52 protein-coding genes (1 of these 52 running past the window's edge) are annotated in these 57,671 nt (G+C 31.2%); 48 read left to right on the top strand and 4 right to left on the bottom strand.

All coding sequences use genetic code 11. The features are described from left to right. The 40 genes from alaS to GXK57_RS21450 form a co-directional block, all read left to right on the top strand. A protein-coding gene (gene alaS / locus GXK57_RS21645; protein WP_160680101.1) for an alanine--tRNA ligase crosses the window boundary here: on the top strand, positions 1-746 show its end. Its footprint begins 1,894 nt before the window's first position; only the last 746 of its 2,640 coding nucleotides appear in the window; its start codon lies beyond the left edge, outside the window; the stop codon is at positions 744-746. Positions 747-899: 153 nt separating this feature from the next. Further along, positions 900-1,157: an IreB family regulatory phosphoprotein gene (locus tag GXK57_RS21640; RefSeq protein WP_128214478.1), complete on the top strand. Its 258-nt coding sequence runs from the start codon at positions 900-902 to the stop codon at positions 1,155-1,157. A 767-nt stretch (positions 1,158-1,924) separates the two neighbouring features. Next, on the top strand, positions 1,925-2,344 hold the full coding sequence (ruvX, locus tag GXK57_RS21635) for a Holliday junction resolvase RuvX (protein WP_160680100.1): 420 nt from the start codon (positions 1,925-1,927) through the stop codon (positions 2,342-2,344). Between the two features lie 49 nt (positions 2,345-2,393). Continuing rightward, positions 2,394-2,654: a DUF1292 domain-containing protein gene (locus GXK57_RS21630; protein ID WP_128214476.1), complete on the top strand. Its 261-nt coding sequence runs from the start codon at positions 2,394-2,396 to the stop codon at positions 2,652-2,654. A gap of 17 nt (positions 2,655-2,671) precedes the next feature. Beyond that, entirely contained in the window at positions 2,672-3,130 is a 459-nt protein-coding gene (locus GXK57_RS21625) for a Fur family transcriptional regulator (protein WP_128214475.1), read from the top strand. Positions 3,131-3,179: 49 nt separating this feature from the next. Further along, positions 3,180-4,847 carry a ribonuclease J gene (locus GXK57_RS21620; protein WP_160680099.1) on the top strand — a complete coding sequence of 556 codons (1,668 nt, stop codon included), beginning with the start codon at positions 3,180-3,182 and terminating at the stop codon, positions 4,845-4,847. A 16-nt stretch (positions 4,848-4,863) separates the two neighbouring features. Continuing rightward, positions 4,864-5,214: a YlbF family regulator gene (locus GXK57_RS21615; RefSeq protein WP_160680098.1), complete on the top strand. Its 351-nt coding sequence runs from the start codon at positions 4,864-4,866 to the stop codon at positions 5,212-5,214. Between the two features lie 105 nt (positions 5,215-5,319). After that, positions 5,320-7,137 carry a translational GTPase TypA gene (typA, locus tag GXK57_RS21610; RefSeq protein ID WP_160680097.1) on the top strand — a complete coding sequence of 606 codons (1,818 nt, stop codon included), beginning with the start codon at positions 5,320-5,322 and terminating at the stop codon, positions 7,135-7,137. Between the two features lie 220 nt (positions 7,138-7,357). Next, positions 7,358-8,374 carry an endolytic transglycosylase MltG gene (gene mltG, locus GXK57_RS21605; protein WP_160680096.1) on the top strand — a complete coding sequence of 339 codons (1,017 nt, stop codon included), beginning with the start codon at positions 7,358-7,360 and terminating at the stop codon, positions 8,372-8,374. Positions 8,375-8,402: 28 nt separating this feature from the next. Next, positions 8,403-9,047, top strand: coding sequence for an O-methyltransferase (locus GXK57_RS21600; protein WP_160680095.1), 645 nt, complete (start codon positions 8,403-8,405; stop codon positions 9,045-9,047). A 5-nt stretch (positions 9,048-9,052) separates the two neighbouring features. Next, complete coding sequence (locus GXK57_RS21595; RefSeq protein WP_160680094.1) at positions 9,053-10,279, top strand: U32 family peptidase; 1,227 nt, start codon at positions 9,053-9,055, stop codon at positions 10,277-10,279. Beyond that, complete coding sequence (gene udk / locus GXK57_RS21590; protein WP_160680093.1) at positions 10,279-10,899, top strand: uridine kinase; 621 nt, start codon at positions 10,279-10,281, stop codon at positions 10,897-10,899. Before GXK57_RS21595 ends, udk begins: the two co-directional genes overlap by 1 nt. Positions 10,900-10,957: 58 nt before the next feature. Then, complete coding sequence (locus tag GXK57_RS21585) at positions 10,958-12,574, top strand: penicillin-binding transpeptidase domain-containing protein (RefSeq protein WP_160680092.1); 1,617 nt, start codon at positions 10,958-10,960, stop codon at positions 12,572-12,574. Positions 12,575-12,871: 297 nt separating this feature from the next. Then, a complete protein-coding gene (locus tag GXK57_RS21580) occupies positions 12,872-13,630 on the top strand; it encodes a 5-oxoprolinase subunit PxpA (RefSeq protein ID WP_160680091.1) in 759 nt (252 codons plus the stop codon). A 16-nt stretch (positions 13,631-13,646) separates the two neighbouring features. Then, the gene (locus GXK57_RS21575; protein WP_160680090.1) at positions 13,647-15,728 is read left to right on the top strand and encodes a helix-turn-helix domain-containing protein; all 2,082 of its coding nucleotides are present in this window, start codon (positions 13,647-13,649) and stop codon (positions 15,726-15,728) included. Between the two features lie 182 nt (positions 15,729-15,910). After that, entirely contained in the window at positions 15,911-17,257 is a 1,347-nt protein-coding gene (locus tag GXK57_RS21570) for an MATE family efflux transporter (RefSeq protein ID WP_279285524.1), read from the top strand. Positions 17,258-17,552: 295 nt separating this feature from the next. Continuing rightward, on the top strand, positions 17,553-18,251 hold the full coding sequence (sigK, locus tag GXK57_RS21565) for an RNA polymerase sporulation sigma factor SigK (RefSeq protein WP_128214462.1): 699 nt from the start codon (positions 17,553-17,555) through the stop codon (positions 18,249-18,251). Positions 18,252-18,422: 171 nt separating this feature from the next. Then, positions 18,423-19,475 (top strand): type IV pilus twitching motility protein PilT, encoded by a 1,053-nt coding sequence (locus GXK57_RS21560; RefSeq protein WP_128214461.1) that lies wholly within the window; start codon positions 18,423-18,425, stop codon positions 19,473-19,475. Positions 19,476-20,185: 710 nt separating this feature from the next. Further along, a complete protein-coding gene (locus tag GXK57_RS21555; protein WP_160680089.1) occupies positions 20,186-21,472 on the top strand; it encodes a glycosyltransferase family 2 protein in 1,287 nt (428 codons plus the stop codon). A gap of 166 nt (positions 21,473-21,638) precedes the next feature. Beyond that, positions 21,639-22,874, top strand: a complete 1,236-nt coding sequence (ftsA, locus tag GXK57_RS21550; RefSeq protein ID WP_160680088.1) for a cell division protein FtsA — start codon at positions 21,639-21,641, stop codon at positions 22,872-22,874. 13 nt (positions 22,875-22,887) lie between these two features. Beyond that, entirely contained in the window at positions 22,888-23,991 is a 1,104-nt protein-coding gene (ftsZ, locus tag GXK57_RS21545) for a cell division protein FtsZ (protein WP_160680087.1), read from the top strand. Between the two features lie 506 nt (positions 23,992-24,497). Then, on the top strand, positions 24,498-25,304 hold the full coding sequence (locus tag GXK57_RS21540) for a sigma-E processing peptidase SpoIIGA (RefSeq protein WP_160680086.1): 807 nt from the start codon (positions 24,498-24,500) through the stop codon (positions 25,302-25,304). Between the two features lie 15 nt (positions 25,305-25,319). Beyond that, positions 25,320-26,027 carry an RNA polymerase sporulation sigma factor SigE gene (gene sigE, locus GXK57_RS21535; RefSeq protein WP_128214456.1) on the top strand — a complete coding sequence of 236 codons (708 nt, stop codon included), beginning with the start codon at positions 25,320-25,322 and terminating at the stop codon, positions 26,025-26,027. Between the two features lie 319 nt (positions 26,028-26,346). Next, positions 26,347-27,120, top strand: coding sequence for an RNA polymerase sporulation sigma factor SigG (sigG, locus tag GXK57_RS21530; RefSeq protein ID WP_160680085.1), 774 nt, complete (start codon positions 26,347-26,349; stop codon positions 27,118-27,120). A 151-nt stretch (positions 27,121-27,271) separates the two neighbouring features. After that, on the top strand, positions 27,272-27,532 hold the full coding sequence (locus tag GXK57_RS21525; RefSeq protein ID WP_160680084.1) for a YlmC/YmxH family sporulation protein: 261 nt from the start codon (positions 27,272-27,274) through the stop codon (positions 27,530-27,532). Positions 27,533-27,676: 144 nt separating this feature from the next. Then, positions 27,677-28,150, top strand: coding sequence for a transcriptional regulator NrdR (gene nrdR, locus GXK57_RS21520; protein WP_128216053.1), 474 nt, complete (start codon positions 27,677-27,679; stop codon positions 28,148-28,150). A gap of 508 nt (positions 28,151-28,658) precedes the next feature. Then, entirely contained in the window at positions 28,659-29,384 is a 726-nt protein-coding gene (pgeF, locus tag GXK57_RS21515; RefSeq protein ID WP_160680083.1) for a peptidoglycan editing factor PgeF, read from the top strand. A 12-nt stretch (positions 29,385-29,396) separates the two neighbouring features. Beyond that, the gene (locus GXK57_RS21510; RefSeq protein ID WP_128214452.1) at positions 29,397-30,095 is read left to right on the top strand and encodes a response regulator transcription factor; all 699 of its coding nucleotides are present in this window, start codon (positions 29,397-29,399) and stop codon (positions 30,093-30,095) included. A gap of 3 nt (positions 30,096-30,098) precedes the next feature. Further along, positions 30,099-31,802, top strand: coding sequence for a HAMP domain-containing sensor histidine kinase (locus GXK57_RS21505; RefSeq protein WP_160680082.1), 1,704 nt, complete (start codon positions 30,099-30,101; stop codon positions 31,800-31,802). 377 nt (positions 31,803-32,179) lie between these two features. After that, positions 32,180-34,180: a methyl-accepting chemotaxis protein gene (locus GXK57_RS21500; RefSeq protein ID WP_160680081.1), complete on the top strand. Its 2,001-nt coding sequence runs from the start codon at positions 32,180-32,182 to the stop codon at positions 34,178-34,180. Positions 34,181-34,348: 168 nt separating this feature from the next. Then, the gene (locus GXK57_RS21495; protein WP_160680080.1) at positions 34,349-35,263 is read left to right on the top strand and encodes a phosphate ABC transporter substrate-binding protein; all 915 of its coding nucleotides are present in this window, start codon (positions 34,349-34,351) and stop codon (positions 35,261-35,263) included. A 149-nt stretch (positions 35,264-35,412) separates the two neighbouring features. Then, positions 35,413-36,303, top strand: a complete 891-nt coding sequence (gene pstC / locus GXK57_RS21490; protein ID WP_160680079.1) for a phosphate ABC transporter permease subunit PstC — start codon at positions 35,413-35,415, stop codon at positions 36,301-36,303. After that, a complete protein-coding gene (gene pstA, locus GXK57_RS21485) occupies positions 36,303-37,202 on the top strand; it encodes a phosphate ABC transporter permease PstA (protein WP_160680078.1) in 900 nt (299 codons plus the stop codon). Before pstC ends, pstA begins: the two co-directional genes overlap by 1 nt. A gap of 11 nt (positions 37,203-37,213) precedes the next feature. Continuing rightward, positions 37,214-37,963, top strand: coding sequence for a phosphate ABC transporter ATP-binding protein PstB (gene pstB, locus GXK57_RS21480; protein WP_160680077.1), 750 nt, complete (start codon positions 37,214-37,216; stop codon positions 37,961-37,963). A gap of 22 nt (positions 37,964-37,985) precedes the next feature. Beyond that, positions 37,986-38,642, top strand: a complete 657-nt coding sequence (gene phoU, locus GXK57_RS21475) for a phosphate signaling complex protein PhoU (protein WP_128214445.1) — start codon at positions 37,986-37,988, stop codon at positions 38,640-38,642. Positions 38,643-39,085: 443 nt separating this feature from the next. Continuing rightward, positions 39,086-40,420 carry a DUF512 domain-containing protein gene (locus GXK57_RS21470; RefSeq protein WP_160680076.1) on the top strand — a complete coding sequence of 445 codons (1,335 nt, stop codon included), beginning with the start codon at positions 39,086-39,088 and terminating at the stop codon, positions 40,418-40,420. A 2-nt stretch (positions 40,421-40,422) separates the two neighbouring features. After that, on the top strand, positions 40,423-41,739 hold the full coding sequence (gene der / locus GXK57_RS21465) for a ribosome biogenesis GTPase Der (protein ID WP_128214443.1): 1,317 nt from the start codon (positions 40,423-40,425) through the stop codon (positions 41,737-41,739). Between the two features lie 2 nt (positions 41,740-41,741). Next, positions 41,742-42,734, top strand: a complete 993-nt coding sequence (locus GXK57_RS21460; RefSeq protein WP_160680075.1) for an NAD(P)H-dependent glycerol-3-phosphate dehydrogenase — start codon at positions 41,742-41,744, stop codon at positions 42,732-42,734. A 349-nt stretch (positions 42,735-43,083) separates the two neighbouring features. Further along, on the top strand, positions 43,084-43,455 hold the full coding sequence (locus GXK57_RS21455; RefSeq protein WP_160680074.1) for a VOC family protein: 372 nt from the start codon (positions 43,084-43,086) through the stop codon (positions 43,453-43,455). Positions 43,456-43,494: 39 nt separating this feature from the next. After that, a complete protein-coding gene (locus tag GXK57_RS21450; protein WP_160680073.1) occupies positions 43,495-44,640 on the top strand; it encodes an acyltransferase family protein in 1,146 nt (381 codons plus the stop codon). A gap of 72 nt (positions 44,641-44,712) precedes the next feature. On the opposite strand, the gene GXK57_RS21445 is transcribed toward GXK57_RS21450, so the two are convergent. Beyond that, positions 44,713-45,612: a 4Fe-4S double cluster binding domain-containing protein gene (locus GXK57_RS21445; RefSeq protein WP_160680072.1), complete on the bottom strand. Its 900-nt coding sequence runs from the start codon at positions 45,610-45,612 to the stop codon at positions 44,713-44,715. A gap of 409 nt (positions 45,613-46,021) precedes the next feature. Here GXK57_RS21445 and GXK57_RS21440 point away from each other — a divergent pair, with 409 nt between their 5' ends. Further along, the gene (locus tag GXK57_RS21440; RefSeq protein WP_160680071.1) at positions 46,022-46,798 is read left to right on the top strand and encodes a GNAT family N-acetyltransferase; all 777 of its coding nucleotides are present in this window, start codon (positions 46,022-46,024) and stop codon (positions 46,796-46,798) included. Between the two features lie 90 nt (positions 46,799-46,888). Then, the gene (locus tag GXK57_RS21435) at positions 46,889-47,296 is read left to right on the top strand and encodes a hypothetical protein (RefSeq protein WP_160680070.1); all 408 of its coding nucleotides are present in this window, start codon (positions 46,889-46,891) and stop codon (positions 47,294-47,296) included. Between the two features lie 227 nt (positions 47,297-47,523). On the opposite strand, the gene GXK57_RS21430 is transcribed toward GXK57_RS21435, so the two are convergent. Beyond that, positions 47,524-48,390, bottom strand: coding sequence for a GNAT family N-acetyltransferase (locus GXK57_RS21430; protein WP_160680069.1), 867 nt, complete (start codon positions 48,388-48,390; stop codon positions 47,524-47,526). A 431-nt stretch (positions 48,391-48,821) separates the two neighbouring features. Between GXK57_RS21430 and spoIVA the strand changes: the two genes are divergently transcribed. Both spoIVA and GXK57_RS21420 read left to right on the top strand, forming a co-directional pair. After that, positions 48,822-50,300, top strand: coding sequence for a stage IV sporulation protein A (gene spoIVA / locus GXK57_RS21425; RefSeq protein WP_128214434.1), 1,479 nt, complete (start codon positions 48,822-48,824; stop codon positions 50,298-50,300). A 252-nt stretch (positions 50,301-50,552) separates the two neighbouring features. Beyond that, positions 50,553-50,948: a DUF1398 family protein gene (locus GXK57_RS21420; RefSeq protein WP_160680068.1), complete on the top strand. Its 396-nt coding sequence runs from the start codon at positions 50,553-50,555 to the stop codon at positions 50,946-50,948. Positions 50,949-51,109: 161 nt separating this feature from the next. On the opposite strand, the gene GXK57_RS21415 is transcribed toward GXK57_RS21420, so the two are convergent. Further along, positions 51,110-51,685 carry a TetR-like C-terminal domain-containing protein gene (locus tag GXK57_RS21415; protein WP_160680067.1) on the bottom strand — a complete coding sequence of 192 codons (576 nt, stop codon included), beginning with the start codon at positions 51,683-51,685 and terminating at the stop codon, positions 51,110-51,112. 325 nt (positions 51,686-52,010) lie between these two features. Here GXK57_RS21415 and GXK57_RS21410 point away from each other — a divergent pair, with 325 nt between their 5' ends. The 4 genes from GXK57_RS21410 to GXK57_RS21395 all read left to right on the top strand — a co-directional run bounded on the left by GXK57_RS21410 (position 52,011) and on the right by GXK57_RS21395 (position 56,427). Continuing rightward, positions 52,011-53,639, top strand: coding sequence for a methyl-accepting chemotaxis protein (locus GXK57_RS21410; RefSeq protein WP_160680066.1), 1,629 nt, complete (start codon positions 52,011-52,013; stop codon positions 53,637-53,639). A gap of 430 nt (positions 53,640-54,069) precedes the next feature. Continuing rightward, the gene (locus GXK57_RS21405; RefSeq protein ID WP_160680065.1) at positions 54,070-54,960 is read left to right on the top strand and encodes an MBL fold metallo-hydrolase; all 891 of its coding nucleotides are present in this window, start codon (positions 54,070-54,072) and stop codon (positions 54,958-54,960) included. Between the two features lie 117 nt (positions 54,961-55,077). Continuing rightward, complete coding sequence (locus GXK57_RS21400) at positions 55,078-55,803, top strand: DUF434 domain-containing protein (RefSeq protein WP_160680064.1); 726 nt, start codon at positions 55,078-55,080, stop codon at positions 55,801-55,803. Positions 55,804-56,031: 228 nt separating this feature from the next. After that, a complete protein-coding gene (locus GXK57_RS21395; protein ID WP_160680063.1) occupies positions 56,032-56,427 on the top strand; it encodes a hemerythrin family protein in 396 nt (131 codons plus the stop codon). Positions 56,428-56,795: 368 nt separating this feature from the next. On the opposite strand, the gene GXK57_RS21390 is transcribed toward GXK57_RS21395, so the two are convergent. Beyond that, positions 56,796-57,005 carry a hypothetical protein gene (locus GXK57_RS21390; RefSeq protein ID WP_160680062.1) on the bottom strand — a complete coding sequence of 70 codons (210 nt, stop codon included), beginning with the start codon at positions 57,003-57,005 and terminating at the stop codon, positions 56,796-56,798. Positions 57,006-57,671: the final 666 nt, after the last annotated feature.

The raw sequence follows: 57,671 nt of genomic DNA, 5'->3' as shown, positions 1-57,671 counted from the left end.
TAATGACTATAGATGAAGCAAAGAATAGCGGGGCTATGGCTTTATTTGATGACAAGTACAGCGATGAAGTAAGAGTAGTTTCTATAGGTAGCTTCTCAAAAGAACTTTGTGGAGGTACACATGTAAGCAACTCAGGGCAAATAGGTTTGTTCAAAATAGTAAGTGAAACTGGTGTTGCAGCTGGAATAAGAAGAATAGAAGCTTTAACAGGATTTAATGCAATAAAGCATTTTGAAAATAAGAATGAAATAATAAAAGAAGTAACCTCAACATTAAAATGTAATGAAAAAGATATTTTAAGAAAACTTCATTCACAAACTGCAGAGCTTAAGGAAAAGGAAAAAGAAATTCAAGAACTTAAGATGAAGATGGTTCAAGGCTCAGAGGATGAAATACTAAACAGTGTTAAGGAAATCAAGGGCGTGAAGGTTATTGCTTCCACAGTAGAAGGTCTTGATGGAAATGCTTTAAGAGACTTAGCAGATAAGCTAAGAGACAAGATCGGTAATGGTGTTGTTGTATTAGGAAGTGGGTCTGAAGGGAAAGTTAACTTAGTAGCTATGGCAACTAGAGACTCTTTAGAAAAAGGAGTTCACTGTGGAAAGATCATTAAAGAGGTTGCTGCAATCACTGGAGGCGGTGGTGGTGGAAGACCAGACATGGCTCAAGCAGGTGGTAAAAACCCAGAAAAATTAGGGGATGCTTTAGAAAAAGTGTATGAATTAGTAGAATTGTTGGTAAAATAGTGTACATTTCCATAAATATCATTTATAATTATATTAATGATAAAAACAGAATAAACAATTGTTAGTAGGTTAATACTAATTTTATATGATATTTAAATATTTTTTCATGTGGACCAGTAAGGGGGTGAAGCTGCAATTTTAAGCAGCAAACTTATGGCAAATAATTTAGATCATACAATGCAATTTGACTTTACGAAAAATAAAGAAGACTTGACAAAGGCAATTTTAAACGAGGTTTATAATTCCTTAAAGGAAAAAGGCTATAATCCTGTAAATCAACTTGTAGGATATTTAATTTCAGGAGACCCTACTTACATCACAAATTACAATGGTGCAAGGGCTTTGGTAAGAAAACTTGAAAGAGATGAAATTCTTGAAGAGGTAATAAAATCTTATCTAGAGATAAAATAAAGGGTGCCCATTTGGGTACCCTTTAATTCTTATAAGCATATTATATCTTCTCTTAATGAAGGTATATTGATTTAAAAAAGATTAGAAAAAATATTTTATCAAGACAGCGGACAAAAGGTTTAATTTAATAAGGCTATTATTTGTTTTATAGGGCAAAATAATATTTAAATAAGTAGTATATAATCTAGTATGGTTTAGGTTATAGAAGTTACTTATAAACAGTAGCTATTGTATCGCTTTGATTTTAACAGTTAGATAGTTATATCAGTATAAAATAAAATCTTTATTTATAATGAAATTTTAGCTAAAAAGTTAGCAAAGTTATAAAATTGTTTATAAAGATTATAAATATGGTGTATTTATCAAAGTAGATAAATTACTTTAATTTTACAATGAAAGTAAATAACTTTATGTACCTAAGAAGCTTTACGTTGATAGCTTTTTATAGATAGTTATTTATGATATGGTGAAAGTACAATTAAAGTTTAAAAATAGGACTATATCAGAGTAACAGTTATATTTTTATATTATTCTCCCTAATAAATAAATTTTATTTACACAATATATACGTAAGTGAAAAATATAAACTATTAGTTTTGCAATCTTAAATTTAAATATCGAGAATTCTGGTTATTGATTTCAGAATTTTCACAGTTGTTTATAAAGATGAACTAGCTATATATGAAATGTGTTAAGAAATTTATCATGGTTTCTGGTGGTTGGTGCATCTATATGATTAATTAAATAAAACCCTATAGGAGAATAGAATGCGTATAATTGGATTAGATTTAGGACAAAAAACTATTGGGGTGGCAGTTTCAGATCCATTAGGATTCACTGCACAAGGTATTACTACCATTAGAAGAAAAAGCTTCAAGTATGATCTTGAAGAAGTTAAAAAAATCTTTGATGAGTACAATGCAGATCTCATCGTTATAGGACTACCTAAAAATATGAATGGAACAATAGGTCCTTCAGGTGAAATGGCTCAGGATTTTGGTAAAAGGCTTGTTGAGTTATTTAATCCTAAAATAGAATTTTGGGATGAAAGACTTACTACTGTTGCGGCTCATCGTGCAATGCTAGAAGCGGATTTATCGAGAAGTAAAAGAAAAAAGATAGTTGATAAAGTTGCGGCTACCTATATACTTCAAGGGTTTCTTGATAGATTGGCAAGCAATAATTGACTTTCATTATCAATGAAAACAAAATATAATTTAAGAAGGAGTGTTTTTAATGGATAACAATATTGATACAATAGTGTTGCTAGATGAAGATGGAGTTGAAACTGAGTTTGAGGTTATAACAAAGCTTGATATTGAGGAAAATGAATATGTAATCGTAGCACCTGTAGATGGATCAGAAGACGATGCGATTGCATTAAAAATTGTAACAGATGAAGAGGGAAATGATGCTCTAGTAACTGTGGAAGATGAGGAAGAATTTGCAATGGTTGCTGAAGCATATGAAACTCTTTTTGCTGATGACTTAAATTAAAAAAGAGAGGTTTTAGCATGTCACAGGTATCATCAAAAGATTATAATCAATTAAAAGAAGATTTGAAAAAAAAGGGTTACAAATTGACTCCTCAAAGAAGAGCAATTGTGGACACTATTTTAATAAATAAAGGCAAGCATCTTACAGCAGAGGAAATTTACGATGAAGTAAAGGTGAGCTGTCCAGAGATAGGCTTGGCTACTGTATATAGAACTATATTACTTTTAGAAGAAATGGGTATAATATACAGACTTGACCTTAATGATGGTAGTGCAAGATACGAAATGGCTCATGATGATGAGCATCATAGGCATCACCATTTAGTTTGTAACAACTGTGGCAAGGTTATAGAAGTTGAAGCGGATTTACTTGATGATTTGGAACACTTAATTGAGAATAAACATAGCTTCAAAATAATGGATCACAGTGTAAAATTCTATGGCTTATGTAGCGAATGTGTTGAAAAAGACATATAGAGCTTTATAAATAAAAAATAAAATAAAATAAATCTAAAGGAGGGGAAGTATGAAACGTGAAAAACTAAAGGCGAAAATCATTCCTTTAGGTGGCACTAATGAAATTGGAAAAAACATGACTGCCATTGAATTTAAAGATGATATAATCGTCATAGACAGCGGATTAAAGTTTCCTGAAGAAGATATGTTTGGTATAGATATCGTAATTCCAGACATAACGTATTTAATAAAGAATAAAGAGAAGGTTAAGGGTATATTCCTAACCCATGGACATGAAGATCATATAGGTGCGTTACCTTATGTGCTTAGGCAACTTAATGTACCTATATATGGAACGAAATTAACCCTAGGAATAGTTGAAAGTAAGCTGAAAGAGCATGGCCTTCTTAGCACTACAGAACGTATTATAGTTAAGCCTAAGGATGTTATTAAGTTAGATTCTGTTTCAGTGGAGTTTATAAAAACTAATCACAGTATAGCGGATTCGGTAGCTATAGCAATTCATACTCCTATGGGAGTAATACTTCATACTGGTGATTTTAAAATTGACTATACTCCAATTGACGGAGAAGTAATTGATTTAGCTAGATTTGCAGAACTCGGCAAAAAAGGTGTACTTGCGATGATGGCTGATAGTACTAATGTTGAGAGACCAGGTTTTACAATGTCTGAAAGTGTAATAGGAGATAACTTTTTAAAGATGTTCTCCAAAGCTAAAGGAAGAATATTGGTTGCTACCTTTGCTTCAAATATCCACAGAATTCAGCAGATAATTACTGCAGCACAAGAGTATGATAGAAAAGTTGCAGTTTCAGGCAGAAGTATGGAGAATATAGTTCAAGTAGCTATAGAACTAGGATATTTGCAGATTGATAAGGAAGTATTAATAAGTTTAGATAGTATAAACAAGTACCCTAATGATAAACTTGTTATAATAACTACTGGAAGCCAAGGTGAGCCAATGTCAGCACTAGCAAGAATGGCATCATCAGAGCATAAGAAGATTAATATAATAGAAGGGGACTTGGTTGTTATATCAGCTACTCCTATACCTGGTAATGAAAAGTTTGTATCAAGAATAGTTAACCAGCTATTTAAGAAGGGTGCAGAAGTAATATATGGGTCTGCAGCAGGAGTCCATGTGTCTGGGCATGCTTGTCAAGAAGAATTAAAGCTTGTGCATACATTAGTAAAACCAAGATTCTTTATTCCTGTACATGGAGAATATAGACATCTTAAACAACATGGAGAATTAGCTGTAAGACTTGGATTGCCACCTAAAAACTTTTTAATTCCTGAAAATGGTGACGTTATAGAAATCACTAGAGATAGTGTAAGAAAGAACGGTACAGTAATTTCAGGAAATGTATTTGTTGACGGTTTAGGTGTTGGTGATGTAGGAAACATTGTCCTTAGAGATAGAAAACATTTATCTCAAGATGGTATACTAACAGTTGTAGTTACTATCGAAAAAGAAAGCGGCACTGTAATTGCTGGACCAGATATAATATCAAGAGGATTTGTCTATGTTAGAGAATCAGAAGATCTTATGGATCAGGCAAAGGAAATAGTGAAATCAGTGCTTAGACAATGTGAAGAAAATAAGATCTCTGACTGGGCTACTATGAAGTCAAGCATGAAGAACGAGTTAAGAATGTTCTTATATGAAAAGACTAAGAGAAAGCCTATGATATTACCAATAATCATGGAAATATAATTCTGGGGGAGAAATTATGACTAATATATATGATAAAGCACATGAGTTTGCGGATGTGTTGAAAGATATTCCTGAAGTAGTAGCTTACAGGGAAGCTTCAAAAAAAATATCTGAAAACCCAGAACTAAAAAAAATGGTTGCAGATTTTAGAAAAATTCAAATAGAAGCTTATAATGAACAAATGCAAACTGGCACTATAAGCGATGCAACCAAAGAAAAAATGCAAAAAGTCGGCGGAGTAGTAATGATAAATCCTGCTGTAGCTGCATACCTTCAAAGCGAAGCTCAATTTGCAGTTATTTGGGAAGATCTGTTAAAAATATTAAATGAAGCAATAGGTGTGGATATAATTGCACCTAATTCCTAGTATTATAGTTGACTTTTTTGCTAAGTAAGATTAGAATTAACTTGTTGAAATTGGATACAACGGTATCCAATTTTATTTTGTAGTTAAACATAATGGAGGATTAATATGGAATTAATAACAAGAAATGATATAAGAAATATAGCAATAATTGCTCACGTTGACCATGGTAAGACTACTTTGGTTGATGCGCTATTAAGACAAAGCAATATATTCAGAGTAAATGAAAAAGTAGAAGAGAGAGTTATGGACTCCAATGACCTAGAAAAAGAAAGAGGAATAACTATACTTTCAAAAAATACTGCAGTTACATATAATGACATAAAGATTAATATTATAGATACTCCAGGACATGCTGACTTCGGTGGAGAAGTAGAAAGAGTTCTGAAGATGGTTGATAGTGTTCTTTTAGTAGTTGACTCTTATGAAGGACCTATGCCTCAGACTAAATTCGTTCTAAAAAAAGCTTTAGAGCTTAAACTAAATCCTATAGTTGTAATAAATAAGATTGATAAGCCAAATGCAAGACCAACAGAAGTTATAGACGAAGTTTTCGAATTGTTCTTAGAACTTGGAGCAAATGATAGACAACTTGATTTTCCAATAGTATATGCTTCTGCTAGAGAAGGAATTGCAAAGCTTGAAGTTGAAGATGAAAGCTCAAATATGGAACCATTATTCAATACAATCATTGAGCATGTAGAACCTCCTAAGGGTTACTTAGATGCACCTTTCCAAATGCTTGTAACTACAATAGACACAAGTGAATATGTAGGTAAGATTGTAATTGGTAAGGTTGTTCGTGGTACTGTGAATAAAAACCAAAATGTTGCTGTTGTAAGAAAAGATGGATCAACTTCAAACTATAAGGTTTCAAGTCTTTATACATACAATGGATTAAAGAGAGAAGAAGCAAATGAAGCTTCACTTGGAGATATAATTGCAATAAGTGGTATATTAGAAGCAAATATTGGAGAAACTATAGCAGATGCACAAAATCCAGAAGCATTACCATTTGTAGACATAGACGAGCCTACTTTAAACATGAACTTTATGGTAAATGATTCTCCATTTGCAGGACGTGAAGGAGATTTCGTTACTTCAAGACATTTAAGAGATAGACTTCTTAAAGAACTAGAAACTAATGTAAGTTTAAAGATTAAAGAAGTTTCTCCAGACTGTTTCGAAGTTAGTGGTAGAGGAGAATTACATCTTTCAATTCTTATAGAAACTATGAGAAGAGAAGGGTATGAATTCCAAGTTTCTAAGCCAAATGTTATATTTAAAGAAGAAAATGGTAAGAAGCTTGAACCAGTAGAATACTTAACAATAGATGTTCCAGAAGAATTTATGGGACCAGTAATGGAAAAGCTAGGACCTAGAAAAGCTGAGATGGTCAACATGACTTCTGCAGTAAATGGATATACAAGACTAGAATTCAAGGTTCCAGCTAGAGGTCTTATAGGTTTTAGAAGTGAATTCATGACTGATACTAAGGGTAATGGTATCATGAACCATGTATTTGATGGATATGAGCCATATAAGGGTGAAATACCAGGAAGAAGCAGAGGATCACTTGTAGTATTTGAAGCTGGTGACGCTATTGCTTATGGATTGTTCAATGCTCAAGAAAGAGGTACTTTATTCTTAGAGCCAGGTACTGAGGTTTATTCAGGAATGATTTGTGGAGTATGTTCAAGAGCAGATGATATAGAAGTTAATGTTTGTAAGAAGAAACATCAGTCAAATACTAGAGCTTCAGGTTCAGATGATTCTTTAAGACTTGTTCCAGCTAAATTAATGTCATTAGAAGAATGTTTAGAATTTATAAATCCTGACGAACTAGTAGAAGTTACACCTAAGAACATTAGAATGAGAAAGAGATTATTAGATTCTAATGAAAGAAAGAGAGCTGCAAGAAAATAATTTATTTACTTGCATAAAAATAGTATAATTTAGTAAATAGCCTTTTTGGCTATTTACTTTTGTATATAAAGGGGTTTTAATATTTATAGATCAGACTTAAATTATACTTGTTTAACAATTAAGTAGCACTGTTGTTGTGGGAAAAGTATAGTTTAATAACTGATTTTTATGAACTTATATATAAATATAATATACATATAGAAAAAAATAGGGGGACTTTATGAGAAACTTTAAAAAGCCTTTAATTTTTATTTCTTCCTTTATAGTTATAGCTCTTATTGTTATTACTTTTGTATACATAAAATATTTAAGAGCAATTAATGATCCGCTTCAAGGAAAAGGCAGTACTGTAACTGTTGTTGTAAAGCAGGGGGAAAGCCTTTACGACGTATTTGAAAGTCTTGATAAAGAAAACTCGCTTAAGAGTTTATTTGCAACAAAGTACTACATAAAGCATAATAAAATAGGTGGAGACATTCAGCCTGGTACATACGAAATATTGATCGGAACTTCTCTAGACAAAATTATAAATTTGCTAAGAGAAGGTGGACATAACATAAAAATGACAATCCCTGAGGGATTGAATGTAGAAGAAATCGCGGCAAGGGTTGAAAAAACAGGTCTCGCTACTAAGGATCAATTTTTGGCAGAGTTGAAGAAGTATCCTTTACCGGATTTTGTAAAAGAAAACAAAGATAAGAGATATCAGTTAGAGGGCTTTTTATTTCCAGACACATACTTCTTTAAGAAGACTGATAAGTCTGAGGATATCATATTAACTATGCTTATAAGGTTCCAACAAGTGATGAATCAAATTAAAAAAGAAACCAACGGTTCTTTTGACGAGAGTCAGTATGATGATATTATTAATAAGGCAGCAATGATAGAGAAGGAAGCTAGGGTAGATTCGGATCGACCTTTAATTGCCTCTGTTATTGAAAATAGATTAAAGATAAATAAAAAGCTTGAGATTGATTCAACAGTATTATATGCAATAGGTCAACATAAGGATGTTGTGACTTATAAGGATTTAGAAGTTAAATCACCATATAATACATATCAAGTTAAGGGGTTGCCAGCAGGACCAATCTGTAATCCTGGGGAAAAATCAATAGTAGCAGCTGTAAAACCAGAAGAAACTAAATTTTTATACTATATACTTCAAAAAAATAATGAGCATTATTTTACTGCTGATTACAATGATTTCTTAAAGATGAAAAAACAATTAGGATATTAAGTATTATCCAAAGCTATTGGAGGAAAATATGAGTGGAATTACACATGACTACATGGAGGAATATCTTAGAGGTCTTATTGGAGACAGAGAAGATGAACTATATGAGTTAGAGAGATATGCAGAAGAAAATGCTGTTCCTATAGTACAGAAAGAAGCTGGACAGTTCTTAGAATTTATGGTTTCTATGAAGAAGCCTAAAAAAATATTAGAACTTGGTACAGCTATAGGCTATTCTGCTATTCTCATGAGTAAAGCTGCCAATGGAAGTGCAAACATAACATCCATTGAACGTGACGAAAATATGGTATCTATTGCAGAGAATAATATTTCAAAGTATAATTTTAATGATAAAATTAAGGTCATCCAAGGTGACTGTTTAGAAATATTAGAAAAATTAGATGACAAATTTGATTTGATTTTTATGGATGCTGGAAAAGGTCATTACAATCATTTTTTACCACATTGCCTAAGACTTTTAGCTGAGGAAGGAATAATTATTTCGGATAATGTTCTTTTTAGAGGTATGGTTGCTACAAATGATTTGGTTAAGAGAAGAAAAATAACTATAGTTAAAAGAATGAGAGATTATCTTGAGACAATATCTAAGGATAAAGATTTAATCACTACTATTATTCCTATGGGGGATGGAATAGCTGTGACAAAGAGGAGGTAATTTTAATGAGAAAACCAGAAATACTAGCTCCTGCAGGAAGTCTAGAAAAGTTAAAAACAGCTATTGATTTTGGCGCGGATGCTGTATATATAGGTGGAAGTAAGCTTAACTTAAGAGCTTTTGCTGATAATTTCACTAATGAAGAAATAAGTGAAGGTGTAAAGTATGCTCATGAAAGAGGAAGAAAAGTATATGTTACAATGAACGTATTTCCTCACAATGGAGATTTAGTTGGAGTAGAAGAATACTTAATAAATCTACAAAACTTAGAAATTGATGCTATTATAGTTGCTGACCTAGCAATATTCTCCATAGCTAGAGAAGTAGTTCCTAATATGGAAATACATATTAGTACTCAGGCCAACAATGTTAACTGGAGATCTGCAAAGTTCTGGTACGATCAAGGTGCTAAGAGAGTGGTTTTAGCAAGAGAATTATCCATGCAAGAAATAGAAAGCATAACCTCAAAAATACCAGAAGATTGTGATATTGAGGCTTTTGTTCATGGATCAATGTGTATGTCTTACTCAGGAAGATGCTTGATTTCAAATTACATGACAGGAAGAGATTCTAATAGAGGAGCTTGCGCTCAGCCATGTAGATATAAGTATTATTTGGTTGAAGAAAAGAGACCAGGAGAATACTTCCCTGTGTTTGAAGATGAAAAAGGTACTTACATAATGAACTCTAAGGATTTATGTATGATAGAACATATTCCTGAGCTTGTAAAGAGCGGTATTTACTCCTTTAAAATAGAGGGAAGAATGAAGAGTTCTTACTATGTAGCTGCTGTTGTAAAAGCTTATAGACAAGCGCTAGATGCATACTGGGCAGATCCAGAAAACTATGAATTTAAGCAAGAATGGCTTGACATTGTTACTAAGGTTAGTCATAGAAGCTATCATACAGGTTTCTATTTTGGAGAAAAGAATAAGCAGGTATATGATACTTCTTCTTATGTAAGAGATTATGATATAGTAGGTGTAGTTAAAGCTTATGATAAGGAAAATAAGATAGCTACTATAGAACAAAAGAATAGAGTTTTTGAAAATGATGTAGTTGAAGTGCTTAGACCAGTAGGTGATGGTTTTGAAGTATCATTACTTGATATGAAAGATGAAGCAGGCAACAAAATTGAAGTTGCTCCTAGGGCACAAATGATATTTACCATAACTTCAGAAACAGAGCTAAAAGAAAAGGATATGCTTATAAAGAGTAAGGGGGCAAACTAATGTCTAAGCCGATTTTAATTGGAATTACAGGTGGAACAGGTTCTGGTAAAAGCACAATTGCTAAAGAAATTTACAACAAATTTGATCAAACCTGTATTGCGATGATAGAGCAAGACTCATATTATAAAGATCAAAGTTACTTGTCTATGGAAGATAGGCAAAAAACTAACTATGATCATCCGGATGCTTTTGATAATGATTTATTAGTGGAACATCTAAAAGATCTTATTGAAGGAAAGAGCGTAGAAAAACCTAGATATGATTTTTCTATTCATAATAGAGTGACAGAGACCGTTACTGTAGACTCAAAGGATATAATAATAGTCGAGGGGATCCTTGTTCTAGAAGATAGCAGAATAAGAGATCTATTAGATATTAAAATTTATGTAGATACAGATTCAGATGTTAGAATAATACGTAGACTTCAAAGAGATATAACTGAAAGAGAGAGAACTGTAGATTCAGTTATAAACCAATATTTAAGTGTTGTTAGACCTATGCATCTTCAGTTTACTGAACCTACGAAAAGATATGCAGATTTAATAATACCAGAAGGTGGACATAATAAGGTTGCTATAGATATACTTGTAGCAAAGATAAAACAAATTTTACTTAAATAGATAAATTATTGAATAAAACACCCCTATGCTGGCTAGAATTCAGCAGAGGGGTGTTTTTATGTTAAGTAAAAAAAGATTTATTGTAATAGCAGACTTTGTAATAGTTGCATTTATAGTATTAGTATTTAGACTTTTTTATGTAGGAAGCAAGTATAATCCTAGTGCTGTAGAGAATGATTATAATCATAATGTACAAGTTGATAGTACTTCTGATAGCAAGTTCAACCTTCTTGATGAAAATAGTAAAAACTTACTTTCCTATAATAAAAAATATGTTGTAGTTATTGATGCAATGGTATTTAAGTTAAATAGTACTGAAAATAATCTCAGAAATCTTTTAGCCTTAAGTTATATTATGAAGAATGAAGTTAAGGATTTCTCTTATAAGGATATATTAAAGACCACTGGAAAGATATACTACACAGTAAGTGAAGATAGTTATAATAAAGTAAAAGAATTAAAATCCATGAAGGGTATGTATTGGTATACAACTTCCAGTGTAGATAGAACTGAGGCTTGGAAGATAGAGAATGTAGTATCGGATTTAAACAAAACTGATAGCAAACAATTAAAGGATTCAGGTACTTTAGAGCATTTAATATATGATTATACAAAGAATAATAAGGTTCCATCTGTATATAATTTGCTCAATAGTAACGGCATCTATTCCTTAAAGAACTATGACGCACCAAGCACAAATGTAAATGTCAAACTCACCTTGAATAAGGATTGGCAGGATAGTATAAGAAAAGTTCTAAATAGTGATAAGTACAAAGATGTGCCTAATATTGGTATAGCTCTTGTAGAAGCCAAAACTGGTAAGGTTAAAGCATTAGCTCAAAAGGATGAGGCTCAACCTAATATTACAATAGGTATTCAAAATCAAAGTTTTGAACCAGGATCTACTTTTAAAATCATAACTGAAGAATCTGGATATACTTACGGAGATTTAAAAAAAGACGATACTTTCTTATGTGATGGAAGATATTGCTTTAAAGAGGGTAAGAACTATCCTCATGGATTATTGACAGCACATGATGCTTTTTTGGAGTCTTGTAATACTGTTTTTAGAAAGATTGGTTTTAAGGTAGGTTTTATACCACTAATTGAAATGGCCAAAAAGCAAGGACTATTTTCTAAAGTATTAAACTTACAATATGAAGGTAAAGGAATAGAGCCAAAAGAGGAAAATGGAATAGGTAATGTTTCCATGGGGCAGACCATGAATGTAACTCCATTGCAGATGGCAGCAGTAGTGGCTACAGCAGCTAATAATGGTACCTACAATAAACCATATATAGTAGATGAGTTTGTTCAAAACGATGGAACTATAGTGCAAAAGTTTATGCCAGAGGGAACTCAAGTCATAAAACCAGAGATAGCTAAAACAGTCTTAGCAGATATGAGAGGTGTAGTAACTGAAAATAAAGGAACAGGGTCTAATGCTAGAATAGATGGAATTGAGACTGGTGGTAAAACAGGTACTGCAGAAGGCGAAAATGATAAGAACCATGGTTGGTTTGCAGGATATTTTAAACTTAATGGAAATTACTATTCACTAGTAGTTATGGTACCATATATAAACCAAAACAGCAGTATTGGAAAGAATGGTAACGCCAGTGCGGCACCGGTATTTAAGGACATAGTTCTAAGTTTAGCTAAATCTGAGAAATAGAATCAAGGCTTAATTATGATTACAGAAAAAAATAAGAAAATAAATAGCTTCACAGGTTTCTCTCATATTAATTGGAAAAGGCAGAGGTACAAAGAAAGTTCGCTAAAGAAGAAGGTTACTTTAGCGAACTTTTTACTGTTAAAGATTTAGTCAGTATCTAAATTATTCTTAAGTTTAATGGTATAATAAATATTATAATTAGCAGGACAAGTTAGTTGCTAGAGTTATCGTTGAAGAAGTCTTTTGATATGGTAAATTAGCAATATCTTTAATAGATGTATTAAAGGAGGCATACTAATGTACAATATTGACATAAATTGCGATATGGGAGAAAGCTTTGGTGCCTATAAGCTTGGGGATGATAAAGAAATAATTAAGTATATTTCTTCTGCCAATATTGCTTGTGGTTTTCATGCTGGCGATCCATCTATAATGAGAAAGACAGTCAGAATGGCTATTGACAATAATGTAGCCATAGGAGCGCACACGGGTTTTCAAGACTTATCCGGTTTTGGAAGAAGGAATATAAATATAACTTCAGAAGAAGCTTACGATTTAATGGTTTATCAAATAGGAGCTTTATATGGTTTTGTAAAAGCTGAAGGCGTAAGAATGAACCACGTTAAACCTCATGGAGCATTGTATAACATGGCAGCTAAAGACAGCGCTTTAGCTGAAGCTATAGCTAGAGCGATATATGATGTGGATCCAGAGCTTATACTATTTGGGTTATCTGGCAGTGAAATGATAAAAGCAGGTAAATCTATAGGAATTAAAACTGCCAGCGAAGTATTCGCGGATAGAACTTATCAAAAGGATGGTTCGCTGACTCCAAGAAGCAATTCTAAGGCTCTAATCTCTTCAGATAAGGATGCTATAAAGCAGGTTATAAAAATGATAACTGAAGGTAAAGTTACATCACTTCAGGGGGAAGAAATATCAATTGAAGCTCATACGGTCTGCATACATGGGGATGGAGAAAAAGCTTTGATATTTGCAAAGGAGATTAATGAGACTTTAGCTATGTCAGGAGTGCAGGTTAAGAGTCTAAGATAATAGGAGAAAATATTTTATGAGAAGAGAGTATATTGATTTTTCTACAGGAATACCGGTAAATGTAGAACTTGCCACTGTAGAGGAATACCCACTTCATTGGCATAACTACATAGAAGTTTTATATGTAGTTAAGGGAAGTATATCAGTAAATATAAATGCAGGAACTTATGAGCTAGTAGAAAATGAAGTTGAGATTGTAAATGTTGATGAACCACACAGGATATTTTCCAAGGATAAAAATAATAAGGTAATAATCTTTCACATAGATCCATATTTTTTTGAAAAATACTATAATGATATAAAGAATATGTTTTTTTACACAAACTCAAGCGAAGAAGGCGCACAGGAAGGTGAAGAGTATGATGAACTTAGAACCTTCTTGAGTATATTGCTTTGTGAGCTAGTTCAAAAAAGTGATAACTATGATGAAGAGATAGAAAATACTTTGGTAGAACTTTTATATCATTTAATTAATAATTTCCACTACCTCATGCATGAGCAAGAGGAGCTGAGAGAAAATGATGAACAATTGGATAGATATCATAGAATCTCTAAGTATATCTATAACAATTACAATAATAATATAACTCTTCAAGATATAGCTGATAAGGAGTTTTTAAGTACCCATTATTTATCCCATGAAATAAAGTACTCTACTGGCTATAGCTTTACTGAATTAATAAATCTTACAAGGGTCGAGGAGTCTGTGAAGCTTCTTTTGGATAGTGATAAGACAATATCTGAAATATCAGAAGAAGTTGGTTTTTCTCATACTAGGTATTATAATAAAAATTTTAAATTATATTATAAAACTACACCATTAAATTATCGAAAGAAGTATAAAGTAGATGAGGAAACATTAGAAAAGCATAAAAAAATAAAATATCACGATTTGAAAGATGCAATAGAATATGTTATGTATTACCTTGAAGATTATGATAGATTCAACTATGAAGATAAAATTAACAAAATTAATATAGATGTAAGTGAAGAAATTGGTGATTTTGAGAAGGACTTTAAAAATGTAATAAATGTGGGCAATGCCTTTGAGTTGCTTCTAGAAGATAATAAGGATATTTTTGAAGAGATACAATATGAGATAGGGTTTAAATATGCAAGATTGCAAAATATATTTTCAGCTGATATGGGTATTTTTCCAAAAGCAAAATTCTATAATTGGAGCAGGACTGTATCAGTATTAGAATATTTAGATGGTATAGGTGTTAGACCATTAATTGTGCTTGATGATAAGGAAGTTACAAAAGAGGAGTTCTTAGATGGACTACATTCCTTCTTAGATTTTTTCTCAAAGTTTGAAGGCTTAAATCTTAAGGACTTTGCTTTTCAATTTACCTCAAATATATTAATAGAAAACATAGAAGAGGCTAAAAATATATTGGTTGAAGAGTTCGAGCTAGAGATTATAGAGGAGTTATATAGTGATGAAATGAGCGTTGATCCAATATATGATACGTCCTATATGCTGCCTTTCATAATACAAAATCAATTAAATAATAATAGTAAGCAAAATAGTTTAAGAGCTTTTGATGTGTTAGATAGTCAACCACAGCTCACTAATGAGGTTTTCTTTGGATATCCGGGAATGGTAAATGATAAAGGTATACGAAAGGCTTCCTTCTACTCCTACTATCTTCTTAACAAGCTAGGAGATACTATTGTGGCTAAAGATAATGGCTATATAGTAACAAAAAAAGAAGGGGAATATCAAATCCTCTTATACAGTTATAACGAGGAAATATCTAATCTTATTCAATTAAAAAGATACTCAAAGCTTAGAGGACTAAAGAATTCAACTGAAAAGAAGTTTTCTTTGAACCTTATGAAGATACCTTCTGCAACTAGAGTAACTTCTTATTTAATAGATGAAGAGGTTGGATCCTCATATAACTACTGGCTAGATATGGGGAAGCCAGTTAGACTTAATAAGGAAGAGAAGGAGATCCTTTTAAAGACCTCTTTTCCTCAAATTGAGTTTAAATTTGCTAAGAAAAGTGCAGTTTTGAATCTAAAGGCTAAGCTTCAAGGCTATGGAGCTATACTAATAATAATAAAAGAAGTACAAAAGCACCTTAAGTAAGGTGTTTTTGTGCTTTTATTAGATAAAGTTTATTTTGTTATAAAACCTTAAATGTACCTTTAACCAAGCAGTTAAGTGAGTTAAAAAATCCCTGAAAGTGGCTTATAATCTAAGTATAAAGAAAAAGAGGTGAGTCCATTGGGATAAATGAAAAGATCTATAATGACGGAAAAGTAAGTAAGGTGCTATTAAAGTTTGCACTTCCAGCGATTATTTCGCTTCTAGTATTAGAGCTATACAATATGGTTGATACAGTGTTTGTTGGAAGATATGTTGGAGCTGATGCCATAGGTGGTTTAACCATAGCCTTTCCTATACAGAGACTTATGATAGCTATAGGTATGTTAATAGCTATAGGAGCTTCTACTTCAGTATCTAGAGGGTTAGGAGAAAAGAACCTTGAACACTTAAGACAAACAATAATAAATGCTATAGTTTTAACTACCATATCTTTGACTGCAGTTATACTAATAGTATTCCTATTTAAATCTTCCATAATAAATGCACTAGGTGCTAGTAACAATACTTTTTCTTCGGCAGATCAATATATATCAATAATACTAATTGGCGGAATCTTTCAATGCCTTTCTACAGTGCTATGCTATATCATGAATGCTCTCGGAAATACGAGAATATCTCTATATTCTAATATTCTAGGCTCTTTAATCAATATAGCAATTAATTACCTTTTAGTAGTTTTATTAAACTATGGAGTAAAAGGTGCTGCTATAGCTACTGTTATATCTCAGATAGTTGCATTTGCTTTTACTTTATATAAATTTAGAAGTGTTAAAGAAAATTTTAAAATAGATTTTTCTATAAAGTATATTAAGAACTCTATAACAAAAGAAGTTCTATTAAGCATAGTTACTATAGGTTTCTCCACATTTATAATTGAAATATCTGATGCAGTGGTATCAGTTATTTTAAACAATCTTTTGGTATCTCATGGTGGAGATAGTGCTATTATAATTGTTGGTGTAATAACTAAGATATCAATGTTTATGTTTATTACTATAATAGGAATAAGTTCTGCAATGCAACCAATAGTAGCATATAACTATGGAGCAGGAAACCATAAAAAAATGAAAGAGGCGCTTAAAACGGCCATAATAGCGGTAACAATAGCGTCCATAAGCTTTTGGATAGTTTTAATGACTATGGCAAGCTCTCTTATAGGCTTCTTTTTAAAGGACGGAGAACTATTAAAGCAAGCGGTAATGGCTTTTAGAATATGTATATCCATAATACCAACCATCGGCATATATTATATATGTATATATTATTATCAAGCTATAGATGAAGCTAAAAGGTCTTTTTTACTATCTATATATAGACAGTTAGTGATTTTTATACCTATATCAATACTATTTGTTCAATTATTTGGTATAGTTGGAGCATGGATTGCGTATCCTGTTTCGGATATTATATCTGCTATTACTTCAATACACTTTATAAAGAAGGCTACTGCTGAAGAGCATAAGACTGTATTTGGTCCAGCGGCTTTACTAGTAACTTTGAAAAAATAAAGTATATACGGTAATAACACCGATTATTTAATAAATAAAAAAATGAATAACACTATAATGATATATCATAGGTGTATAAAAGAGATAAGCAGTTAAGCTTGTCTTTTTTTATTTAAGCTTGAATTAGTCTATGTGTGAGAGTACTTTTGAAATCAGTTATCCATAAAGGATATATAATGCATATATTTTAGAACTATTTTTAAATTAATTACAATAACAAAATATTATCGTCAGTAGGAAACAAGTACATACTTTCCTCATAATATATTAATAAGCACTAATAGGAGGAGCATCTGTGTTTATTTTTAGTTATTTCATTGATGTGATTGGCAACATAGTTCTAATGTCTGGTTATATAACCGGGAATACTACATTTCCACAACCGCTAGATGAAAAAGAAGAGGAAATGTATATAGAAAAACTAAAAAGTGGAGATTCTAATGCTAAGAACATATTGGTAGAGAGAAATTTAAGACTTGTTGCACACATTGTAAAAAAGTACTCATTTCAAAATAAAGATTTAGATGATCTAATTTCTATTGGAACAGTGGGACTCATTAAAGCTATAGATTCTTACGATTCTTCCAAAGGAACTAGACTTGCTACTTATGCAGCACGATGCATTGAGAATGAAATCTTAATGCTTTTTAGAAATAATAAGAAAGTAAAAGGAGAGGTTTTCTTGCAGGATCCCATAGGGGTTGATAAAGAAGGAAATGAAATATGCCTCATTGATGTCTTAAGTAGTGAAAATGATTCAGTTTTAGAAACTGTTGAAAGTAATCTGCAGATTAGATCACTTTATACCAAGATGAATTCTGTACTGTCTACAAGAGAAAAGGAAATAATCGAGATGAGGTATGGTCTGATCGACGGTCATTCAAAAACCCAGAGAGAGATTGCAGGATTGTTAGGGATATCGAGGTCTTATGTTTCAAGAATTGAAAAGAAAGCCCTTAAAAAGTTATTTAAAGAACTCAATAGTAAAAAGTAGGTATTTGGCTAAATTCTTCTGAAATATTTAGAGGAGTTTAGCCGATTTTATCGAATTAGTAAACTTATGATGAAACTTAAGGTTTCTAAATTTATATGTTTTGATTTATACGCGGTTAATTTGTATAATTAAAGATATACTTATTTATAAATGACATGAGGAGGATAAGCAGTGATAACATTAAAGGAATTATTATCAAAAACAATCGAGGAAGGCGCATCTGATCTTCATCTTACAGTAGGTATACCTCCGACTATAAGAGTTAATGGTAATTTGGTGAAAATAGCTCAAAACAAATTGATGCCAAATGATACAGAAGCTTATGCAAGAGAAATATTAGAAGATAGCTTTGATAGATATGATGAAGCTGGAGAATTCGATACTTCTTATTCAATTGCAGGTCTTGGACGTTTTAGAGTAAACGTATTTAAGCAAAGAAATAGTCATGCTCTTGCAATCAGAGTTATTGCACTAAGAATTCCTACTCTCAATGAACTTGGACACCCAGGACTTCTAAAAGAACTTTGTCAGAGAAAAAGAGGTTTGGTTCTGGTTACTGGGCCAACTGGAAGTGGTAAGAGTACTACATTAGCAGCTATGATAAATGAAATAAATCAAACAAGAGAAGCCCACGTAATAACTTTAGAAGATCCAATAGAATTTTTACATAAACATAATAAGTGCATTATAAATCAAAGAGAAATAGGTAAAGATAGTAAATCATACGATAATGCACTTAGAGCTATCTTAAGAGAAGATCCAGATGTAATTCTTGTAGGAGAGATGAGAGATCTTGAGACTATTGCAATAGCAATAACTGCAGCAGAAACTGGGCATCTAGTACTTTCGACTTTACACACCATAGGAGCTGCTAAAACTATTGATAGAATAGTTGATGTTTTTCCTCCACATCAACAACAGCAAATTAGAATACAGCTTTCAGCAGTATTGCAGGGAATTGTTTCTCAACAGCTAGTGCCTACAAATCAAGGTGGAAGAACTGCGGCTTTAGAAACTATGGTTACAACTCCTGCTATTCAAAATCTAATAAGAGAAGGTAAGACTCATCAGATTGAATCTTCAGTTCAAACTGGTGGTAAGTACGGAATGAAGACTATGGATATGATGCTTGCAGAATTATATAGAAAAGGTGTTATAAGTGAAGAGACTGCTTTAAGTTTTTCAGTAGATAGGGAAATGATAAGTAGGTTAATGATGATGTAATCAAAGGCAACTCTATGAGAGTTGCCTTTGATTTTATTTTTAAAGAATTATATTTTCAGTGGATAAGTATGCAGGGAAAAAATGCTGATGAACGGTTTATTAATTTGCTGAGATCATAAAAGAAAATAAAAAAAATATTTTCGGAAATGATAGAGTTAGAGTCTTGTATATGTTCAGTCTAATAAGACATATAATCAAGAAATTTTATGCAATAATTATGCAGTTCTGTGTCATAATTATTCGGAATTGATTCTATTAATTTTAAAATTAAATCCCTTTTCATGATAAATCCTCCTTAATATACTAAGATCTTCAGTAAAAATACTTAGCCAAAGGATTCATCAAATCTGTGAAATAGAGAGCTTTTAAATCCCTTTTCACAAGCTCATAACATATTAAGACCTCCTTGCTGAATTTTCTGATAATATTATATCATACTACTGTATAAATATAAAGTTTGTCTATAGGCCGCAAAGTGCCTTTATTAGCGATTAATGGCATTATATTGTAAAAAACATATAATTTTATTAATAAATGTTCAATATAATAAATAAATGAATAGCACTTGAATTACACTTATTAGAAGTATAATATATGTATGGGAACTAGTGGTATCATTATGGATATTAAAAATAATTAAATTTAATGAGCACATATAGTATTTAAAGTTATTTTATGCTAAAATAACTATGAACTAGGGGGGAATATTAATGGATATTATAAAAAGTTCGTTTGAAGTATTTTTAGGAATCTTTTCAAATGTAGTATTTGTATTAACAATGTATTACTTAGTGCTCTCGTTATTTGGTATTATAAGAATTAAAAAGAAAGATAATATAAAACCCCAAAAAACTTTTGCATTAGTTGTTGCAGCACACAATGAAGAAACTGTAATAGGAGATATTATACAAAGTTTAAGTGAATTAAACTATCCGAAAGAGATGTATGATGTTTTTGTAATAGCAGATAATTGTACTGATAAAACAGCAGAAAAAGTAAGAAAACTTGGGGCAAATGTATTTGAGAGATTTGACAAAGAAAAAAGAGGAAAAGGCTACGCTTTAGAGTGGATGTTTGATAATATTTTTAAGATGGAAAAGAAATATGATGCTGTAGCGGTTTTTGATGCTGATAATTTAGTATCTAAAAATTTCTTGACTGAAATGAATAGGATGTTCTTAAAAGGATATAAAGTTGTTCAAGGATTCTTAGATAGTAAAAATCCTAAAGATACTTGGATAACAGGAAGTTACTCTATTTCATTCTGGTCTTCTAACAGAATGTTTCAGCTTTCAAGAAGTAATTTAGGGCTATCAAATCAATTAGGCGGTACAGGTTTTTGTATAGAAACAGAAGCTTTAAGAACTTTAGGCTGGGGGGCAACTTGTCTTACTGAGGACTTAGAATTTACTTGTAAGCTAGTGCTAAACGGACATAAGGTTGGTTGGGCTCATGAGGCAGTGGTTTATGATGAGAAACCATTAACCTTAGCTCAGTCTTGGGCTCAAAGAAAGAGATGGATGCAAGGTTTTGCAGATGTTTCTTCAAGATATTTCTGGAAGCTTGTAAAGAAAGCTATAAAGGATCGTAGTTTTATTGCGTTTGATTGTGCTTTGTATAGTATACAGCCTATAGTGATTATACTTTTAGGTGTAGCTATGATAATTAACATAGTACCAAACATACTAGGTTTTTCAAGTAAAGCAATAGACTTATTCCATACTATTAATTCAGTTAATGCAAGTTTACATTCTATACTACTTGCTGTGGGAGCATTGCTTTTCATATTGATTCAATTTATATATACACCATTTTTATTATTGTTGGATGGTAAGTTATCGCCAAAGATATTCTTATATTATCTTATATACCCTATATTTAGCATAACTTGGCTACCTATATGCATTCAAGGAATTGCAAATAAAAACAATAAGGAATGGTCACATACGGTTCATACAAGAAGCATAAACATAAATGATCTAGAAAAAGCAAATTAAAACTCTGCGGCTGCAGAGTTTTTTTACTATATAAGGGATAAATTAACATTAAAAAACCCTTGCCATAATTTACTACTATTTTTTTTTATGAGATAAAAAGGAAAATATATATTTGTGTTGAATAAATAAATAGAAACCTATACTAAGGAGGGAAGACGGAAGATAAATGCAAAGGACAATCGTAGGTATTGATATTGGAAACGATAATATAAGTGCAAGTGTTGCTAAAGTAAATGGAGATGACTTTGAGGTAATAAGCAGTATATTTGTTCCATCAAAAGGTCTATCTAAAGGTAAAGTTGTAAACTTAAATCATTTGACTGAAAGTTTGAAAGATTGTATTGATCAGATTAAAAAGGATACTAACATAGATTTTAAATCAGTTTTTATAGGTATAAGTTCTTTTGGTACGAGGCTCGTGAGAAGTAAAGGCCTGTCTGTAATGGATTCTAGGCTAAATATAATAACTCCTTCAGAGGTAAAAGAAGCATTATCCGATGCTCAAAATATAAAATTGGATACTGATGAGATTATTGTTGATGTTGTACCAGAATCTTTTTTGATAGACGATAATGTTATTGTTGAAGACCCTCTAGCTATGAAAGCATCAAAGCTACAGGTAAATTGTGCTATTGTTGTTGGTAAGAGAGAATTAATAAATAGCTACAGGAATGCATTTAGCCTTTCAGGATTAGAAATAGAGGGTATATACATTAATAGCTTGGAACTAAGAAAGATAATTTTAAATAAGAAGACTAAAGATGAGGGAATTCTTATAGTAGACTCAGGATCAGATACAACTGAAATCACATTCTATAAAGGGAATGAGCTAAGCTATATGGTAAGTTTACCTGTAGGTGGGTATAATATTACAAAAGATATTTCTATATGCTTACAAGTTCCTGAGGATCAAGCAGAAGTAGTAAAATATAGCTTTAGTGAAAAGTACAAGACTTTATATAGAGAGCATAGTATAGGAACTCTTAAAGATAATACTCTAGGTATAGATATAAAGCTGTTTAAGGATGTAGTTGAGTCAAGAATTGATGAAATTGTTACATTAATTTATAAAGATATAAAGGAATCAGGGTATCTGGACGAAATTAGTAATATATATGTTTTTGGAAATGGACTTTCTATGTTCCAAGATGTAAAATATTTTTTTGAAGACAGGATGCGTAAAAAAACAGTTATTGTGACAAAAAATCAACTTGAATTACAAAATTCTTGTATAATTAATTCAATTGGTATTGTGAAAGATGCCTCTGATAGGTTAAAATTAATCTATGAGCATCCATTGAACAATGAAAGTAATGCAAACCATGATGATGAAATTAATAATAAAAAAAAGAAAAGTGGACTTATTCGTAATTTTAAAAGATTAATTGACGATTTTTTCTAAAGGAGGAATTATTTTGTTAGATTTTGATGTTGATATGCAAGAATTTGCAAATATAAAGGTAGTTGGTTGTGGCGGTGGCGGAAGCAACGCTGTAAATAGAATGATTGTTGAAGGATTAAAAAATGTTGAGTTTATAACAATAAATACTGATAAGCAAGCGCTTATGCTTTCTCATGCAAACCAAAAAATTCAAATTGGTGAGAAGCTAACTAAGGGCTTAGGAGCAGGTGCAAACCCTGAAATAGGAAAAAAGGCTGCTGAGGAAAGTAAGGACGAGATAGCTGAATCTATAAAGGGTTCAGACATGGTATTTATCACTGCTGGAATGGGTGGTGGAACAGGAACAGGAGCAGCTCCAGTAGTTGCAGAAATCGCTAAGTCTATGGGTATACTTACAGTAGGTGTAGTAACAAAACCTTTCCCTTTTGAAGGAAGAAGAAGAATGAAACATGCTGAAATGGGTATAGAAAGCCTGAAGCAAAGAGTTGATACTCTTGTAACTATACCTAATGAAAGACTACTTACTATGGTAGATAAGAAAACTACATTGTTAGATTCTTTCAAGTTAGCAGATGATGTTTTAAGACAAGGTGTACAAGGTATATCTGACTTAATAACAATACCTGGTTTAGTTAACTTAGACTTTGCAGACGTTAGAGCTGTAATGGTGGATAAAGGATTAGCTCATATGGGTGTAGGTCATGGTAGTGGTGACAATAGAGCTCAAGAGGCTGCAAAACAAGCCATATCATCACCTCTTCTTGAAACTTCTATAGTAGGTGCTACAGGAGTATTATTAAATGTTACTGGTGGAGCAGATTTAGGTTTGTTAGAAATTAATGAAGCTGCTGAAATTGTTCAAGAAGCTGCAGATCCAGATGCAAATATTATATTTGGTGCTGTAATAGATGAAAATCTAAAGGATGAAATAAGAATTACTGTTATCGCTACAGGTTTCGAAAAGATTTCTAGAGATGTTGAACCTCCAAAAGAAGATACTGCAACTGTAGCTGAAGCAACTACTTCAAAGGAAGAAGCAGCAGCAACAGTTACTAACACTCAGAGTTTTGGTGATGAGCTAGATATACCAGCGTTTTTAAGAAGAACAAAAAGATAATAGATATATATAATTAGTTTTGAGAGTTTCTTTTAGTGATCTATTTATAGAACTTAAGTAATGTAGATACATAATAAAGAAATACTTAAATAAGACATGCGTTTGCATGTCTTATTTTTTTATTTTTTATGAATGAACCATGAATGCTAAAGTACCCAAAGGCCCTCATAAAACATGATGAAAAATTATGGCCCATATGACTATATGTTATAACTCATATGACTAAAAAACATATAATACGATATTTATCAAAAAAATATGGCTTATGCCATGATTCTTTAATAGACCTGAAAAAAGTTGGGATTATCAAAGAAAATCTCTAAAAAATTGGATTTGTGAAAGAACTGATGTTTCTTAATGATACTGTGAGTCATTTGAAAAATAAAAAACAACAAAGTATATGGAATAAATTGTAAAATATGACCATATAAAAAAAATTGCTAGTCATTACATTATGACAAAATTTTAGAAAACTTAGTTTTATAATGTTTTTGAGGAGTGAGTTTATGAAGGTATATGTAGATGTGATCTTAGTTGAAAATTTTATAATCAATCTATTTCTCATTACAGTAACTTTCCAGACTATAAGAGTTAAATTTTCGTTTACTAGAGCAGCGTTAGGAAGTATTGTAGGTGCCTTCTATACACTATTGTATTTTTTTCCTAGACTAAGTTTGGCTGTTTCTTTGCCTGTTAGATTAGTATTTCCTTTAATTATGTTGTATATAACTTTAGGGAAATTCAGAGTATCAGTTTTAATAAAAAGTACGGGGATTTTTCTTCTTTGGTCAGTTCTACTTTGTGGCTTGATATTTGCCTTTTCACTTATGAATAATCCATACGATTTTTCTTCAGCTTTTAAGCTTACTAATATCTATTTAAAGTATATGCTGATTGCCTTTATGATTATTTATGTTTTTGCTTATAGAGCCATAATTTTTATTAGGGATAGAAAGATAATAACTGATTTCTTTTATGAAATTGAATTCTCAGATAATTGTAACGATTATAGGATAAAAGCATTTTTAGATTCTGGAAATGAGCTTACAGAGCCAGCTACTACCTTGCCAGTAATACTTATTAACAAAAATTATTTAGAAGGCTTTAATGAAGAAGGTAAGAATTCCTTTGTTGTACCATATAAGGTTATAAACGGAGGTAAGGGCAGTTTAGAAGGCTTTAGAATAAATCAAGTAAGGTTATATAAGGATAACAAACTACTTTCCACTAAGGATGCAGTTATATGCTTATGTAAGGATCAGTTTAGTCCATATGATGATTATGGTGCGCTATTATCTAGAGGAGTATTATAGAGGGGTGTTATTTGCATGATTAATATTAGCGTTTTGATTAACAGAGTTTTAACTAAAATGAAGTTGTTTGTAAAAAATATATATTATGTTGGGGGGAATGATGCACTTCCACCACCATTGACTAAAGAAGAAGAGGAAAACCTAGTTCTTAAACTTATTGCTGGAGACAATTCAATAAGAAGTATACTTATTGAAAGAAATCTTAGGTTAGTAGTGTATATAGCAAGAAAATTTGAAAATACGGGAGTTGGGGTAGAAGATTTAATCTCAGTTGGTACTATAGGACTTATAAAGGCTGTTAATACCTTCAATCCTGAAAAGAAGATAAAACTAGCTACATATGCATCTAGATGTATTGAGAATGAAATACTTATGTATTTAAGGCGTAATAGTAAAGTAAAAGCAGAGATTTCTTTTTATGAACCTCTAAATATTGATTGGGATGGAAATGAGCTTCTTCTATCTGATATTTTAGGTACTGACAATGATATTGTATATAATCTTATTGAAGATGAGGTTGATAAACAACTACTTTTTATGGCAATGAAAAACTTAAGTGAAAGAGAAAAAGAAATTGTAAAGTTAAGATTTGGGCTTTATGGTGCAAGAGAAAAAACTCAAAAAGAAGTTGCAGATATGTTGGGGATTTCACAGTCCTATATTTCTAGGCTTGAAAAGAAGATAATTAAAAGGCTTAAGAAGGAAATTAATAGGATGGTGTAACATAGATATATCACTTTATATTTTCAAATTCTCCTCTCAGAAACCAGAGGAGTTTTGAAAATAGATTTTGGATTGAAGTGGTACATCTTTGGTTTAACTTTTCTTAGTGCATAGAATAGTTAGCTTAAAACATAGATTTATAAAAATAAAAAAGTTTTTTTATTTTTATAAGTCTGCAATCTTAGTATTATAGCAATTCTTGGTTAAATCACAGCTGTTTTGACTTGATTATAAATTATTACAATCGTATAAAAAAAGCCCCCATAGGAAATAATTTTTAATGCAGTAGTTTTTATTACTAATAAGGGGTTGATTACACATGATAATCAATAAAGTCGAAATATGCGGGGTCAATACCTCTAAACTTCCTGTATTGAGGGAAAAAGAGATGAAGGCATTACTCCTTCAGATGAAAGAAGGCCAAAATGGCGCTAGAGAGAAATTTATTAATGGAAATCTAAGATTAGTTTTAAGTGTTATTCAAAGATTTAACAATAGAGGCGAAAATGTAGATGATTTGTTTCAGGTAGGTTGTATTGGTTTGATGAAAGCTATAGATAACTTTGATTTATCTCAAAACGTAAAGTTTTCTACATATGCAGTCCCAATGATAATAGGTGAGATAAGACGTTATTTGAGAGATAATAATGCTATAAGAGTAAGCAGATCATTAAGGGATATAGCATATAGAGCATTACTTGTAAGAGATAAACTAGTTAATGATAATAATAAAGAGCCTACAATATCTCAGATAGCAAAAGAATTAAAAATACCTAGAGAAGAAGTAGTGTTTGCTTTAGATGCTATACAAGATCCGGTTTCCTTATTCGAACCAATTTATCATGATGGAGGGGATGCCATTTTCGTAATGGATCAAATCTCAGATAGTAAGAATCAAGACGATAATTGGTTAGAGAATATATCTATAAAGGAAGCTATGAAAAAGCTAAATGATAGAGAAAAGCTAATACTTACACTTAGATTTTTTAATGGAAGAACTCAAATGGAAGTAGCTGATGAGATAGGAATATCACAAGCACAGGTATCAAGATTAGAGAAAACTGCATTGAAGCATATGAGAAAATATGTTTAGAGCTCGTTTGAGCTCTATTTTTACTGTTAAAAAGCTCTTATATAGTCTACAACACTAGTAGTGTAAAATTATTTGCTTCTTTGATGTTTTTTTACATACTAATCATTTTATTAAAGACTATTTCATATATTTTTATATGGAGGGATGTAAGATGGAGTTAAATATGCATTCATTAAACAATTTGAGGGTGATGGAGGTAGTTGATATAAATCTTGGTGCCAAACTAGGGTATATAAGAGATTTAAAAATTGATTGTGATGAAAGCCGGATAGTATCTATACTTATACCGGTTCAGAAGAATAACTGGTTTGGAAAAATGGACATGCTAGAAATTCCATGGGAAGATGTTGTAAAGATAGGTGTAGATGTTATATTGGTTGATAGTAAAGAAAAAACAGTATCGGATATGTAGAAAAATTATTAATTAATGTGTATAATATAATTAATTATAAGTATTACAAGTTTTTCTATAAATTAATGTATAAGTGGAAAATTAGTTTAAGGAATCATGCTAAGTAGATTAAGACAGTTGCGTTTAGGAAAGGACGTGAAAAATTTGAGATGTCCATACTGCTCATACGAAGAAAGTAAGGTTGTAGATTCAAGATCAACTGAAGACTATACTGCTATCAGACGTAGAAGGGAATGCTTAAAATGTGGTAAAAGATATACTACTTATGAGAAGGTTGAAGACATTCCAACTTTGGTTATAAAGAAGGATTCTACCAGAGAAAACTTTAACAAAGAAAAGTTAATAAATGGCTTAATAAAGGCATGTCAGAAAAGGCCAGTATCAAGAAGGCAAATAGAAGACATAGCTGATGATATAGAAAAGACTATAAGCAATAAGATGCTTACTGAAGTCAGCACTGACTACATAGGTGAGATGGTAATGGATAGATTGAAGAATATTGATGAGGTATCCTATGTTAGATTTGCATCAGTATATAGACAGTTTAAAGATATAAATACATTTATGGAAGAAATAAAAAATTTAATGGGATTGTCAGAAGAACTACATAAAAAGTAGTTCTTTTTAACTGTATAAAAAAATATAAAATTTTTTCTATCTAAGACTAGTAATGTGAAACAGGTAGAACAGTTATTAGCATCTACAGTAAAAAAGAAAACTTAATCAGCTTCTACAATTTCTTAGCATACCTTTAGGAAAGTCAGATGCATAAAAAAGTCTGCATAATCTGTGATATAACCTTAAAATACACCATTAGTTATCGATGTAAGTTTATAGAAGAACATATTGTCAGTAAAATTATTACGTATATATGTAAAACATTGTTAGTTAACTGTTAAATGTTAGTTAAAGTTAGTTAAAATAACTTTGCTTTTGTTTGATTTATGTAATGTTAATGTTAAAATTATAATTGTATAAATGTTAAGTTTAAATATAGGGATATTATTTAAATATTTGTGTTGTTAAAGTGTGACTTTAAAACAGTATGCTTACTCACCTGATACTTTAACAATCTTATGTAAAGAGTTTTGTACATATTAATATAATAATGAAAAGGAACTGATTTATGAATAGAGTAATGTTAAATAATCTAGAAGTTATGATTCATGAAGATTCATTTATTAAGATGGGAGTAACTACTGCCTTAAATAATACAAATTTTAAGTTTGATACAGAAGAAGGAAAAGGTAACTTAAAACTTCTTAAAGAAAGCTTAGGAATAAATAAAATTTCCTATCTTAAGCAGATCCATAGTGACAAGATCATTATTGCTGATGATAGTACAGAATTAAGTGGTCTGATTGAAGGTGATGCACTAATAACTTCTTGTGGTGACACATTAATTGGAGTTTTTACTGCAGATTGTGTTCCAGTATTAATATATGATATTAATAAGAAAGTTATTGCAGCTGTTCATAGTGGTTGGAAGGGAACCTATAATTCTATAGTTATGAAGACCGTTGAGACCATGATAAATGATTTTCAGTGCACAGTTGAATCCATTAAAGTCTTCATAGGACCTCACATTAAACAGTGCTGTTATGAGGTTAGTAAAGAGCTTATAGATAAATTTAAAGCAGAGAAATTATATTCAGATAAAAATATAAATAGCGGCAGATATTTAAGTCTTGAAAAGTGTATAGAAGCACAATTAATTAACATAGGAGTTGATAAAACTAATATATTAAAAAGTAATCTATGCACCTTATGTGAGAAAAAAGTTAAGCTACATTCTTATAGAAAAGACGGGGAGCATTCAGGAAGAATGTTTACCTATATTTATTTTAAATAATGGAGGAACATTATGGCTGATGAAAAAATTCTTATAGTGGATGATGAAGAACATATAGTTGAACTAATAAAATTCAACTTAGAGAATGCAGGGTATAAAATAATAACTGCATACAACGGTATAGATGCAATAAAGCTGGCAAAATCAGAACATCCACGTCTAGTACTTCTAGATTTAATGCTTCCAGGGTTAGATGGATTTGATGTTTGCAAGGAAATAAGAAGAGACTCTTTAACTGCTAATATTCCAATAATAATGACTACAGCAAAGGGTGAAGAGTTAGATAAGATACTGGGGCTAGAATTAGGCGCAGATGATTATATAACAAAACCATTTTCTATCAGAGAACTTGTAGCAAGAGTAAAAGCTGTACTAAGAAGAACGGTGAGTACTCCATCCTTTGAAAAATCCTTTAATCTAGGCAATCTAACTATTGACTTTTTAAAACATGATGTATTAAGAAATGGTGAAAAAATCGACTTGACTTTAAAGGAATTTGAACTTTTGGAAACTTTGGTTCAAAATAGAGGGAAGGTACTTACTAGAGACATGCTTTTAGATAAGATTTGGGGATATGAATACATTGGAGAAACAAGAACTGTTGATGTTCATATAAGACATCTTAGAAAGAAAATCGAAGATGATGATAAAAATCCTAGATATATAGAGACAATAAGAGGAATAGGATATAGATTTTCTAGTGGGGAATAAAATATGAAGAAAAAAATAATGTTTTCAGTAATTATTACAATAATATTTTCATTAGTTGTAGTAACATCTTCATTTATTGCTATATCCAATTATCAGTATTTGGAAAATTCAAAAGCAAATTTGAAGCATTATAATGATTTACTGGCTACGTTAATATTAAGTAATGATTCAGATAAGATAAGCAAGTTAAATCAAGTAAAAGCCTTAGATAGAGAAATAAGATTTACCTATATAAGCAAAACCGGTGTAGTAGAATTTGATACTGATAAAAGGTTGGAGGATCTAGACAATCACCTTACTAGAGTGGAGATAGCAGCAGCAATAAAAACCGGGGAGGGCTCCAGTGTTAGATACAGTAAAAGTTTAAATAAAAACTTGGTGTATTATGCTACTAAGCTTAATGATGGAAGTATTGTAAGAACTTCTATTCCTTTAGATAATGTTAAGATATTTCAAGACAAGAATATTAAATACTATATAGTAACCTTAGTTTTTGTATTGATTTTATCCGTAGTATTATCTCTCAAACTTACAAGATTTATAGTTGATCCTGTAAAAGAATTGGAATTTATAACTGCTAGGATAGCTAGAGGCGAGCTTGATCGTAGAGTAAGGGTAAGCTCAATAGATGAACTTGGAAGTCTAGGTATGACCTTTAATGAGATGGCGGATAAGCTGGAGTCTACAATGGATGAGTTGATTGATAAGCAAAACAGGCTTGAAGCTATTCTTAAGAGTATGGATAGTGGGGTTATAGCAGTGGATAGACTTCATAAGGTCATAATGATAAATCCATATGCAAAAAAGATTTTCGGTATCGATAAGGATATTATTGGTGAAACCCTTATGGACCATATAAGAGATTTTGAATTTGACAATGTTTTCGAGAATGCAGATACCTATAAGGAAATCAAAATCATATGGCCAGAAGAGAAAGAGCTGAGAATAAGAACTGCTGAGATCATAAATGGTACCGAACACATTGGAACCGTTGCTGTGGTTCAGGATATTACAGATATAAAGAAGCTTGAGAATATGAGGTCACAGTTCGTTGCTAATGTATCTCATGAGTTAAAAACACCTCTTACATCAATTAAGGGGTTTGCAGAAACTCTTAAGTATGTAGAAGATGAGGCAAATAGAGAGAAATTCCTAAATATTATAAACGAAGAGGCTGAAAGACTAACAAGACTTATCAACGACATTCTTACATTATCAAACATTGAACAAAATATAGAATGTATTAAGAAGAGGTTTAATGGTGATAGGATAATAGAAGATGTTTATACTCTTATGAGGATAGAAGCTGAAAAGAAAAATATAAATCTTACAGTGGATTTGAAAAATAAGCTTGATTTATTAGGTGATCCTGATAGATTTAAGCAGATGATGATAAATCTTATAGATAATGCTATAAAGTACTCTGAAGAAGGAGATACGGTGTTAATAACTTCAAAAAATAAAGACGAGGTGGTTACTTATACTGTAGAAGATACTGGTATAGGAATTCCTAAGAAGGATATTAATAGGTTATTTGAAAGATTCTATAGGGTTGATAAAGCAAGATCAAGATCTAAAGGCGGTACAGGGCTTGGGCTTGCAATAGTAAAGCATATAATAAAAACCTTTAATGGAACCATTGATGTAGATAGTCAGCTTGGTATAGGAACAAAGTTTACTATTAAGTTAAAAGGTATAAGAGAATAATTAGAGTAGGGAGCACATAAAAAGCTTACAGGTTAGCTTTTTATGTGCTTTTTTGTTGTTCACTCACAAATTGTATAAGTGAAACTTTAAGTACTAAAATCCAAGATTACATTATTTTACCTATACTTAACATAGCTTCATATTAGCTTAATAAAAATTAATCGGTGCTTAATATTATTTATGTAAAATGTAGATTGTACTATTGAGCCTAAAAGCTAATTAAAGATGAACCACTTCTATTCAGAAGCTATTGTCAAAAGTACTTTGGTTTATGAGAGGAGAATTTGAAAATATAAATTTCATTATGAAGTAGTTCATCTGCACAATGCTTAAAAGACAAAAGAATAATTAATTAAAACTTAAAGGGGAGTATTTTCATGAAAAAGAGGAAGATATCAATCAAAATAGTAACAGCTATTAGTCTTTTCCTTATATTATTCACCGTAGTCACAAATTTCTGCATCTATAGGATTGAAAGCAATAAGATAATGAAATCCAATTATGACAATATGAAAATCATAACTAGTGAGATAGGTAATAGCTTTAGGTCTTCCATTGCATATCAGATTGAAAATTTAAAAAGTGTAAGTAAGGAGAGTATAGTTGGGGACTACTATAGCAATAACTTAAGTGAAGAGAAGCAAAAGAATCTAAGTGATAGACTAAAGAAGGTTTCTTCAAGCTATGATGAAGCAATTTTTGTTACTGACAAAAATGGAGTAATAAAAGCAAGTTCTAATGATCAATATACAGGTCTATCATTGGCCTCTAAAAGCTATTTTAAAGATACCACAGGAGGTAAAGAAGGAATAGGCTCTGTAGAAAGTTCAGTAATAACAGGTAAGTTTATTGTTTATTTTTTAGTACCGGTAGAAGATCAATATGGCACAATCGTAGGAGCGGTAGGAAAAGTACTGGATAGTAGCTATTTTTCTGAAAGATTTAATAGTTTTAAATTCTTAAATACAGGCTATGTATTTATGATAGATAGTTCAAAGAAATTAGTATATCATCCTGATTTACATAAAATAAACAAGCCTATAATGATAAAGGAAATAGCAAATCTGTTAAAAGATTCTCAATACATAACTAAGAGCAACAGTGATGTTAAGGCCTATGAGGAAAATGGAAAGTCAATGGTAGCTGAGACGCTTACTATACCAGAACTTAAGATGATGGTTGTGCTTACAGCTGATAAAAGCGAAATCCTTGAGGCTTCAACCTATATGGGTAAACTACTAATAGTATTTGGAATAGTTGAACAAGCTATTTTAATTCCTTTGATTCTAGTTATGATAAGCTCAGTTCTAAAACCTCTGAAAAGACTAACAAGTAATACAAAACAGATATCAGAAGGTGATCTCACAGTTTTAAGTGAAGTCAATAGTAAGGATGAACTTGGAGATTTATCTAGGAATTTTGACTTAATGATAGGAAACATAAAAATATTAATAAATGAAATAAAAGGTTCTGCTAATGATCTCTTAAATATAAATGAATGCTTTTCAGTTGTTCAAAATGAGAATCACGAAGGCATGACTTTTATTAAAGAGTCATCACAAGTTATGGTTGATGAGACTAAAAACATAGATGAAGCAATTAAATGGTGCATTGAAGGCTTTGAAAGGTATGAGGAAAAATTAAATGCCATAAATGTTAAGTCCGAAAAGATGTTTAAGCATGCTAATTCAATAAGAACTGTTAACAGTGAGGGAATGGAGTCAATCTATGAACTTAGAGATATAGGAAATAGCGCTGGTAAAAACTTTAATGCTATAAATGACAGTATAAAAAAACTCATAACAAATTTAAATAGTATAAATACTATCGCAAAAGGAGTAACTAATATTTCAAATCAAACTAATATTCTTTCGTTGAATGCATCTATAGAAGCAGCAAAGGCTGGGGAGTTTGGGAAAAGTTTCTCTGTTGTAGCAGAAGAGATAGGTAAGCTTTCTAATTCCATTGAAAATGAAATGAAATCTATAAATAATCTTATAAAAGTTATCAATAATAATATAAATGAGACATCTGAAAGTATGGAAGAACTAAATAAATTTTTTAATTTGCAAGTGGATGTATTAAATGTAAGTGTAGATAAATTTAACACAATAATAAAGAGCACAGACAAGATTATAGGTTATATTCAGGAAGTTAATTCAAATATAACTACAATCAATAGTGAAAAGAATGAAATGAATAAAAGATTATCAGATGTTAACACTACTTTTGAGGAATTTAACAAAGGAATTGAAGAGGTATCAGCTTCCGTTAACAAACAGTATGAGGATTCTGCAATGTTGGACGAAATAAAAAACTCTATGAATCACACAGTATCTAATCTTCAAGGCTCTATATCAAACTTCAAAATTGATTAATCAGAATTATATAATTTATGAGGTTTGTTAAAATAAATTTACATTTATATATTATTACTTAACAAACAGCTAATACTTACTTAACTTAAGGAAACTATAATTTGATATGTAAGGTAAATAAATAACAACTAAGAAAAAATAGTAAATAAAATTTGGAGGTTATCAAATATGAATAAAAGAAGTTTAAAATTTGGTGTAATAGCTTTAGCCTTAACAATGGTTACAGCATCATTTGTAGGATGCGCTTCAAAGAGCGATGATAAGTCAAGTTCTAGTAATGATACAAAGAAAGAAACTACTGTTGCAGGATCAATAACTTTATCTGGATCAACTGCACTTCAACCATTAGCAGATAAAGCAGGAGCAAACTTCACAGCTAAAAATAAAGATGCAGTAATAAATGTACAAGGTGGAGGAAGTGGAACAGGATTAACTCAAGTACTACAAGGTGCTGTTGAAATAGGTAACTCAGACGTTACTGCTGAAGAAAAGTTAAAACCAGAAGAAGCTAGTCAATTAGTAGATCATAAGGTTGCAGCTATAGGTTTTGCTTTAACAGTAAGTAAGGATGTTCCAGTAACTTCATTAACAAAAGCTCAGATAGCAGATATATTCTCAGGAAAGATTACAAACTGGAAGGATATAGATCAAAAAACTGATCTTCCAATAACAGTTGTTCATAGACCAGCTTCTTCAGGAACAAGAGCAACTTTCATAAAGACAGTTTTAGATAAGAAGAAAGATCTTGAAAATGATAAGATTGGTGTTACTCAAGATGCCAATGGTTCAGTTAAGACAGCTCTAGAAAGCACAAAGGGATCAATCAGCTATGTTGCTCTTTCATACTTGCTAGATGCTGAAGCTAAGAAGTCATTAAAGACAATAGCAATTGATGGTGTTGAACCAACAAAAGAAAACATAACTTCTGGAAAATATATATTCTGGTCATGGGAACATATGTATACAAAAGGAGAAGCAAAGGATTTAGCTAAAGCATATATAGATTATGTTATGAGCGATGACAACAAGAAGACAGCTAGTGATCTTGGATTTATAACAGTTGGAGAAATGAAGGTTCAATAGTCAAGGTAATGACTTTTAAGGCTGGCTTATTGCCAGTCTTAAGGCGTTTAAAAAGAAAAGTTACAGTTTTGTGTGAATATTGGTTTCTTTGTAATAAGTTTTTGGCTTAAAAATATACAAATTTAAATAAATATTATGAGGGAAGAGTTATGGAGAAAAGAAGTTTTTGGCAAAAAATGAGATCTGAATATATAGGCAGAGGCTTTGCGGTATGCTGTGGACTATTTATAGTGGTTTTGACTCTATCCATTATATTTTTTATAGCTTCAAAGGGAATTTCTACGTTTACAAAAGATGGATACTCAGTTTTTAAATTTTTATTTAGCACAGATTGGTCTCCAAATTCGGATGTGCCAAGATTTGGTGCTTTAACACTTATATTAGGATCTACAGCTGTTTCTATAGGAGCAGTAATTGTTAGTACCCCTATAGCTATATCACTTGCAATTTTTATGAATATGATATCGACTAAATACGGTAAGAAGTTACTTCAACCAGCTTTAGAATTATTTGTTGGAATTCCTTCTGTAGTTTATGGTTGGATTGGGTTAAGCGTACTTGTACCAATAATAAGAAATAGTTTTGGAGGAGATGGATCCAGCCTTCTAGCCGGTATTTTAGTTTTGAGCGTTATGGTTTTGCCTACTATAGCATCTTTAGCTTCCGATGCAATAAAGACTATACCACAGGACTATATTGAAGCTGCTTATGGACTAGGTTCTACAAGATGGCAGACAATTTATAAGGTTGTTGTACCAGCTGCAAAAGGAGGAATACTTACAGGTATTGTTCTTGGGCTTGCCAGAGCCTTTGGAGAGGCACTAGCAGTACAAATGGTAATAGGTAACACCTTAAAGTTACCAAGCAGTCTATTAAAGTCTACTACAACCTTAACAAGTGTTCTTACTATGGATATGGCAAATACTGCCTTTGGTTCAGCTTGGAATGATGCTCTATGGTCATTAGCTTTAATATTATTGATAATATCATTTATATTTATAGTTATTGTTAGAAAAATCGGAAATAGAGGTGAGGCATAATGAAGGCAAAAACCGTAGATAAGATAGCAACTACCATATTATATGTAATCTCTTTATCAATTGTTTTGCTTCTAGCAGCCTTCTTATTGTATATTATATATAAAGGTGCTGGAAAGATAAGTATTGACTTCTTATTTGGTAAGTCAAAAAGCGGAGAAGCTGGAGGAGGTATAGGGCCTCAACTGTTTAACTCCTTTTACATGTTAATCGTATCTCTTATTATAACCGTTCCTATAGGACTTGGAGCAGGAATTTACCTTTCTGAGTACGCAGGACAAGGAAAATTTGTAAACTTCCTAAGACTATGTATAGAAACTATGTCTTCGCTTCCATCAATAGTTGTTGGTCTTTTTGGACTTTTAGTTTTTGTTACTCTTTTAGGATGGAAATACTCTGTTTTAGCTGGTGCTTTGTCAGTTAGTATATTAAATTTACCATCTATGACTAGAGTAAGTGAAAATGCTATAAGGGAAGCATCTAAAAAAGTTAAAGAAGCAAGTATTGGACTTGGAGCTACAAAGTTTCAAACAATAAGAAAGATTACGCTTCCATATGCTATGCCTCAGATATTAACCGGTATAATTTTAGCTGCAGGTAGAATATTTGGTGAAGCAGCTGCATTCTTATATACAGCTGGAATGAGTGCTCCTTTATTTAAGTTTAATAGATTTTCGCTTTTCGGTATGAGTTCTGCAGATAAATTGTCAGCTTTTGATTTATTTAGACCAGCAGAAACCCTTGCAGTTCATATATGGAAGCTAAAATCAGAGGGATCAGTTCCAGATGCTACTGCAATAGCCAATGGCGCTTCAGCAGTACTTATAATAATGGTATTATTGTTTAACATAATTTCTAGAATAGTGGGAAATGCACTTTATAAGTCTTATAGTGGTAAGTAGGAGGATATAACATGTCAATAATTTCAACGAATAAGTTAAATTTATATTATGGAAGCACTCATGCGCTTAAGGATATAAGCCTTGATATAGATCAAAATTCAGTTACAGCGCTTATAGGACCTTCAGGCTGTGGTAAGTCAACATTTTTAAGAACTTTGAATAGAATGAATGATCTAATAGATTCAGTTAGGATTGAAGGAGAAGTTCTGTTCGAAGGGAAAAATATATATAGTGATTATGACGAAATAGATTTGAGAAAGAGGGTAGGAATGGTGTTCCAAAAGCCTAATCCATTTCCTATGTCTATTTATGATAACATAGCTTATGGCCCAAGGATACATGGTATAAAAAATAAGGCTAAGCTAGATGAGATAATAGAGAAGAGTCTTAAAGGTGCAGCCCTATGGGATGAGGTAAAGGATAGACTGAAAAAGAGTGCACTAGGGTTATCAGGGGGGCAGCAGCAAAGACTTTGTATTGCTAGAACCTTGGCAGTAGAACCAGAAGTTCTTTTAATGGATGAACCAACTTCTGCCCTTGATCCTATCTCAACGAATAAAATAGAAGAATTAATGGATACACTAAAAAAGACATATACTGTTATAATAGTTACTCATAATATGCAGCAAGCTGGAAGAATAGCTGACAACACAGCATTTTTCTTAACTGGAGAAGTAGTAGAGTATGGAAAAACAGATGATATATTCTACAAACCAAGGGACAAGAGAACAGAAGATTATATAACAGGTAGATTCGGTTAAAAAACTTTATGAGGTGATATAAATGACAAGAACATCTTTCGATTATGGTTTACAACTATTGCACGATGATTTAGTAAAAATGGGTAGTATAGTGGAAAAACAAATACACGGTTCGGTTGAGTCTTTGGTAAACCAAGATGTGGAACTAGCAGAGAAGATAATAAAAGGTGATGATCTAGTAGATGATCTTCAAAGAGAGATTGAAGATAAGTGTATAAAACTTATAGGTAGAGAACAGCCTTTAGCTAAAGATTTAAGAAATATATTTACTACTACTAAGATAGTTACAGATCTTGAGAGAATGGCTGACCATGCGGTTGATATAGCTAAGATAACACGAAGACTGAAGGACGAAAAGTATATTAAGAAGTTAATAGATATACCTAAGATAGCAACAGTTGTACAAGAAATGATTAAACTATCTATTGACGCATATATAGAAGGGGATTCAGATAGAGCATACGAAATATGTAAGATGGATGATGAAGTAGATGCTATTTATAAAAAGATATTCACAGAACTATTAGCATATATGGACGATCATCATGAAACAGTAGCTCAAGCAAGTCAATTATTATTTGTATGCAAGTACTTAGAAAGAATAGCTGATCACGTTACCAATATTTGTGAATGGACTATCTATCTTGTCACTGGAAACTTTGTAGACTTAAATGAATAAATAGAGTATTATAATAAAGTAGATGTAATCAACTAGAGAATGAATGAGATTTTATTTAATATGTTAATAATATTAGATATAAAGATAGCTTGAAATCATTAAGGATTCAAGCTATTTTTTACTGTTGAGCAAAGTATAAAATTCTTTGATAGCTAAAACTACTAAAATCAAGTGCTTAGTACAGCAATTTAGTGTAAATAGTAAAAAATAAAATTATGTCGCCTGCAAGAATTTCTTTACAAACTTTGAGAAAAGGCAGATGTGGAAAAAAGTTTCGTTTAAAAATATCGCTTAAGCTACTTTTTTACGGTGAAGGAAAGTATAAACATTTTATTTAATACTATTATTTAACTATATAAAATCAAGCTAACACCGTTAATTGTTGACTACTAAAGTCGAATAGGGTATATTACATATTGAAGTATTTTTCAGGAGTGAATAAAATGAAAAACAAAATTGTAAAGATTCTTCCTGGTGGAATTGCAGAAGAATTAGGAATTGAAGTTGGAGATTATCTTATTTCAATAAATGAAACAGAAGTTAATGATATTATAGACTACAAGTTTTTAATGGCGGAAGAATATTTAGACGTAGAAGTAGAAAAACCAGACGGTGAAGTTTGGGTTTATGAGATAGAAAAGGAATATGATGAAGACTTAGGCGTGGAGTTTGAGGCTTCTATAATGGATAAAGCTAAAAGCTGTTCTAATAAATGCATATTCTGTTTTATAGATCAATTACCTAATGGCATGAGAGATACTTTATATTTTAAGGATGATGACTCAAGGCTTTCATTTCTTCAAGGTAACTTTGTAACCTTAACAAATATGAAAGACTGCGATATTGATAGAATCATAAGGTATAGAATAAGCCCTATTAACGTGTCTGTGCACACAACTAACCCAGAACTTAGAGTTAAGATGCTTAACAATAGATTTGCAGGAAACGTCTATGATAGGCTTAAAAAGCTTTCTGAAGCAGGTATAGAGATGAATGCTCAAATAGTTGTTGTACCTGGTATTAATAACGGAGAAGAGCTAAAGAAGACCATATTAGACCTTTATGCCTTATATCCATCTATTCAGAATGTAGCTGCTGTTCCTATTGGAATAACTAAGCATAGAGAAGGACTTGCAAAGCTTGATATTTTTGATGGAGACAGTGCAAGAAAAGAAATAGAAATGGTAGAAGAACTGCAAGATAGATTTGTAAAAGAGATAGGAACACCTTTTGTGAGACTTTCTGATGAGTTCTATGTTTTAAGTGATTACGAGATACCACAGGAAGACTTTTATGATGGATATCATCAGATAGAAGATGGTGTGGGTGTAATAAGAATGCTTAGAAATACTATTTCTAGAGATATTACAGAGCTAAAGGATAATATAACAGGCCATTTCGCTATTGCTACAGGCGTTTCTGCCTATGATGAAGTGAAAAAAGTAGCAGATAGCATTATGAATAAAAATAAAAATATAAAAATTGATGTTTATAAAGTTATAAATCATTTCTTTGGAGAAACTATTACAGTAAATGGACTTTTAACTGGTAAAGATATTATAAATCAGCTAAAAGACGATCTTAAGGCCCCATATCTCCTGATGGCTGACAATATGTTCAGAAAAGGTTATGAATTGGGAAGCGTAGAAGATAAGATAATGCTTGATGATCTAAGGATAAAAGATGTTGAAGAGCAGTTAGATGTGAAGGTCATTGTATGTGATTACACTGGAGAAGACTTGATAGAAATTATAAACGCATATTGTGAGGAGGAATAAACATGGGAAAGCCAATAGTTGCTATAGTTGGACGTCCTAATGTAGGAAAGTCTACATTGTTTAATAAGTTAGCAGGAAGAAGAATATCTATAGTACAAGATACACCAGGAGTTACTAGAGATAGAGTTTACGCAGAAGCAGAATGGCTAAGCTACAAATTTACTATGATTGATACAGGTGGTATTGAACCTGAAAGCGAAGATGTTATAGTAAAGCAAATGAGAAGACAGGCGCAAATGGCTATAGAAACTGCTGATGTTATAGTATTTATCGTTGATGGTAAAGAAGGACTTACAGCAGCAGACGGAGAAGTTGCTCAAATGCTTAGAAAGAGCAAAAAGCCAGTTGTTCTTGTGGTAAATAAGATAGATTCTTTAAAAGATGAACCAAACGCTTTTGAGTTCTATAATCTTGGTATAGGTGAACCTATAACAATATCAGCTACTCAAGGTCTTGCCCTTGGAGATATGCTTGACAGAGTAGTAGAGCACTTCAAAGAACTTGGAACTGAAGATGAAGAAGATGAATATGTAAGAATAGCTATGGTTGGTAAGCCAAACGTAGGTAAATCATCGCTTATAAATAAATTATTAGGTGAAGAAAGAGTAATAGTTAGTGACGTGCCAGGAACTACTAGAGATTCTATAGACAGCTATGTTGAAACTAAGGAAGGTAAATTCATATTAGTTGATACAGCTGGTCTTAGAAGAAAGAGCAAGGTTAAAGAGGAGATTGAAAGATATAGTGTAATAAGAACTTATGCTGCAATTGAAAGAGCAGATGTAGTTATACTTATGCTAGATGCTCAAGAAGGAGTTACAGATCAAGATGAAAAGATCATAGGTTTTGCTCATGAAATGAACAAGGCTATAATGGTTATAGTTAATAAATGGGATCTTGTAGAAAAAGATGATAAGACAATGATTAAATATCAAAAGGATATTCAAGCAAATCTTAACTTCTTATCCTATGCTCCATACTTGTTTATATCAGCTCTAACAGGTCAAAGGGTACACAAGGTACTAGAAATAGCTAAGGGCTGCTATGATAACTACTCAAAGAGAATATCAACAGGTATATTGAATGATGTTATAAATAAAGCAGTACTTATGAAGGAACCTCCAGTAGTTGGACTTAAGAGACTTAAGATTTACTATGCTACTCAGGTTGCTAATAAACCACCTAAATTTATATTCTTTGTAAATGACAGCAATGCATTACATTTTTCTTACGGAAGATACTTAGAAAATCAGCTTAGAGAGAGCTTTGATTTTAAGGGAACAGGAATAGAAATAGAGTATAGAGAAAGGAAGGAATAAGTATGAATAAGGTGACTTTTTTAGGAGGAGGAAGCTTTGGTACAGCTTTGTCTATCCTACTAGCAAAAAAGGGTGTAACGGTATCTATCTGGGACAGAGATAAAGAGGTTGTTGACGAGATTAACAACGAAAGAAAAAATGATAGATATATTAAGGAGTTACACATTCCTGAAAATGTCACTGCTTATTACGATTTGGATGATGCTTTAAAGGGTACTGAGTGTTTAGTACTTGCAGTTCCATCACATGTTATAAGAAATGCTTGCAAATCATTAAAAGGAAAACTTCCTGAAGATATAATTATTGTAAGTATAGCAAAAGGAATTGAGGAAGGTACTGATTTAAGGTTATCAGAAGTAATAGAGCAGGAACTTAACAATCCAATAGTAGTTTTATCTGGACCTTCTCATGCAGAAGAAGTTGCCTTAGAGTACCCAACTACTTTAGTAGCAAGCTCTAGAAATATGGCTTGTGCTGAAAAAGTACAGGACTTATTCATGGCTCCTCACCTTAGAATCTATACAAACGATGATCTAGTAGGAGTAGAAATAGGTGGAGCTGTAAAGAATATCATAGCCTTAGCAGCAGGAGTTTGCGATGGAATAGGTTATGGAGATAATGCTAAAGCAGCACTGATGACTAGAGGTATGAAGGAAATCAGTAGAGTTGGCTTAGAGCTTGGAGGAAAGATGGAGACCTTCTTCGGACTTACAGGAATGGGAGATCTTATCGTAACTTGCACTAGCATGCACTCAAGAAACAGAAGAGCCGGCATACTTATAGGTCAAGGGAAAAGTTTAGCAGAAGCAGAAAAAGAAGTGGGAATGGTAGTTGAAGGTGTAAAGGCCTGCAGAGCCTTCTACGAATTAAAGGAAAAGCTAAAGGTTGAGATGCCTATAACAGATATTTTGCATAGAATTCTTTTTGATGGACTAAATCCACAGGAAGCTGTCAGCGGACTTATGGAAAGAAACAAAAAGGCTGAGACTTATTAACCATTTAATTTCAAATAAATATAATATATAAAAGACACTAAACATTAATATTGTTTGGTGTTTTTTATTGTTATCTAAACCTAGCAATATCAGGGCTTAAGAAAAGTTATTAGTATAAACAGTAAAAAAATATGTTGGCTGTCATAATATATTTAAATACGCCTGACTTCTATAGTATATTATGTAAAATATATACAAATAATAGGTTTTCATATATAATAAACTTAACTTTATAAAAGTTATTGATTAAATTTATAAATTAACTAACATATCATTGGCTCATAAACAGTGAAAATGATTGTTAGATTATTGTACTCATAGTTTTAGCATAATTTTGGAGGATAGAACAGTGAATTTAATAGGTTTATGCTTAATTACAAAAGATGTTCTTGCTTTGACTGATTTTTACTCTGAAGTTCTTGGGGTTAGATTTGAAGGAAATTCTACACATATGGAAAGTGTTGGTGAAAGAGTAAGTTTATCCATATTTTCTGAGCAGGGTATGGAGCAACTATCGCCAGGGTCTATGTTTGAATATGGAAGTGGAAATACTGTAATAAACTTTGAAGTGAAAAATGTTGATGAGGAGTATAAAAGGTTAAAGCACTTTGATATTGAATTTGTAAAGTTACCAACAACTCATCCATGGGGGGCTAGATCAATGTGGTTTAGAGATTTGGATGGAAATATAGTTAATTTTGTTACTAAGATGAGAAATTGATAAAGCCATGTTAATAAAACATGTATTGAGGAGTGTAATATGCAAAATGTGATCTCTAATCGAATTACAATAGAGAAGAAAAGGTTGTATTTTTTAGATAACCTTAAAATATTTCTTACGATACTTGTTATAGTTCATCATGTTGGTCAAGCGTATGGACCAACAGGTGGGTTTTGGGAGTATAAGAGTAGTTTACATGAGAATATAAATGCTTTAGGGTATTTTTTTGCTGTAAATGCAGGCTTCTTTATGGGACTATTTTTTATGATTTCAGGATACTTTGTGCCAGGTTCTTATGACAAGAAGGGAAGAAAGTGGTTTGTGAAAGATAAATTGATAAGACTTGGAATACCAGCTTTATTTGTATTCTTTACTATTCAGCCCGTTGAGATGTACTTTTATAACGTGAATTATGTATCAGACAAGCCTTCAGGATTTTTGAATTATTACTTTACTAGGTATTTAGGTTTTGGTAAAGATATGAGTTTTGGTCACTTATGGTTTGCTGAAAATCTTCTGTTTTTTATGTTGCTATATGTATTATTTAGGACCATAGTGCCTAAGATTAGAATTAAAAGTGATCATAAAATGAGTATATTATCTTTTATACTTATCACAGGCCTAGTAATAGCTATTATATCATTGGTAGTGCGTATATGGTATCCCATAGACAAATGGATAGGAATATTTTTTGTAATTCAATCAGAGGTTGCCCATCTACCACAATATGTAATTCTATTTGTAGTAGGAATAATTTCTTATAGAAAGAATTTATTTTTAAAGCTTAACAATAAAACTGGATATTTTTGCATCATAATTGCTGTCATAATGGCCATGATAGTTCATTTACATTTCCTTGTTCCATCAGGTATTATTAATTTCATATTTGACAAATGGGCCATATATGAATCTTTTATGGCTGTATTCATATGCTGGGGGTTGTTATTGTTTTTTAGGCAATATCTTAATCGTACCTCAAAATTTGTCAGTAAAATTGCAGAGACTAGCTTCGCCGCGTATATCTTTCATTTTCCTGTAGTCCTTGCGGTTCAATTTAGTTTGGACAAAGTCAATATATATGGAGCTGTAGTTAAGTTTTTCACGGTTAGCATAATCTCTATAGTAGTTACATTTTTAATAAGTTATATCATAAGAAAAATCCCATATGTAAATAGGGTTATATAGGTTAATTAAAATACAAATACAGAGAGGCTTTGTTCGGTGTATATAAGTAATTTCTTTGAGTGATGCAGAGATTTACAGGTCTAACAAAGTCTTCAAGTTTCTTGGAATTGCGTTGTACCATTGGTTTATTCCAAGTAGATCTATTTTATATTTTAATTCTGTTGATAAATTATCTAAAGGATAGCCTTCTAATAAAAGGTTAGTTTCTTCTTCCGTAAAAGATATATTTTCAATTATCTTGTTTCTTTGAGCCTGATTCATAGGACATATTATTTGACATTTTAGGCAGTCGTATAGAGTGTGGTGAGATTGTACTGGTATCCAAGCTGGGAATTCACCAGGGGCTTCATTGAAGAAGGATAGGCATTTTGTATTATCGATTAAAAATCTATCCTTTCTAATAGCACCAGTAGGGCAGTTATTAATACATAAAGAACAATTAGTGCATGCTTTAGCATTTTTTAGTTCTCCCCAAGTATCTTCTTCACATAGTAGGTCTGTGAAATATACCTTATATGAAAAATTGCTTCCTAAACCATTTATATATGTTATATTGTTTCTGCCATAATAAGCTAAACCGCTATGGACCGCCAATCTTTTAAAAGGCAGAATTTTGGCTTCAACTATAGAAAAGTGATTTTCTTCGGCATATTCCTTAATATAAGCTTCTGTTTTATTAAAATCAGAGCATACTAAACTTAAAAAAGTTTTATCCACTCCTTCTTTAGTGAATTTGACCTTTGCATAAAAAGGATGTGGTATTGCAGCAAGAATTATAGAATTAACCTGGAAAGGTTGTTTGGGAATATCCAGTTGATATAGTTCATTTACTATCCAGTTTTGAAAATCGTTGAGAGCCTCTTTAGCTTTAAAATCATTCAGGATGTCTTCTAAATCTTTTAGATGAATTGATGGGATAATTTTTAGCCTGTCTCCATTTTCTATGGCTATTCTTTCTAAAGTACCTTTCATATTGAATCCTCACTTTAATTTTAAATTTATATATTTAAATTATATTCTCAGAAATTTTAGAAGTTTTAAGGGTTGATTTTGGTTATAGATTGTACAAATTTGCAATTTAATAAAATGCAATAGTATAAAGAATATCTTGCACTAATGGTGTATTAGTATATTTAATAATTATACCACTTTTGTGGTATATATTGGAATGTTTGGAGAGAGTATATTCTATCATTTAATAATGCTCATATTAAATAGATTGCTCCATAATGACTTAATATGTATTAATATACAGATTAATGTAAGCTTGCTATAATGTACTTACTAGAATTATGGAGATGAATAATAGAGTGTATGACGCATTGGATTTCTTAGGAATTAAATATTATAAGACTAAAGCTTAAAGAAATGAGGATAGGTTATGTTATTAGATGAAAAAATAAAAAGATGTGAGTTAGAGTATATAAAAGCATTTTGCGCAATGGATGAAAAGAAAGACGTAATTAGAGTTAGAGATGATAGCTTAAAGGATATGTACTATCATAATTACACCTACTTAAAGAAAGATATTCCCACTTATGAGCTTAGATTAATTATAGATGAAGAAATTATCTATAGAAAAGAGGAAAGAAGTAACTTTTGCAACTTTATAATAGATTCAACAATTGATAGTTCTTTGGAAGAGATATTAGATATCAGGCCCTCAGTATCAAGAAATGGCTATTACCTTTTTGATAAGACTTATTTTGATACTTTGAAGTCCTTAAGAGACTGCACTATTAAAAAGGTTACCAATGAACAATTGATTGAAGATAGTTTGTTTTGTGATTTACAGCAGGATGTAGAAGCCGTAGGAAAAGATTTCTGTGAAAGAAGAGCTTATAGAAGAGGTAAGATATATGTAACAGATAAAGGGGTTGACTCTTATAACTGTTATTATGATGGGACTATTGTAGGAAAATGTGATATGTTTATTTATGATGGAATAGCTAAGATAGAAGACTTTGGGGTTATACCAAAATATCAGCGCAAGGGATACGGGACAACTATTCTAAAACATCTGATAAATATTGCAATGGAGGCACAGTGTCACACAATATATTTAGTTGCAGATGAGGAAGATACGCCAAAAGACATGTACCTAAGAATAGGATTTACAAAAGTAGGGGATAGAACTGATCTTCTATTTAGGTTTTAATTGGAGCTAGCTTTAACAGATTTTTTACACATGCAAACAACCTTAATAATATATATAACTTTCGATTTAATAATGGTAGAAGGTGATTATTTGGCATATATTATAGAAAATTGTTCAAGTTGTGGGAACCAAGTAAATATGAGTATTTCTCAAACCTTTTGGAAAGGGAGAGTTGATACACATGCAAGCTATTTTTGTAGTAAATGTGGAAATTTAACTGAGATTGATTGGATTAGTGATGAACCTGAACAGAAAATAAAAGAAGCCATATTAGCTCAAGATGGATTTTGGTCTTTAGAAATAAAAAATCAGGATAACAATAGAGTGTTAATTATAAGAACATTAAAAGCTGAATTGAAGCTAGGGATGGATAAAATAAAGAACATTCTACAAAATTTTGATAACCTCAAGTTAAAAGGGACACGTGCAGAAATGGAGAAGATGGCGTATGCTTTTTCAAAGTGTGGTGTAACGACATACATAGAAAGAATACAATAAGTGATATAAATAATACTGTATGACTTAATAAAGGCAACCTATGATAGGGTGCCTTTTAATTTTAGAATATGGTTAAGAATACTGACGAAGCTAAGTGTTATGCCGTAGATGACATATTAATTCTTTGTTTAGGTACATTAAAGTATGAGATGCATAACAATTATCTCAATATGCTACTGCAATTTGTATGATTTTAATATGAACAGCAAAACGCTCACTATACTACTTTAAAATATAGGAAACCAACTGCTCAAAGTCTTCTGCTCCTTAAAGCCTCTTTTAATATACATGCTGTAAGCTAAGGTGTTTTTAGTAACAACTATTAATCCTATTTCATCTACAGTTTTCTTATTTAAAAAATCTATAGCGGTTTCTAAAAGCATTTTTCCATAACCTTTTCCCCGGTAACTTTTTTTTAAGCCTAAGTCAAAGAGTGCTTTTTCATCTTTTATTTCGAATAGAAGGAAGCCAGCAGATTGTCCATCTACTTCGGCTATGAAGTAGCAGTTATTATCGTTAGCCATTCTTATATATTCTTCTACTTTTTCTATATACACTGTTGCACCGTTAGGAGCTTCGCTGAAGGCTTCATTGTCTATATCTAGAAAAGTTTTTTTATTTTCTTTGCAGAGAGGTACTAATTTTAAGGTTGGATAAAGAATTGATCTGTCTTCTAAAACCATTTTGATGGCATAATACTGTTCAATGTAGTTTAGTGTGTTTAATAGCTTTATTATTTCAGAGTCTACTATGCCTAGATAGAACTCTTTAGCGCTATGGAGCTTTACTAAAGCTTTTGCTGCTTCAAGGATTTCATTTATTGCTGAGGTTTTATCTTCAATATGATTGGAAACTGTTAATTCAAAGCCATAAGCTATAAATCTTATAGGACATTCCTTTAATAATACATTTAAACTGCTACAAATCTCATTGTTTTTAAAGTTTACAAGTATTCCTTCTCCAAGATTGAAGAGGTCAGATTTGAATGCTGTATCCATTTCTTCTATAGTTGAATATTTAATCTTATCCTTGTTTTGGTATTCATAAACTTTTTTAATCTCTTCTTCGCTAAGTTCTAAATAATTTTTAATCATAAATACTGCTCCTTAATGTTAATTAACAAGATAACTTTATTATTATTTGATAACAATACATTTTAATATTGGAATTAATGTTTGCATTAATATTATACAAACATTTTTGATATTATGTCTATGTATAAATAAACTTTTTGAGAAATAGTTTATAAATAGATATTCAGCCAAGTGGAGTTCAATGTATATTTATAAACAGATTTTAACAGTTATTGAAGAAAAAATAATTTAAATAGATTTATAGGCATATTTAGTCAATTCACATATTAATATTAATAAGACACTAGAATTTATTTAAGATAGATGGCTTTATATTAACTTCATAATGAAAGTAAGAAGATAAATATTATGAACTACAAAGAAACCATGTATATTTTAAGTATTTTTTCAATATATATGTAGTGTTAATAATATATATAGGAGGGTATATCTTGGACAGCTTTAATATATATAAGGATATAGCTGAAAGAACCCAAGGAGACATTTACGTTGGTGTTGTTGGGCCTGTAAGAACTGGTAAGTCTACTTTCATTAAAAGATTCATGGATCTTATGGTAATACCAAAGATAGAAAATTCATATAAAAAAGAAAGGGCAAAGGATGAACTGCCACAGTCAGGTTCTGGAAAGAGTATTCACACCACTGAACCTAAATTCATACCTAATGAAGCTATAGAAATATCATTAGATGAAGGCTTAAAGTTTAAGGTAAGAATGGTTGATTGCGTAGGATACATCGTAAAGGGAGCTTTGGGATACATGGAAGGTGAGCAACCTAAGATGGTTACAACTCCATGGTTTGATTACGAGATTCCTTTCGAAGATGCGGCAGAGATTGGAACAAGAAAGGTAATAACAGATCATTCTACAATAGGACTTGTTATAACTACTGATGGAAGTATAACAGGGATACCTAGGGATGACTATGTTGAAGCTGAAGAAAGAGTAATTCAAGAATTAAAAACAATAGATAAACCTTTTATAATTGTACTTAATACAACTAAGGTAAATGCTCCAGAGACTAAGGAACTTAAACTTCAACTTGAAGCAAAGTATAGTGTACCAGTGCAGATTATGGATGTATTATCCATGAAGGAAGAAGACATAACCAATTTATTCAAAAAAGTACTTAAGGAATTCCCAGTGAAAGAAATAAACATAGATATGCCAGAATGGATAGAAAAGTTAGATCCAGCTCACTGGTTGAAAGAGAATTTCTTAAACATAGTTAAGGATATGTGTAAAAACATATTTAAGGTTAGAGACATAAAGACTTGCTTGGATGGATATAGGGACGAGGATTTCATGGGAGTAACTGATATTGACGAAATGAACCTAGGCGATGGAACAGCAAGAATAAAGCTTAATCCAAAGCATGGCATTTTCTATAAGATACTTAGTGAACTATGCGGACATGATATAGCATCAGAAAGTGAACTTATGACCCTAATGAAAGACCTTAATGAAGCTAAAGTAGAATATGATAAAGTTTCAGATGCTTTGAAAGAGGTAAAAGAAACTGGTTATGGACTTGTTGCACCTCAATTATCAGAGATGAAGTTTGAAGATCCAGAGTTTGTAAAGCAAGGTGGTAAGTATGTCGTTAAGCTTAAGGCTAGTGCGCCAAGCCTTCACTTTATAAAGGCAGATATTGAGACAGAGATTTCTCCTATAATGGGAACAGAAAAGGAAACAGAAGAGTTATTCAAATCTCTATTAGAACAGTTTGAAAGCGATCCAACAAAGCTATGGCAAAGTAACATGTTTGGTAAGTCTCTTGAAGTTCTTGTGAAAGAAGGCCTACAGAACAAGCTTTACAAGATGCCAGAAGATGTTCAGGTTAAGATCCAAAAGACCCTTCAGAAGATAATAAATGAAGGTAATGGCGGACTTATCTGCATTATTCTATAGTTAAAAATTATAACCGATTACATTGTTGAAGAGATAATGTAATTGGTTATTTTTTTCTGTTAAGACTAATATAAAAGTTTTGGGCATTTGATCCTAGCAATATCAATGCTTTGAAACAACTATTTAGGGTAGATGGTAAAAAAATAAAGACTAAAAATTAATATGCGAAAAGAGGAATCTAGGTTAGAGATATATTTTATAGGATGATTTGAAACACTAAATTAAATTAAAATATAAGCGGAGGTGTTTTTTATGTTTACAAAAGAGAAAATTGAGGCCGCTCATAACAAAGTCAAAAGCGGAGAGGACTTTCCTAAGTATGTCAAAGAAATAAAGGGTATGGGCATAAAAAGCCATGAAGTTGTACTTTCAGATGGTATTTGGATTTTTAAAGGAACAGATGAGCAAGTTATTCAAATTAATACTGAGATGAAAAATCTACGTGTATCAGAACAATCTTCTATAGAGAAGTTTAAACAGATTTTATACAAACATCAAAAAGGAGAAACGGATTATTCAACATTTTGCATTGAAGCTTCTGAAGCAGGAGTAGAAAGATGGGTTTCTAACTTTGATGATATGACAGTAACTTATTTCGACTTATATGGAAATCCAATTGATGTTGAAAAGATACATAGTGTAAAATAGAAAGATTAAACGATCAGGAGTTCAAAACTTTTTTAGATCTTCAATATATTAATTGAAAAAAATATAAGGTGCTGTACATAAGTAGTGAAAATATATAGTATGGCATAATCCTTGCTTTTCCTCATATGGATTAGGAAAGGCAAGGATTATGCGCAATAAAATTATATATCTACGATGCCAAAGCATATTAGTTTTGTGATAAGGTTTATAATTTCATCTGAGGAGATTTTTATACCAGACTTTATCCAATATAGAATTATTCCAACTTGTCCTCCAATAAAATATTCTATAACGTACTTCTGTAAGTCTCCTAAATTGCTGTTTCTTAGTATAAATCTTCTAGTAAGATTGTCTTTCATGAGATTTGTAAGTTGATTTTTAAAGGTTGGACGACTAGATTCGCCAAGTAAAGCTAAGAAATAATCATAGTTCTTTTCAATATACTCAAAAATGGGTCTGATCAGAATTACTAGTTCTTCAGGATTAGTAGTTAATGTTTTTTCTGGTAGATTATTAGTCATTCTAGTTAAGTCAGATATTATTTCATATTCAATCTCATCTAGCATGGCGTAGATATTTTCATAATAAATATAAAAGGTTCCTCTATTCAAGTTTGCCCATGAGGTTATTTCTTTTACACTTATTAAGTCAAGAGATTTAACTTTATAGATTTCTATAAAGGCATTTCTTATTTTACACTTTGTGGAGTTACTTTCTTCAATTGTTATTCTACTCATAGTCAATTACCTCATTAGTTGATATTAAAATTTTAAAAGACAAGTAATTATGTTAAAGACATAACAAGTTATTTTTAAATATATCATCTCTAAGATAAATTGAAATTAAAAATATCATGTCTTTAAAGTGTAGGCTAAATAAATTAATAAAAATTATGCTATAATTCAGCAAATTATATGAAAAATTAACAAAAAATAGTCAAGTGTTCATTGGAAGTAATGGTTCATATTGTATAATTAAAAGTATTATGTTTATTATATCAAATTTAAATTTTCATAGTAATAGCACTTATAATGATATTTTTATAACAAAGGAGAGATATTAATGAGTTTATCAAAGAAAATTTCTTTAATTTTTAATGGCTTGCTTATAATTATTCTATTTTCTTGCCTAAGTTTTGTTTATGTTAGTAATAAAAGTACAATGCTTAAGCAAGAAGAAAGCAAGAGTTTGGCCGTAGTTCAAGCTATTGAGGCCTCGTTATATGAAGAGGAGCCTGCCGAAAGCATTCAAAAAACATTGGACAATATAAAAAAGTCTAACGAGGATATAAAGGATTTTGATATTTACGATATAAACGGAGATTCTACTGATGTGGCAGCTATTGATAAAGGAAAAATAGGGAAAAAGGCAGATCCAGAAGATATTGAAGCTGCAAAAGAGGATAAAACTGTGACAATAGCAGAAGACGGAGTTATTGATGTTACTACACCGGTTCATGTAGGTGGGAAAATTAAATATGTTGCAGGAATTCAATTCTCATTAGAAGATGAGCTAAAAGCTATTCATTTAATGCTTATAAATCTTATTCTAATAGGAATAGGCTTTAATATTTTTGGATATATAGTTATTTCTTTTGTTACTAGAAGATTTATATCTAAGCCACTTAAGAAGCTAGTATTAACATCTGATGAGATTGGAAAAGGCAATTTAAATGTTTCTTTCGGAAGAGAAATAAATAGAAAAGATGAAATTGGTGATTTATCAAATTCATTAAGAAACTCAGCTAATAATACAAAAGTTTTAGTAGAAGAAATCATAAATAATTCTTCAGAGTTAAATAGTGGAAGTTCCGAGCTTGCATACTCTGTGGGAAAAGTTGCTGAAGATCTAAAAATAATAAACAATTCTGTAAAACAGATATCTGAAGTGATAGAGGAAAATAGTGCTGCTACAGAAGAGGCCAATAGTTATACGGAAGAGGTGGAATCAACTTGCTTTGAAATATATGAGAAGGTTAAGCGTGGTAACGAATCTGCAACTGAGATAAGAGACAGAGCATTAAAGGTAAAATCACTTGCTACTGAATCTAAAAAAGAACTAGAAGTATTATACAAGGAAAAGAGTAATCAGATAGTAAAGGCTATGGAAAATGTTAGGGTGCTAGAAGAGATAGCATTAATGGCTGATACCATATCCTCCATAGCTAGTCAGACTAATCTATTAGCACTAAATGCAGCTATTGAAGCAGCGAGAGCAGGAGAAGCTGGCAAGGGGTTTGCTGTGGTGGCTGAGGAAGTAAGACAACTTGCTGAGCAGTCCTCAGAAAGTGTATCTACAATACATAAGACCATAGCAGATGTTAGAGAAGCCTTTGATAATCTATCCATAAATACTGAGGATATATTAAAATTTATAAATGATAAGATAACTCCTGATTACGAAATGCTAGTTAACGTAGGAAATCAATATGAAGAGGATGCGGAACAAATCTTTAACCTATATGATTATTTAGCAACTAGTATTAAGCAGATTGTAGAGGCTGTACAGCAGACTTCAAGCACTATACAAGCAGTGGCTACATCTTCACAGCAAAGTGCAGAAAGCTCACAAGATATCTTAAAAGTGATGAATGAGATATCTGCATCTACAGATATAGTCGCTGAAACATCTACTAAACAAGTAAAGATGGCAGAAAACTTAAGTGATATGGTTGGTAAATTTAAGATATAAGTAGGTAAAAATGCATTCCTAACAATGGGATGCATTTTTAATTTTTCTGAAAACAATAATATATAATAGTTTATACCTGGGGGTTGAGAGGAGAGTTTGAAAATTTAAATTTTAATATGAAGTGGGATATCTATTTCTAGGGTTCTATTATGAAAAACTTAAGTTACCAATGTTCTAAAGTCGTGGCTTCTTAGGATTTTCACGGAATGAGTAACATAATAAATAAAGTTAGAATTATATAAACTTTAATAGCATAATTTAAAGGTATGTTTAGTGGTGAAAATTAAACTTAAATAACTTGAGAATAGCTAAATTTGATATTATAATTTCTACAATAAGCTAAAAAGAAAGGCAGTGAATAGTCGCCTATATGTAATGGATAGTGGTACCATATGCATATTTGTAGGTTGCTTTTTCGCAATTAAGAGATATGAAAATAAATAATATAAGAGGAAATACATACCTTATCGATACAGGAAGAACTTATATACCTTTTTATAAGTTAAATGAAAATGAAATTATTTTGATGGATTCAGGTCTAGCAAATAGAGAAGGGAGGAATATAGATAAGATTCTAGAAGAAAATCACTTTAAGGTTGTGGGGATCATATGTACTCATGCTCATTCTGATCATGTTGGAAACAATGCCTTTTTTAAAAGAAAATACAATAGCGTTATTGCAATGCCTTCTTATGAAGCACTTATATGCAGTTCCTTAATAAATTTAAAGAGTTATTACAGTAATTTGACTTTTGAAGAAACTAAAGTAAGTTATTCACATATGATTTGTCATACAGATATACTTATTTCAGAAAAAGATTCAGAGGTTGAAATATGTGGAATTAGGTTTAATATATATCATACTCCAGGACATAGCGCTGAACATGTATGTATTATTACCCCTGATGACGTAGCATATCTTGGAGATTGTCTTATAAGCTATGAGGTTATGAGAGCTTCAAAGATACCATACGCCTACATATTAAGTGAAGATTTGACGAGCAAAGAAAAGCTATATTCTTTAAAAAGTAGCGTTTATATCATAGCACATAAAGGAGTTTATGCTGATATTTCTGAACTAATAGAAGATAATATAGATTTTTATAAAAGTAAAGCACATAAGATTTATGAAATCATAGAAGATAACATGTCGCAAGAAGATATTTTGGAAGCTGTAATAGGAAAGTTTAATATTCGAATAAACAATAGGTATAAGTATGCTTTGATTGAAAGATTAACAAAGTCTTATATTGAATATCTATCAGAGCAGAAACTTATTAATCCTATTCTTAAAGGTAATAAACTTGTTTTTATTCATTAGAAAATTATACTTTATATAAAGTTGCAGATAAGTATGCTTAGATGGCTTAGAGGAATATATAGAGGAAAGAAGATTTAGCCAATATAGTAATAAGATTTTAATTAGGAAGTGATAGAAGTGAATAAAGTTGTGAAAAGAGGTTATGTTCCTAGTGATGAAAAGGAATTTGGTATAGAAGTTCTAGAAAAGTTACATAGAGGAGCTAGAGATTTGCATTACCTTATTAATCAGGGATATAATACAAAATCAGCATCAGTATTTGTGGGAAACCATTATCTGTTTTCAGAGAGACAAAGAATGGCATTGGCTAGGGCTGTTTCCCCTAAAGAAAGTATTAATATTAGAAAAGAAAAGGAAATTATAACGAATTTAAAGGAAGCTTCGGTTAATATCGATGGTTTTAATACAATAATAACACTAGAGGTGGCTTTATCAGATTCCACTATAATCAAGTGCATGGATGGAACTTTTAGAGATTTGGCTGGTCTAAGAGGAACCTATAGATTAATTGATAAAACAGAGATTGCTATTAATCTAATAGGAAAAGCTCTTGAAAACTTAGGTATAGCTAAAGCAAGTTTTTATCTAGATAGTCAGGTTTCAAATTCCGGAAAGCTCAAATCGAAAATACTAGAGTTATTAGACAAATACAGTTTTGAAGTAGTAGTTGAAAATATAAATAATGTAGATTCAACTTTGGAAAAGTTAGATTATGTTATTACCACAGATGCAATAATCCTTGATAAATGCAACAGCTGGTTTAATTTGAACAAAAGAATTATAGAAGAAAACATAAAAACTGGATATATTATTGATTTTAGCGAGATAGGAAACTTAGAGTAGTTATTAGAAAGTCTAATAATAGTAAAGTTAAAAAGGCTATTTTTAAGACTATAGGATTTTTAAAAATAGCTTTTTGATAGAAGAGATACATCTTTAAAAGTGCACATTGTTAAATTTATAGTAAAATAAATTTTATCTATTTAAATATGAGCATATAATATGTTAAAGTAGTATTGTCGAAAAATAATAGATAATATTGTTAATTTAATAATAAGAGGAGTAGGTAAAATGTTTGAATGGAAATCAGAGTATGAACTTGGAATGGAAAAAATAGATGCTGAGCATAAAAAGCTTTTTGATATCGCAAACAAAGGTTATGAGCTTTTAGTGAACGACTTCTATGTAGACAAGTACGATAGAATAATGGACATAATAATTGAACTTAAAGACTATGCACAGTTTCATTTCACTGCTGAAGAAGAGTATCTTGCAAGCATAGGCTATAAGAAGCTATTTAGCCATAAGATTGAGCATGATTCTTTTATACAAAAGGTAAGTAATGTAAACTTAAATGATGTTGACTCAAATCAAGACAAATATGTACAAGACTTACTAGACTTCATAGTTATGTGGATAAAAGAACATATAATGGAGAAGGATAGAGAATACGTAAACGCAAAATAACATAGTTAAGAATATCATTGATAATGTCATATTAAGTATTAAACTAATATACATATTATTAGGTGAATTTAGAATAAAAAACGCTAATGAAAATATCGTTAACGTCTTTTATTCTCAATGAACCGCGTAATAAAGTACATTATTAGAATTAAGGCTTAATGCTCCTATACCTAAGCTTAAATAAAGAATTAGTAGTATTTCTTTAGTATTTAACCGATTTATCACTTCATAATGATTTAGTATTTTCAAAATCTCTGCTCAGAACCAAGCAGAATTCTAAAAATAGTTTAATGATTGTTATACATCTTTAGTTAACACTGTGAACTAATTACTACTGAACAGTAGCTTAAAGGTATATTATTGATAAATTAAACCTTTTTATATCGTACATGATCAACAGCTTCATTAACAACTACTATATTACTATACAATCCTTCTTCAACTTCCTTATTAAATATAGCCCCATCCTTTGCATGCTCGTTGCTAGGTAATGTAGCTGATACTACATCTCTAAATTCAAAATGCTGCCCTTCGTGTATTCCATTTAATTTCTCAATATCGACATGACTTCTTTGCATAAATTATTACCTCCATAATGAATTCCGATACTTTCTTAGTTTGTCTATAATATGGGCTATATATGTATCAGTGATATACTATCTTTGAATTGCTTCGATTTAGACAAGTAAATCTTTAAATAGTTGGATTTATAGGGGGCCAACTTCAACTATTAAGTTCTGCGTGCCACAAAAATACTCATAAGTCACGATTTTCGAACATGCACAACTTAAGTTTTCGTAATTGAACCCTGTAGGTCCAAAGCTATTTATTATATAAAGATAAGTTAAACTATAGGTATATCGATAATCAGCAAAAGTATAGTTTCACAATTAAACATAAACAAATAGCTTGATATTAAAATTTGTATTATCAAAAAGTCTCTGAAAAGTTTATAAAGAGGGCGTGAAATTTGCAGAAAACTATGACTAGTCAATTATTATATGATAACAGAACCTAGTGTATCAATTAGTGAAAAATGTCGAAAATCAGAGGAAAAGTTATTAATAGACAAATACTTGCTGCTCATAATATCTTAGTTTTATATTTGAGAAGAACTTTATGATATTATTAGTCATGTCGCTGAAACAGAAAGCGACAAAGCACAGAAACTTAAATTTAAGTTTTAAACTAAGATTTAAAAATAAATTTAAAAAGTATGTTGACAAAGAAATCTTATGGTGGTA

It is taken from the genome of Clostridium sp. C8-1-8 (assembly GCF_009928445.1).
Taxonomy (GTDB): Bacteria; Bacillota; Clostridia; order Clostridiales; family Clostridiaceae; genus Clostridium_AR.
Note: the sequence above shows the minus strand (reverse complement) of the source record. Positions and strands in the feature narration are given on the sequence as shown.

Coding starts and splice junctions, on each gene's coding strand:
- GXK57_RS21640 (WP_128214478.1), top strand. CDS start 900: ATGGCAAATAATTTAGATCATACAATGCAATTTGACTTTACGAAAAAT.
- ruvX (WP_160680100.1), top strand. CDS start 1,925: ATGCGTATAATTGGATTAGATTTAGGACAAAAAACTATTGGGGTGGCA.
- GXK57_RS21630 (WP_128214476.1), top strand. CDS start 2,394: ATGGATAACAATATTGATACAATAGTGTTGCTAGATGAAGATGGAGTT.
- GXK57_RS21625 (WP_128214475.1), top strand. CDS start 2,672: ATGTCACAGGTATCATCAAAAGATTATAATCAATTAAAAGAAGATTTG.
- GXK57_RS21620 (WP_160680099.1), top strand. CDS start 3,180: ATGAAACGTGAAAAACTAAAGGCGAAAATCATTCCTTTAGGTGGCACT.
- GXK57_RS21615 (WP_160680098.1), top strand. CDS start 4,864: ATGACTAATATATATGATAAAGCACATGAGTTTGCGGATGTGTTGAAA.
- typA (WP_160680097.1), top strand. CDS start 5,320: ATGGAATTAATAACAAGAAATGATATAAGAAATATAGCAATAATTGCT.
- mltG (WP_160680096.1), top strand. CDS start 7,358: ATGAGAAACTTTAAAAAGCCTTTAATTTTTATTTCTTCCTTTATAGTT.
- GXK57_RS21600 (WP_160680095.1), top strand. CDS start 8,403: ATGAGTGGAATTACACATGACTACATGGAGGAATATCTTAGAGGTCTT.
- GXK57_RS21595 (WP_160680094.1), top strand. CDS start 9,053: ATGAGAAAACCAGAAATACTAGCTCCTGCAGGAAGTCTAGAAAAGTTA.
- udk (WP_160680093.1), top strand. CDS start 10,279: ATGTCTAAGCCGATTTTAATTGGAATTACAGGTGGAACAGGTTCTGGT.
- GXK57_RS21585 (WP_160680092.1), top strand. CDS start 10,958: ATGTTAAGTAAAAAAAGATTTATTGTAATAGCAGACTTTGTAATAGTT.
- GXK57_RS21580 (WP_160680091.1), top strand. CDS start 12,872: ATGTACAATATTGACATAAATTGCGATATGGGAGAAAGCTTTGGTGCC.
- GXK57_RS21575 (WP_160680090.1), top strand. CDS start 13,647: ATGAGAAGAGAGTATATTGATTTTTCTACAGGAATACCGGTAAATGTA.
- GXK57_RS21555 (WP_160680089.1), top strand. CDS start 20,186: ATGGATATTATAAAAAGTTCGTTTGAAGTATTTTTAGGAATCTTTTCA.
- ftsA (WP_160680088.1), top strand. CDS start 21,639: ATGCAAAGGACAATCGTAGGTATTGATATTGGAAACGATAATATAAGT.
- GXK57_RS21540 (WP_160680086.1), top strand. CDS start 24,498: ATGAAGGTATATGTAGATGTGATCTTAGTTGAAAATTTTATAATCAAT.
- sigE (WP_128214456.1), top strand. CDS start 25,320: ATGATTAATATTAGCGTTTTGATTAACAGAGTTTTAACTAAAATGAAG.
- sigG (WP_160680085.1), top strand. CDS start 26,347: ATGATAATCAATAAAGTCGAAATATGCGGGGTCAATACCTCTAAACTT.
- GXK57_RS21525 (WP_160680084.1), top strand. CDS start 27,272: ATGGAGTTAAATATGCATTCATTAAACAATTTGAGGGTGATGGAGGTA.
- pgeF (WP_160680083.1), top strand. CDS start 28,659: ATGAATAGAGTAATGTTAAATAATCTAGAAGTTATGATTCATGAAGAT.
- GXK57_RS21510 (WP_128214452.1), top strand. CDS start 29,397: ATGGCTGATGAAAAAATTCTTATAGTGGATGATGAAGAACATATAGTT.
- GXK57_RS21505 (WP_160680082.1), top strand. CDS start 30,099: ATGAAGAAAAAAATAATGTTTTCAGTAATTATTACAATAATATTTTCA.
- GXK57_RS21500 (WP_160680081.1), top strand. CDS start 32,180: ATGAAAAAGAGGAAGATATCAATCAAAATAGTAACAGCTATTAGTCTT.
- GXK57_RS21495 (WP_160680080.1), top strand. CDS start 34,349: ATGAATAAAAGAAGTTTAAAATTTGGTGTAATAGCTTTAGCCTTAACA.
- pstC (WP_160680079.1), top strand. CDS start 35,413: ATGGAGAAAAGAAGTTTTTGGCAAAAAATGAGATCTGAATATATAGGC.
- pstA (WP_160680078.1), top strand. CDS start 36,303: ATGAAGGCAAAAACCGTAGATAAGATAGCAACTACCATATTATATGTA.
- pstB (WP_160680077.1), top strand. CDS start 37,214: ATGTCAATAATTTCAACGAATAAGTTAAATTTATATTATGGAAGCACT.
- phoU (WP_128214445.1), top strand. CDS start 37,986: ATGACAAGAACATCTTTCGATTATGGTTTACAACTATTGCACGATGAT.
- GXK57_RS21470 (WP_160680076.1), top strand. CDS start 39,086: ATGAAAAACAAAATTGTAAAGATTCTTCCTGGTGGAATTGCAGAAGAA.
- der (WP_128214443.1), top strand. CDS start 40,423: ATGGGAAAGCCAATAGTTGCTATAGTTGGACGTCCTAATGTAGGAAAG.
- GXK57_RS21460 (WP_160680075.1), top strand. CDS start 41,742: ATGAATAAGGTGACTTTTTTAGGAGGAGGAAGCTTTGGTACAGCTTTG.
- GXK57_RS21450 (WP_160680073.1), top strand. CDS start 43,495: ATGCAAAATGTGATCTCTAATCGAATTACAATAGAGAAGAAAAGGTTG.
- GXK57_RS21445 (WP_160680072.1), bottom strand. CDS start 45,612: ATGAAAGGTACTTTAGAAAGAATAGCCATAGAAAATGGAGACAGGCTA.
- GXK57_RS21440 (WP_160680071.1), top strand. CDS start 46,022: ATGTTATTAGATGAAAAAATAAAAAGATGTGAGTTAGAGTATATAAAA.
- GXK57_RS21430 (WP_160680069.1), bottom strand. CDS start 48,390: ATGATTAAAAATTATTTAGAACTTAGCGAAGAAGAGATTAAAAAAGTT.
- GXK57_RS21420 (WP_160680068.1), top strand. CDS start 50,553: ATGTTTACAAAAGAGAAAATTGAGGCCGCTCATAACAAAGTCAAAAGC.
- GXK57_RS21415 (WP_160680067.1), bottom strand. CDS start 51,685: ATGAGTAGAATAACAATTGAAGAAAGTAACTCCACAAAGTGTAAAATA.
- GXK57_RS21410 (WP_160680066.1), top strand. CDS start 52,011: ATGAGTTTATCAAAGAAAATTTCTTTAATTTTTAATGGCTTGCTTATA.
- GXK57_RS21405 (WP_160680065.1), top strand. CDS start 54,070: ATGAAAATAAATAATATAAGAGGAAATACATACCTTATCGATACAGGA.
- GXK57_RS21395 (WP_160680063.1), top strand. CDS start 56,032: ATGTTTGAATGGAAATCAGAGTATGAACTTGGAATGGAAAAAATAGAT.
- GXK57_RS21390 (WP_160680062.1), bottom strand. CDS start 57,005: ATGCAAAGAAGTCATGTCGATATTGAGAAATTAAATGGAATACACGAA.